Raw genomic sequence first — 54,644 nt, 5'->3', positions numbered from 1 at the left:
AGCCTTCTGGACATGGACCGTCGTCACCGGTCTGATTGTCAATGTCACAACCAGTGCACTGTTCCTGACGATGATCACGCTTGACCGGCCGCTTATCACGCTGATGTTCGGTTACGCGGTATCGGTACCCTACAATATCGTTGCTGTCGTCGGTGTCTGGCGCTCTGCTGCACATTACGAGGGCCCAGCTTCCCATGCCGACCTCGCTCGCGGGGCAAGCCTGATATTCATGGCCTTCCTGACAATACTCTGATTGTTCGTGAAGGCCAGATACGAGCTTTCGAAGAAATATGGCCGGTTGGCGGGCCATCCCGACCATTCACTCGGGTGACTGGAATTCGGTTGCGCTGATCGGGGCAGGTCGGGCGGTCGGCCGATGCGTGGAGCTCTCATCGTGCGCAGCGGGGCGATTGTGGGAGCGAGCGGCAGAGGCTTTCGCACATTTACTCAAGCCGATGGCGGTCATGCCCATACTTCGCCGTGCAAGAATGCCAAACCTTGGGGCCAACAACTGCGGGAGCCCGCGCCCGTGCGATGAAATCCTCCGGGCAGTCGAATATCCCGGTCCCGTGATCTGGCGGCGATGGCGCCAATATCACCGCCGAAGCCGCATAGATACGAAGGTGCGCTGTGTAAAATGTCTGGAGCAGAGCATGATGACACGGACCTTCGACCGGCAAGGCGCGGAGCCGCAAACCCACTGCGCCGTCGTGAACCGTTACACGGCTCTTGGCGGGTGGATTACAATGGCCGTAGGGCAGGCTTGTCCGGGGAAAGGGAAACTATACCCAAAGCACCATTTGCACAGCAAAGCCGCGTGGATTCTCAAAACCGCTGCGCTACCCCATCGACCTTGTCAATCGCCCTGACCACAGTCTCCACCAATGCCTGGGGCTTGTATCCGTGCTTGGCCGGGGTGAGCCCCATGCGCAGGATGACAAGTCGGCGCGAGGGAATAACGGTCATCGTCTGCCCGTCATGGCCCAGCAGCCAGTAGGCGTCCTCTGGTATCTCGTAATCCGCGTCAGGATCCGCGTCCTGTGACTGGCCGGTGCGAGGGCCGTGCAGCCAGAGATGCCGGCCATATTCGCCACCGGATGCCAATGTCGGTGTCCGCATCCAGTCGACCCAGCCTGCCGGCAGGATGCGCTCGCCCTTCCATATGCCGTCATCGAGAAGGAATTGCCCGAACCGGGCCCAATCCCGGGCCGAGGCATAGAGATAGGATGATCCCGCAAAGGTTCCCCTGGCATCGGTCTCCAGGACAGCGGTCGACATGCCGAGCGGGCCGAACAGCGCCTTGCCGGGCCAGCCAAGGGCGTCACCGGGATCATCGAAGGTGTTTTGCCAGATGCGCGACAGAAGAACGCTGGTGCCGCTTGAGTAGCTGAACATTTCCCCCGGCGCCGCGACCAGGGGTTTGCCCGCCGGAACGGAGGTCATATCAGGCTCCAGGTAGAGCATGCGCGTGACGTCGGTGACGGAGCCATAATCCTCGTTGAACGCCAGGCCGCTTTCCATCCCGAGCAGATCAGCGATTGTGATACTGGCGCGATCATCGTCCTGCCATTGCGGCAACAGGTTATCATCCTCGACAGAAAGCCTGCCCTCGCGAACCAATGTGCCGATAAGGGCCGCAGTCACCGTCTTGGTCATCGACCAGCCGAGCAGGGGTTGATCAACATGTCCTTCCGTTCCGTAACGTTCGCCAATGATGTGTCCGTTCCGGAGCACCACGACGGCACGCATGCCCGGACCAGTGAGCTTTGCATCGTCCAACGCGGCCGACAATGCCGGATTTTCCGGGTGGATTATCGGCAGGTCATCAGGAAATATTTCCGGGCTATCCGAAGCGTCATTTCCAGCCGCCAGCGCATGGGATGCGGCGGAGAGATTGCCGTCTGGTACCGCAGCACAGCCGGTTCCGTCACGCTCCAGCGCAAGCCCATCGCCAAACAAGCCGAGCAGTTCGGCATGCACTGTACCGTTCGATTCATCGACATCTACCCGTATCAGGCGCAAAAGGGGATGGCCCGGTGCCTGGACATCCCTGGCCAGCACCGCGTCGGGCGCGCGCGCCGCGATGAACATGTTTGAGCAGACGATCTTGGCGGCATAGTTCGATCCGACACGGATGAGATCGGGAGGTGCGACATGGAGCCACGCGAACAATCCGACCATGAACACTAAGCAAATGCCCAGAAACCATTTCACAATGCTCAAAATTTTCCGTGTCACGAATCTCTCCAGATATGCGGTCATCATTAGCTTCTCGCTGCCCGACAGGACAAGGCTGCTCCCGGATATCCATCATCATCATGATTTCTACATGACGGATGTGCATTTCAAAGAAATCGGATTCTGGGGCTGGCTTTCCCGGCACGGTGGCAGGTGACGTGACGCGGAACCTCGGGCAGGCCTTCAGTGTGACCGATCCGGTTTCGGAGCCTGCCCCGCGGTTTCCGCCGCCCAGCAGGATCGCGTCGGGGCCTACATGTCACACCTCGGCGTCTCCGCTCTGATGTGGAGCAGTGTCGCGGCAATGACCGCTCCTGTGGCGGCCACAGCGACTGCGGCGCCAATCCATATACCATACAGCGCATATCCGAGGATAAAGCCCGCAAGAACCGGGGAAACGATGTCAGCCACTGCGGTCAGGGATTGAGCGGCGCCAAGAACGATTCCCTGCCGTTGCGGCGGAACAAGTGTTGACAATGCCGCAAGATAGGTCGGTTTTGCGAGCGCATCCCCGGTGCTGACGCACAGAACCGCGAGAGCCAGCGCCGGGATTGTCGTGGCGAGACCGGCGGTCACGAAGCCGAGGCAGATGAACGTGAAGATCAGCAGGATCATGCTGCGTTCCGTCAGGTATCTCCCAAGCCAGCCCAGCATGAAAATCTGGACAAGGATGTTGATCGCGCCATCGGCCATGATGAGGTAGCTGAACTCCTTCGCTCCGAATGCATGGCCGTTCCAGACGAAGGTCTCGCCCAGGAAAACCGGCAATTGCGAGATATACATCCCGTAGGCGAAGACGTGGCAGAGCATTACGGCCACGAGGATTCCAATCGCCGGAGACGCCACAATCGCGCGAAACGAGGCGGTTTCGGCCTGAGAATGATGCCCGATGCCACCTGCGGCCCGTTCGTCGTCCAGCCGGAGTTCCGTGATAACCGCCGAAGCAATCACCAGGCCGAGTGCGGCAAGGACCGGCGCGTTCAAGGAGGTATGGGACAGCAACCCCGAAAGCCCCGCCCCCACGATTCCGCCCAGGCCTGCGCCAGCCATGAGGAACCCCATGGCCTGCCTTCGGTTTCCGGCATGCGTATGATCCGCAACATAGGCTGCGGTCACGGAAACATTACCCGCGGTCAGACCGAACATGATCCGGGCAAGCAGTATGAAGGCGACGCCGGGGGCGAATGCGAGTAACACAAGGCTCACTGCCGCAATGACCTGACTCATCATCAGAACGCGCCTGCGGCCGAAGCGGTCCGAAAGCAGGCCAAGAACGGGGGCGGAGGCGAACTGTCCGATGGCTTCCGCCGTGATGACGATGCCGATGACGAGCGGGGAGCCGCCCATGGACTGGATGAGAAAGGGCAGAACCGGCAGGATGGCTGCGGCGCCTGCAGAATAGGTGCAGACGATCAAGAAGACCGGCAGGATGCGCCGCCGGTCGAGAGCTATTCCCGCTGCATCCTCCGTTGAACGATCGACCTTCAATTTACGGCCTCCGGACAGGGAGGAGGCCCATGCGGTCCAGATAGGCGTCGATCTTTCCCGCCTTCACCGCATCGGGGGTCAGGATGGCGGCAATATATCCGTCCGGGCGAACAAGCACGCAATCGCCCGGCTTCAGCCCATAAGCGTCGCCGATATGATGCCAGGCATCGATGATCTCGCCATGTGGACCGATATGATGAATGCGCAACCCCGCACGGGGGATGAAGGGATTTAGGTCGACGTCATGGACAAGCAGCGTCCAATCCGGCCCCCGAAACAATTGGAACAGCCGTGACCTCTGGCCTGCAGCCCCCTTGAACGGAGCATCCGGAGCCCGGTCGCCAGCCCGCAGGCCTCCGTTGCGCTCGGACGGCAGCAGGCAGAGCGGCGAAGCCGGATACCCGATATCGAGCTGCTGCACCTCCCGCCCTCGGCGCATCTCGCCCCGTTTTCCGGCGTCGAGCAACCGGGTCGAGAGCCCGAGCATGACCTCGGCCACGGGGCGGCGCTCCAACTCGTAGCTGTCGAGAAGTTCCCCGCTCGCACCGCCGATCACGGCGGCAAGCTTCCAGCCCAGATTGTAGGCGTCTTGCACGCTGGTATTCAGGCCCTGCCCGCCTGTCGGCGGATGGATATGGGCTGCATCGCCGACAAGGAATACCCGGCCGGCCCGGTAGCGGTCGGCGAGCCGGGCGTTCATCGCATAGGCCGATGCCCAGGACACCGAATGCACCTGAATGTTTTTACGGCCCGTCCGCTCGCCGATCATCCTCCCGAGACCGTCTGCCGAAAGATCGAATTCGCCTTCAAGTGGAATGGGCGCCTGAATCTGAAAGAGATCGGTTCCGGCAAGCGGACAGATGGCGACCATTCGCTCCATGTCGCCGCCGTTGAATTGATGCCACCTATCGCGGTCCAGCCCGCTTAGCACGACATCCGCCACCATTGCGCGCATGCCCAAGGTCTTGCCCGGAAAACCGATGCCGAGCGCTCCCCGCACGAAGCTGCGTCCACCATCCGCTCCTATCAGATAGCGGGTGCGAATGGTCTGCTCGCCACCAGGTCCGGCCAAGCGTGCCGTAACGCCGCCCCCGCCTTGCTCGAAGTCGGTCAATTCGTATCCGAACTGGACCCGGTGGCCGAGTTCGAACAGCCGTTCCCGCATGATTCGCTCGGTAAGGAATTGCGGCAGCATCAACGGGATGTGGTACGGCTCCGCCGGTGTCGGGTCGAGCTGCTCGACAGCATGTCTTTCGGAAGAGCTGCCGTCATCGCGATACTCATGCAAAGGCGGATAGAGCCCGCCGGTGGCAACGACCCTGTCGAGAATACCGAGATCCTCGAAAATCTCCTGTGTCCTGGGCTGAATTCCCTTGCCCCGCGAGCCGGGGAAAGGCTGGTCCATCTTATCGAACAACCGGAAAGACACCCCGCGCCGCGCAAGCTCGATCGCCAATGTCAGGCCAGCCGCTCCTGCGCCGCAGATGAGCACATCTGCCGCAAAATCGTTTGTCATGTTCGTCTCCATGTGTGTAATATGCACATAAAAAGGGGTTGACATGTCGTCAAGAAAAAATGTGCAAATTGCACATATAGAGAGGCAGCAGATCCGCGAACTCCACGGATCGCTGATCGATATCGTAAGCCTGATGAACCGGCCTCAGCGCGACGAGCAAATGGTAAAGGAAGCCGGAATCGCACTCGACCGTGCCTTGTTCCCCTTGCTGGTCGGGATCGAGCGGCTTGGCCCGATTGGCATAGTGGAACTCGCCGACCGGGTCGGCCGCGATTACACCACGGTCAGCCGCCAGGTGGCCAAGCTGGAAAGTCTCGGCCTGGCGGAACGCAGGCAAAGTGCGGCCGACCGCCGCGTGAACGAGGCGGTGGTGACGTCGAAGGGCAAGGCAATGACCGACAAGATAGACGCGGCGCGAGAACGAGTTGCGATGGCAGCATTTGCAAGCTGGGACCCGCGCGAGATCGATGAACTTGTGCGGCTGATGCGCAAATTTGCAGACACGATGGGTGACGAGCCGGATGGGACGACAGAGTCCTGAAGGGCCGACGCTGCGCCGGCAGTTGTCAGGTCCGCGACCCGTTGGAGTGCAAGGCCCATGCTTTGTCGCTACAGCATAGGCGAGCGTTTCGCTCAGTGGGTGCCAAGCATTTCGACTGCCTTGTCGAAGTTCCCGTTTCGCTCTGCCCAGCGCAGGAAACAGACCCGCTGGACCAGGATTTCCCTGGGCGTCGATTGCTGCAGGAACAGCATCATCGTCTCGTCGATAAAGGCACCCAGGGGCATATAGCCTTCGCGCGTGGATTGACCGGGTATGAACTCGGTCTGCACCGCGGGTGGCGCAAGCTCGATGACCTCAACTTTTCCCTTGAGCTGTTCTCGCAGCGAGACCGTGTAGGAATGGATCGCGGCCTTGGTGGTATTGTAGGTCGGCGTGCTGCTCATCGGCACGAAGGCAAGGCCTGAGCTCACATTAACGATGGTTGCATCGGGCTGGCTGATGAGATGACTGATCAGTTCGTTCGTCAGCCGGATCGGTGCCAGAAGATTAATCGCGATAGTTTGCTCCGCCTCATCCAGGTCGCGCTTACTTGTCAGCTCCTCGCGACGCATGATGCCGGCATCGTTGATCAGCACGTTCAGTTCCGGGTGTTTGGCAATCATGCGGACGGTGAATGCCCCGATCTGGTTGCGATCGTTAACGTCGACCGTCACTGCGTGTATGTCGTGGCGGCCGGCGATAGTTTCCTCCAGCGCCTCCATGTGCCGGCCTGCGACGATTACGGTGTTTTCGAGTGCGTTGAAACACTACGCAAATTTTCGGCCGATCCCGGAGCCGCCGCCGGTTATGAGAATTGTGTTATCCGTCGTCTTCACTTTGAGCTTCGCCAGTTCCTGCTGCTGGAGGCTGCCTCCCCCGCGTGTCTGTCAGCTTGATGCGGGCATCCGAAAGCAAGAGGGCCCGCATCCACATTGTGAGGATTTTTCTACAGCGAGGGCGCACAAAAAGGCTTGCCACGATCTGCACAAAACTTGCCTGATCCTGCACAGACGGTGAAACTCCCCCGCTGGCGTGCTACATTCAGGCCGAAAGACGGGAGCAAGCGATATGAATGCGCTCAAGCAAGCTGTCCACAATTATGCGCAGCGCCACGCGAATCGCGATGGCCTTGCCCTCACTCCGGTGCCGGGACTGCGGATGATGTGCGTTGAAGAACCTGCCGGTGACTTGCACACCATCTACCGGCCGCTTGTCTGCTTTGTGCTTCAGGGCGCGAAGCGCATGATAGTTGGAAGTGAGGAACGCGTATTCCGCGGCGGACAATCTGTCATCGTGGCGGCTGACATGCCTGTCGTCGGACGGATCGTCGAGGCCAGTCAAGAGAAGCCATATCTTGCGGTCGCCGTGGAACTGGAGATGGCGCTGCTACGAGAGGTCGCGACACAAATCGGCGATACCTCCACATCACGTTCATCGCGAATGCCAACGCTGTTTGCCGATGATACCGAAGGAGCATTGCTCGATTGCGTGTCACGCCTGATGCAATTTCTGGACCGGCCGGACGCAGCGCCTATTCTGCGGCCCGGCATTATGCAGGAACTGCATTACTGGCTCCTGTTGGGTCCGCATGGGCGCGCGTTACGGAGGCTTGCAGATCCTGACAGCTACGCTGGCCGCCTGGCTTCGGCCATCGCGATTCTCAGGGCGGAGTATCGCTCACGCCTGCCTGTAGAACGGCTCGCAGCGGCAGCGGCAATGAGCCTGACCGCATTTCACAAGCACTTCAAGTTGATGACTTCGCTGACGCCGGGGCAATACCAGAAGCGATTGCGTCTTATCGAAGCACGGCGCCTCATGCTTGACGAAGGCTTCTCGGCAAGCAACGCAGCGTTCGAGGTGGGATATGAGAGCGTTTCCCAATTTACGCGCGAGTATGGTCGGCTTTTCAACGCACCGCCAAAGCGGGACACCCTGCGGATGCGTCGCATTCGGGTTATCGAACATAGACCGGAAATCCGGGCGGATGTGCTCGCATAGTCAGCAACGATTCCGAACGATCGCCATCCGAGTGATCTATAGGGAACATGGTTTGGTTTTCCATGGGCAGGTGCGCAACGGATAAAGGTGACGCCGAGTTGGGGATGCGAGACAGGCAGAAGCGATCGATGCATGCCATCGCGACGGAGGCCGTTATAGGCGTCGAAATTCTGTATGGGCATTTCCCACAGCGCTTCGACCTCATCAAGGCGATCATCCGGCACAAAGTTGGTGCTTGCGTGGATTGTGCTTCAACTGCGGTCAAAGCGCGCGAGCCGGGGCAAGGTGCTGGCGATGTGGGTTCAGAAACTTGTGGAACTTGCCAGGACCAGGCGCGGTTTGGCCCAACGCTCCACTCGGGAGATACGGCTTGCCAATCGCTTCTCGATTACGTTTTCATCTGCCTAGCGCCAGCTGCCAATTCCAGTCTGCCGAAGACTGCCTTGCAGTTTGTGTTTCCGTCTACGCGGCATCCGTTCTGAATATCCGAACATATTCCTAAGATGCGCCGCCTATCGAGTCCCAAGGCTATTTCCTTCGCAGTTCCTTGACAACATCAAGAAAGGCCCGAAGCGCCGGTGGAACGGTCCGGTGCCCGGGATAGTAGATCGCGACTTCTTCCGGGGCGTGCATCCACTCGGCCAGAACCTTGCGCAGCCGGCCATCGGACAAGGCCAATTCGGCGGCCCAATCGGCCACATAGGTGATACCCAGACCTTTTATTGCCGCGTCGACCATCAGTTCCTCGTCATCCAGGACGACAGGGCCGTTTGTGCCGATCACCAGTTCCTGACCGGCGCGTTCGAACTCCCATCGGTACAGTTTGCCACTGGGCATGCGATGACCGATGCAATGATGGCGTTGCAGTTCGTCGGGCGTTTCCGGCTCGCCGAAACGATCGAGATAGGTGGGCGATGCAACACAGACGAAGGCCAGCGGGCGTCCCAGCGGCACGGTGGTCATGTCCTTCGGGATCGACTCGAAGAGACGCAGGCCGGCATCGAATCCACAGGAAACGATATCTATGAGCTGCCCTTCGACGACGATATCCACGGTTACGTCCGGATGGCGTTCCGCCATCTGCGGAAGAATTTCGCGAACGAGAAACCCGGCTGCCAGTCGCGGTGCATTGATGCGGACCGTTCCTGCGACATTGCCCCGGAACCCTGCGACGCTGTCGAGCGCTTCGTCGAGCGATACGAGTGCCGGCTGAAGGCGGTCGAGCAGCCGGAAGCCGGCTTCTGTTGGCGAGACGCTTCTTGTGGTGCGGTTCAGAAGACGCACGCCCATACGTTCCTCGAGCGCGCGCATAGCGTGGCTCAATGTGGAAGGCGCCATGCCGATCTCATCCGCTGCTCGACGGAAGCTGCGATGCGTGGCAACAGCCACGAAGGCGGTCAGATCATTGAGTGATGGCCGAGGCATTGATGGGGATTTTGCATCACCTCATGCCGGTTTCAATGGCTAATATGCATATTCCCGATGCCCTATCTCCTGCCTCGTATCAGCCTATGCAAAGACAGAAGGAGTCCGAGATGCCTACACGTGACGCCATTTTCCCGGCCAACCGTCATGCCTTGTACGATGTTCACCGATATTCCGCAGCCATTCGCTCGGGCGATCTCCTCTTCGTGTCGGGTCAGGTTGGAAGCCGTGAGGACGGTTCGCCTGAGCCTGTATTCGAGGATCAGGTTCGGCGGGCCTTCGCGAATCTGCGTGACGTCCTGGCTGCTGCGGGATGCAGTTTCGACGATGTTGTCGACGTAACCACCTTCCACACCAGCCCGGACGAACAGTTTGAGACTGTGCAGGCTGTCCGGACGGAGGAAATTGGTGAACCTCCTTATCCGAACTGGACAGCTGTAGGCGTCAATTGGCTTGCCGGTTTCGATTTCGAGATCAAGGTTATTGCACGTATCCCTCAAGCGGACGGCAGGCAGGCAGTGGATGAGCTCTGATCCTCACCCTGCCGATTGCTGCGGCATCCAATATATAGCCAAGAACCTCGGGCTGCGTTGGATTACTGTGAATATTGTGGCACCCGGCACCATCCAGACCGACGCCAGCGGCGAAGTGGTGTGCGACATGACGGCGCTCGGCCGCGCGGGCCAGCCCGGTGATATTGGCCCAATGATCGCCCCCCCGCTTGCGGAAAAACCATCGTAAAGGCAATGCCCGGTGGATCGAGGTGACGAGGGATGTCGATCCAGGTTCGTCGACTATATCGATGAGGGACAGGCAATCCGGATTACACATGCGGTAGCTATATTCGCGCGGATCGCTGGCGTGAATCGCGACTCATCTGGCGCATTTTGCTATTCCTTCGTCTATGTTTCCGGCTAAGCTGGATGCGATTGCTTCCATGAAGAATGCGGCGACAGATCGAATTATATGTGGTTGTCGGCTTCATCCAATCCCGTTGAAGTGCGATGCGGGCGATAATCGGACTATCGAACTCGCCGAAAGGGAAAGCGCTGACCATGAACCGGGCTCCGGCAGATCGATGCAAGATGCCCCAGGCGTTCTGGAGGGCTTTCTCGGAGGCAGGGCTGAAGCCGTCCGTCATTCTGCGTCAAGCGCGTTTGCCGGCGATGCTCCATCTGAATCCTCATGCGGTTTTGTCCACGGCGCAAATCTTTGCGATCTACAAGGCAGTCGAGGTCCTTGCCGACGATCCCGGCTTTGCCATCAGGTTCGTCAAGGCATTTGACCGTTCCGGACATCAACCTGCATTTTTGGCGGCGTGTTACGCCGCCGACTACCGCGATGCACTGGGTCGCATAGAGCGCTTCAAACGGCTCAGCCCGTGCGAAAGGTTCCTCATTGCCGAACGGGACGGCGAGTTCGCTCTTTCAAAGGAGTGGCCATATTCACCGGAGCCGGAGCCCGCGATCTCCATCGACACCTCGTTCGCCTTCGTCATCGAACTCGGACGCAAAGGCACCGGTCAGCATATCACGCCCATCCGCATCGATTTCGCTCGGCCTGGTCCAGGCTGTGAGGATCATGACACGTATTTCGGATGTCCGATCCGGTATGGAGCGCCCAGGAACCTGCTCGTATTGAGATCCGCTGATCTTGACCGCCCCTTTCCGGGCCGGAACGAGGAGTTCCTCGACCTGCTGACACCGGCACTGGCTGCTGCGCGAAGGGATTTGGACGATGAGAGCACGATCTCCGAGCAGGTAAAGAACATCCTCAAGCTGAACCTCGCAAGCGGTCGGCCGGAGCTGGGCGACGTCGCCCGCGACCTCGGTACAAGCGAGCGAACATTGCAGCGCCGTATCGCCGAAGAGGGCACGACATTCAGAGCACTTCTTTCTGACGCGCGCTTGGAATTGGGAGAGCAGTTGCTATCCGATCCGTTGATTGCCATCGATGAGGTTGCCATCCTCCTGGGGTATCAGGACACAAGTTCATTTTACCGTGCCTTCAAGGACCGGCAGGGGGTGACACCGTACAATTGGCGGGAGCAGAACGGTTTCCGAGCGCGCAGACTGACTCGCCTCCGTATCGGCATCATCGAGCGTGAGGTCTGCCGCGAGTGAAGCCATGTCGAATGACCAGGCTTTTGCGCAGGTATGATGACTGGACCGCATTGACAGCCAATTGCAGTCAGGCATGTCAGGAGGTGGATTTTCGCGACTTCCGATGCCACGCATTGTGATTCAGACCTAAGTCGATAAACGCGCGCAGTGGGTTGGGGGCGAAGCGATTCGGGTAATAAAGCCTCGGACCACCTTGTTCGGGCCACCAGTCTGGAAGAACCGGGACGAGCGTTTCGCGATTGAAATCATCGTCGAGCCAGTTGTGAAATGCACCGATGATCCCGAGCCTGCAGCGGGCGAATAGAAGCCCCGTATTCAATGCATTCACCCCGATAAGCAAGCGGGTTTCCGGTTCCACAAAAACCGTTTCAGCATCCCTTTCCAGTGTCCAAGGCAGGAACTTGCCTCCGGACAAGCGATATCGGATCACATCGTGGAGCGTAAGCTCTGATGGGGCTACGACCAGCTTCGCCGCTCAGGATACTCGGGCGAAGCAGTAAGCGCGATCTGTTGGATGCATGGGCCGATGGGAATGGAGATCATGTCCTTTTCCCGGAACGCTCCATAGCGCTTAACCTTCTTCGGCAGAAACGTCAGACCGGTTGGCGTGGTCTGCAATCAGGTTGGCGCGATACGCGAATGCAGAGGTGACGCCCGGATCGTAAATTGATCAGGCGACGCACGAAACCTGCGCCTGGACGAGTGGAAAGGGCGTCCGTGTGTCGGGCTCCGACGGGCCTGGTTCAACGCGGTCGCAATGTGGCGCCCCGAACCGGCAAGCTGAGGGGCCGATCCCGATGATGCCAGGCGTTTGACAGGAGATGGAAATGCAAAGCGACCCCGGCGTCCAACATATTGCTGAGGCCGACAGGCCCATCCAACCGGTGCTAACTCGGCGAGCAACACTTGCTCTCGGCGTGTCTCTTGTGACCGCCGCATATGCAGACGCTCGCATGAATCCACTTTTTGCTACAAATCGAGAAGGCAAGGACCACCCTATGAACAATCCAATCAATACAGCCGAATATATTCCCACAATCGCGCCGACCCCATACATCTCCGTCAGCCCCATTGTCTTGTCGGTGCCTGGGCGCCAGGTGGATTTGCAGCTGAAAGTCTCCGCGCCGATCAGTGGAAGCGAGTTGCCGATCATCCTCCTCTCGCATGGCCACGGACAATCGACCTATCTTAACTCGCTGCGCGGCTATGGCCCGCTCGCCGAATTCTACGCTGCACGCGGTTTTGCCGTCATCCAGCCCACGCATCAGGACTCGAAGGCCCTCGGGCTCGACCCGAATGGCCCGGAGGGCGCTTTGTTCTGGCGATCCCGCGCGCAGGACATGCGTTTTATCCTCGACCATCTGGAGGAGATCGAGGCAGCCTTTCCCGGATTGGGGGAACGCCTGGATCGGAGCCGTGTCGCCGCTGCCGGACATTCGATGGGTGGCCATACGGTAGGCATGCTCGCCGGCATGCGCGTGACAGATCCCGTAGACGGCAAGGAATGGAACCTGACCGATCCCCGGGTCAAGGCAGGCGTCTTGCTTACGCCGCCCGGTAACGGCGCCGATCTCGCGTCCTTCGCGTCCGAGCACTATCCGGTGCTGCGGAATAACAGCTTTGCCGAGATGACGACGCCGGCACTCGTGGTCGTTGGCGATCAGGACCAGAGTCCTCAGTTTTCGGATCGTCCAGACTGGCGCGCCGATGCCTACAATCTCAGCCCGGGGCCGAAGAGCCTGTTGACAATGTTCGGCGCGAAACACGGACTTGGGGGCGTGTCCGGCTACGATGTGCGCGAGACTCAGGACGAGGATCCAGAGCGGCTTGGGGTGGTGCAGCGGATCACCTGGGCATACCTGCGCTCTGTGCTGTATCCTGGAGACCCTGCGTGGGACAAGGCGTCCGCGGCGCTGTCAAGCAGACCCGGCCCGCAGGGAAAAATTCAATCAAAGTAAGGTCAACCATGTGTGCCGCTTATGGTTTTTCGGGTCGTGACCTTGTCTCCTTCGGCGATCTGTTCGTGAATCGTGACCGACAGACCGGTCAAAGCCGGCCGCAAGACGTTCTCGAATGTGTTCCACATGCTTTCCGGCCCGTTCGGCGCGCTCCGCGGAGCGGACCGATTGACGAAATCCGGATCGATCAACGCGCCAAATGACCCTCGATTTGCTTTTTCGATGACTTCTTCATTGAACTGTCTCGCAACGGCCTTGATGGCGTCGGATGACATCATGCACTCCTGTTTCAGGCTCTGACGATCAATATATACAGTTATACTGTATATATTGACGATTTGGGCGCGCTGAATGACGCTTTCACATGGTCCGATGCGCTTACCTGCTCTCTTGAAACGGTGAGGTTCACAGGCTCACTCAGCCAGTTCGAGAACGCGGCAACTGGACAATCCGGATTCCCGAAGGCAGGCTGCCCGCATGACGAGTGAAGCGGCGGCACGTCACAGATGGAACTGACGTGCCTGTTACCCCCCTTGAACCGTTGGTGACGCAGAAACCTGCGTCCCGGCTTTGGCAGGCACCGCATCAGGAGTTAGGATAATGGTGGAATTTAACGTCAATGGGACGAAGCATAGCTTTGACGGCGATCCCGAAACACCGCTGCTGTGGTATTTACGCGATCTGGCAGGGATGCCCGGAACCAAATTCGGTTGTGGTTTGGGTCTTTGCGGTGCATGCACCGTGCATCTGGATGGTGTGGCGGCCCGCTCTTGTCAGACATGGGTCAGCGATCTTGACGGGGTGGAGGTCACGACGATCGAGGGCCTGTCGGAAGATGGAAACCATCCAGTTCAAGTCGCGTGGCGCGAATTGAACGTGGCGCAATGCGGCTATTGTCAGCCGGGGCAGATCATGCAGGCGGCCTCGCTCTTGTCCGAGACGCCCGATCCCAGTGATGACGACATAAATGCATCCATGAGCGGCAATATCTGCCGTTGCGGCACCTATCCACGGATCCGCGCGGCGATCAAACTTGCGGCGGAGAGGGCGGGACAATGAATACCTATGTCACTCAAAGCAAACCGGTGCGAGGGGCAGTAACAAATGTCAGTCGCCGCGGTGTATTGCTTGGCCTCGCCGCCGGAACATTTGCGCTTTCCGTTCAATTGCCGCTGCCCGCATCGGCGGAGGAAAAGCTCTATGGAGGGGCGGGAATGCCCGGGGGGATCAAGGATGATCCCCGGATCTTCCTGACCATCGAAGAGGACGGCACCGTCCGGCTGCTGTGCAACCGTGCCGAGATGGGACAGGGTGTTCGCACCGGTTGGGCCACGGTCATCGCCGACGAATTGGAAGCCGACTTGGCGCGGATCAGGGTCGAACAGGCGCCGGGAAATGAGGCGCTTTACGGCAATCAGAATACCGATGGCTCGCGCAGCATGCGTCATCATTTCCAGCCGTTGCGCCGGATTGGGGCGGCGGCCCGGGCCATGTTGGAGCAGGAAGCGGCCGCACGTTGGGACGTGCCGGTGGAAGAGGTGCGGGCCTCCGGGCATAAGGTGACGCATGCCAACAGCGACCGCAGTTTCGGTTTCGGCGAACTGGCGCTCGCGGCGGCGGAACGCGATGTTCCGGCGACCGCAGAACTTGTGTTCAAGGCGCCGGAGGATTTTCAGCATATCGGCAAGGAAAACATCAATAACGTCGATAATCTGGACATCACGACTGGCAAGCCGATCTACGGAATCGACAAGCAGCTTGACGGGCTGGTCTATGCAGTTATCGCCCGTCCGCCTGTCTATGGCGGCAAGGTCAAGAGCTTTGACGATGCCGAAGCACGCAAAGTGCCGGGTGTGATCGAGATTCTAGAGATCGATACGCCGGATATTCCCTCGGCCTTCCTGCCGCTTGGCGGCATTGCCGTGGTCGCGGAAAACACCTTTGCCGCGAACAAGGCGCGCCTGCTTCTGGAAATCGAATGGGATGCCGGCGGCAATCAGGGCTACGATTCCACCGAATACCGGAAAACGCTGGAGGCCGCCGCGGAGCAGCCGGGCGAGGTCATGCGGAATGACGGCGATGTGGATGCGGCTCTTGCCGAGGCGGCCAATCGCATTTCGGCGTCATATTATCTGCCCCATCTTGCCCATGCCTCGATGGAGCCGCCTTCCGCAACGGCCCGTTTCGCGGATGGAAAATGCGAGGTCTGGACCAGCGTTCAGGCCCCAGAGGCGCTGCGCGAAGATCTGATCAAGCGTTTCGAGCTTGCGCCGGAAAACGCTGTTATCCATTCGATGCTGCTGGGTGGCGGCTTTGGGCGCAAATCCAAACCGGATTATGCCAGTGAGGCGGCGATCATCTCGAAGGCGCTCGATGGCCGACCGGTCAAGCTGACCTTCACGCGTGAAGATGACATCCAGCATGATTTCTTCCATGCGGTTTCGGTGGAGCGCCTTGAAGGCGGGCTGGATGAAAACGGCAAGACGGTGGCCTGGCTGCATCGCACCGTGGCACCGAGTATCGGCTCGACATTCGCGCCGGATGTCGTCCATCAGTCACCGTTCGAGCTGGGGATGGGGGCGGTGGACAATCCCTTCGACATCCCGAATCTGCGTGTCGAGAACCCGGAGGCTGCAGCGCATACCCGCATCGGGTGGTTCAGGTCGGTCTATAACATCCCGCACGCATTTGCGGTGCAGAGTTTCGCGGCTGAACTCGCTGCGGCCGCAGGCAGGGATCACAGGGAATATCTTCTGGAGCTGCTGGGACCGGATCGCAAGATCAGCCGCGCAGCGATGAACGACACTGCGGTTTATGGTGAGGATCCGGAACTTTATCCGTATGATACGGCACGGCTTCGCAAGGTGATCGAAGCTGCGACCGAGGCAGCCGGATGGGGCCGTGATCTGCCCGAGGGCAAGGGGCTGGGACTGGCGGCGCATCATAGTTTCGTCAGCTATACCGCGGTTGTCGTTGAGGTTGATGTCAAGGACGGGGCACTGACCTTTCCGCGCGTCGATATCGCATTCGACTGCGGGGCGGTCATCTCACCGGATCGTGTGCGCGCGCAATTGGAGGGGGCTGTTGTCCAGGGCGTGAGCCTCGCTACGCTTGGCGAGATCTCGTTCAAGGACGGAGTTCCCGAGCAGTCGAATTTCGATGGTTTCGAACTTACCCGTATCGACGCGTCACCGGTTGAAATCCATACGCATCTGGTTCCATCGCTTGACTATGACTCGCCCCTGGGTGGTGTCGGAGAACCCGGCTTGCCTCCGGTCGCTCCGGCGATCACGAATGCGATCTTTGCTGCGACCGGCAAGCGAATCCGCGCGCTGCCTATCCGCGATCAGTTTGTCTGATCTGAAAGGCTGCGGGTAAGGGATAATGGTTGCGGAAAGGGGCAATTCCTTTTCCGCAACCGTCTTACCGTCCAACTGCGATACTCTGCGAGGCAAGAACCTCTCGCAGTCCGTGATAAGATGATTGACGGCTTGGGACGGTCCTGGAGGCTGTCAATGAATGCCCGGTGTAATCTTAGCCTACCAATCCTTCGCGCAAGGCTGCGAGTGCTGCCTCAACTGCATTCTCACCCACCTTCTCTGGCATGAGCAGGCCGTCGAGCTGTAGCATGGTCAGGCCGTGTAACTGTGCCCAGCAGGCGGTTGCCTGTCCCTGAACGGGACGCTTGCGAACAAGACCTGCCGCCTGCCCACGCTCAAGAAAGTCAATTACTACCCTGGAGGCTCCAAGAGCGCGCGGCTCCAGATGCAGCTTTGCTGTATCTGCGATGGCCCCGCCAAACATCAGCCGATATAGCGCGGGGTTATTCTGTCCGAAGGTCAGATAAGCGTGAGATATGGCGGTGAATTCCGCCAGCAAGTCATCGGGTGCCGCGACCTGGGCGGCGAGCAGGGCTTCTTGCAGCCGCTCAAAGCCAATCAGCGCGATCTCGGAGAGGAGCGCCGCCTTGTCCGGGAAATGCTTGTAAGGAGCGGCATGACTGACACCCGCACGACGAGCGACTTCGCGTAGTGTGAACTGCCACCCGCCATCCTCTTTCAACATCCGTAATGTGGTGTCGATGATGACACGTCTGAGATCGCCATGATGATAGGAGCGTTCGGTCATCTTGATCACACCCTGGATAGGCCCCCATCCTTTTCGTGAGGATTTATGTTGACATTGCCTACATCTGCCCCCATGTCAACGCCCTGAAGTTGACAATGTCTACATAAGTTTGGAGATAAAGATGAAAACCTTCCCCTCAATCACCCTCGCCGCCGCACTGCTGACATTCGCGCCTGCCGCTATTGCCGACACGCTGGTATTGGACAGGCCTCTTGCAGGAGGAACCTTGCAAGGCAATGATGTCGATATGTCTGTCTATTTTTCTCCTGCGGCTGACAACCATTCTGAAATCGTTGCTATATATGTCGATGACGCGGCTCCGGACCAGCAACGCCTGATAACCATGTCGATGTCGGATGGCGACGAGGTGCATTTTTCCCTGCCGGGTCATCCCGAGACTCTTTATGTTTTCTCCCGCGTGGGAGGGGTCATCACGATCGAGGATCAGCTTGCCGGTTCAATAAACCGGACCTCTCAACAAAGGGGCACAAGCATGGACCAGCACCAAATCTGAGATGTCATAGCGACAGAAAAAAGAAGGATCCAGCAACAGACTTCTGCCAAGGTAGTGCCAGGAATGGCGAAAACTGTTTCATGGTTTCCTGGGAAAGAGGCCCGGTAAATTCCGGAGGCCGGTTTGGTCGGTAGATTACGCGCCTCTTTCCTGTATCTGGATGGGATCCGCAAGATTGGCCGGTTTGTGGTGAAGGGCGAAGCGGTTCACGCATCGTCCCGGTCCGTCGGAAATGCAGCCCGCGGTTCCGACTGAGGCCGTGAAGAAGAAAAATCGAGCGTCATGGTCATGCGGCTTCTGCGAAGGTGAGGACTGGCCCGTCGAGAAGCCCGATCAGATCACCGAAATACCCGCCTGAACGAGCGGGGCGATTGGGGTCCGAAGTAATGGCAACGGCAAGGCCGCGATCACGATGGGCCGCAATGATCTGGCCGCCATATCCTCTTGCCAGAACATAGCCGGATCGGGTCAGGAACCAGCCATAGCCGTAACCCATGCCCGAATAGGGTGATCGGCCCCGGCTTGTGGTCGACAACCTGACCCATTCGGCCGGTATGATCCGGGTTCCTCGAAAGCTGCCATCGTCGCGCATCAGCAAAGCGAGCGAGAGCATTGCGCGCGGCGTGAGCGCCATTTCATTGCCTCCCAGGTAATATCCCTGGGGATCCCGCACCCAGGGCGGTATCTCGAAACCCATCGGGTCGCCCAGACGCTCCCTTGCCAGCGAAAGCAGGCTCTGCCCGGAGGCTTCCGCTATCGCGGCCCCGAGGATATGGGTGCTGCCGGTCGAATATATTATGCGGCTGCCCGGCTCGGCGATCATGGGCCGTCTCAGCGCGTCTGCGACCCAGTTGCCAGAGGCGATCCAACCCCCATATCGGCTTCCGGAAGTGCCCTCCAGCCCGGCCTGAAGCGTAACCAGATTTTCCATCGTGATATCGGCCGCGCCCCTGGTCGCGTCGTCGGGAAGAAGAGAGGGGGCGACGTCAGCAAGACGGGCAGAGAGCGATGGAATCTCGCCCCGTGCGATGCATGTGCCCAAGAGCAATGCGACGATACTCTTCGAGCAGGATTTGATATTGGCTGACTCTTCCAGCCCCGATCCCCGGACAGCACGCGAATAAACGAGATCGTTGCCGCGTTGGACCTGTATCGAGTGCAGTTGTTCTGACCACTCGAAGGCACTGTCCAGAGCCGATGCGCTCTGACCTCGAGCCGGGCGAACGAATGGTGCGGCGATGCCTGCGGCGGCAAGCGCGGTGAAGCTGCGGCGTGTGAACATGGATTCCGGACTTATGTATGGGCGATATCTCAAGGGAAGAAGATAGCCACGCTGCGGATGCAATCCAAGATGCTGACCCGGCTGCATGCACCTTTACCGGGCGGTTGCAGTCAGGATTGCCGCCTGGAACCGCAGGGCGACAATGCCGCCGGTTGCCGTCTCGATATGTCGGAGCACCGTAATCTTACCGCTTAAGCCCCTCAACGAAGATATCGAGCAGATGCAGGACCTGTGCACGCCAGTCGGGGCCGGGTTCACGAGCGTAGCACAGGGCGTATACGACTTGCAGCAATTCTTCGGCGGTCACGTCCTCGCGGGCATGGCCGGCATCGGCTGCTTTCTGCAGCAGGCGGTTTACCGCGGAGATGATGCGGGCGGAAAGCTCGGCATATGCCTGTTTCGATTCCTCTGCCATAACCATTGAAAGCGCGCCGAGCATACCGCGCTTGGTCTCGACCAGCACAACATACTCATGTAGCCAGCCGCGCAAGGCGGCCACCGGTTCGGGCCCGTCAGCCAGTCCCTCGGCAGTCTCGACAAGCAGCTCCAACTCCCTGCGGAAGACCGCATGAAACAGCGCCTCGCGGCTTGGGAAATGCCGGTAAAGCGTTCCGATCCCTACGCCGGCTTGCCGTGCCACTGCCTCCAGGCTGGCATCCGGACCGCCCTTGCCAAGCACATCCTTTGCCGCCTCGATCAGGCGATCGTGGTTTCTCAATGCGTCCGAGCGCGGTTTGCGTTTGCGGTCTTTCACCGAATTATTCACTCCTCCTTGAAAAACGGAGGTACCCTCCGTATAGTAAGGGTGTAGCATTGAACTGCACCTGCTGCCGACCATACCGACTTCTTCGACCGGGCGCGAGCGCCCGACATCCAGCACATCGCCAGATAACGGGAGGACGCATGTCAATCTCCATCACCCTTACACTCAATGGGGCTGCTCGCGATATCGCGCTTGACGATACGCGCGTGACCCTTCTCGATCTGCTCCGGGAGCGTCTCGCCTTGCCCGGAACCAAGAAAGGTTGCGACCGTGGGCAATGCGGGGCCTGCACGGTGCTTGTGAACGGGCGGCGGCTGAACTCTTGCCTGACGCTCGCCGTAACGCTGGACGGCGCCGAGATCACAACAATCGAGGGCCTCGCGGAAGGCGACGAGCTGCATCCAGTCCAGTCGGCCTTCATCGAGAATGACGGCTTCCAATGCGGCTACTGCACCCCGGGGCAAATCATGAGTGCCGTTGGCCTTATCGCCGAGGGTCACGCGGGAGAGGATCTCGAACGTATCCGGGAAGGGATGAGCGGCAATCTCTGCCGATGTGCCGCCTATCACGGCATCACGCTTGCGGTTCGCGAAGCAACGCGCCGGATGGCCGAGGACAAGAAGGGGCAAGCGGCATGAACCGTTTCGATTTCATTCAACCCATCACGATAGAAGACGCCATCGCAGCGTGGAGACCCGGAGCGGCATGGCTTGGCGGCGGCACGAATCTTGTGGATCTGATGAAAACCGGCGCGCTGCAACCCGAGTTGGTGATCGACATCACGCATCTGCCCGGGCTTGGGACTATCGAGACTCTGCCGGATGGCTCCACGCGGATAGGCGCATTGGCGAACAATAGCGATCTTGCGCATGATCCCGGGATATCGCGACGCTTCCCGATGTTGGCCGAGGCGATTCTGTCCGGCGCCTCCGGTCAGCTCCGCAATGCGGCAACGGTTGGGGGAAACCTGATGCAGCGGACCCGCTGTGCCTATTTCCAGGACCCGAACGCTGCTTGCAACCGGCGCGTGCCGGGTTTGGGTTGCGATGCGCGCGAGGGCGAGAATGCCAATCTGGCGATACTGGGGTGGAGCGCTTCCTGTATCGCAACGAATCCCTCGGATTTCTGTGTTTCCCTTGCCGCTCTTGATGCCGTGGTTGAAGTGCAGGGTCCGGCAGGCAGGCGCGAGATCGCCTTCACCGACTTTCATCATCTGCCCGGTGACACGCCGGAGCGCGAGAATGCGCTGAAACCCGGGGAGTTGATTCTGGCGCTGCGCCTCCCCGCGGAAGCGGCGCAATTCGCTACTAATTCGCGCTATCTCAAGCTGCGCGACCGGACATCCTTCGCCTTTGCCATCGCCTCTGCCGCGGCTGCGCTGCGGCTGGAAAGCGGGCGCATTGCAGAGGCGAGGCTGGCTCTTGGCGCTGTCGCCGCCAAACCCTGGCGCGTGACCGAGGCCGAAACACTGCTGACCGGGCATATTCCCGATCCCGCGCTTTTCGAACGCGCCGCCGATGCCGCCCTTGCCGGTGCTGCGCCGTCCGGTGGCAATGCCTGGAAGATAGACCTCGCCCGGCGCACCGCTGCCCGTGCGCTGGTCATGGCCGCGGCGGGCACACCGGCGCGGATGCCTGCGCTTCCCGCGTCTCCATTCGGCGAACTAACCGGAGAACCCACCCATGCCTGATATTCTCTCCCGACCCTTCCGCTTCGGTTCCAACTCGGGTCAGCCCATCACCCGTCGAGACGGCATCGCCAAGGTGACCGGCACCGCTATCTTTGCCGCGGATAATATGCCCGACAGGTTGCTGCATGCCGTCATCGTACCTGCAGGCATAGCTCGGGGGCGTGTCACCCATCTCGATGCTGAGGCGGCAGAAGCGCATCCCGGCGTCACGCATGTGATCACGCCACAGAACCGCCCGCCGTTACAGGGTGATCCATCCGCAAAAACCATGATGTTCTCGTTTCGCATCGAAGTGCTGCAAGACGATGCTGTCCGTTATGCTGGACAGCCCATCGCGATGGTGCTTGGCGAAACGCTGGAAGCGGCTACGGAAGGCGCCCACCTATTGAGCCCGCGTTATGACGTGGAACCGGCGCGCGTCCGGCTTGACGATAGTCCCTCCTTTGCCTTCGATCCGGCGGGCTTCGGTTTGCCTGCCGATGTCGAGCATGGCGATGTCGATGCAGGGCACAGAGCTGCCAGGTGGGTGGTTGACGCGACCTATGAAACTGCGGCGCAGTATCACAACGCGATGGAAACCCATGCCATCGTCGCCGAGTGGGACGGCGACCGGCTTACGCTCGACATGCCCAGTCAGGCACTCGCCATCTCTTGTGCTGCCTATGCGTTTTACTTCGGCATCCCTGCCGGGAACGTGACCTTGAGAAGCCCTTATCTAGGCGGGGGCTTTGGCTCGAAGGCCTTCGCGACGGGGCCACAGGTGCTGGCGATCCTCGCGGCGCGCATGACAGGGCGGCCGGTCAAGCTGATGCTGACGCGGCAGCAAATGTTCGGTCCTGTCGGCCATCGCGGCGCAACTCGCCAGCGCCTGCGTCTTGGCGCGGATGACCGCGCGGCCCTAACAGTCATCGATCACGAGGGGCTGGCGGAGACATCCAGTTTCGACGATTTCGTCGAGCCTGCGGCGGGGGCTTCGCAGGGCTTGTATGCTGCCCGGGCGCTGCGCTCCACCCATCGGGCGGTGCGTCTCGACATCGGAACGCCCGGTCCGATGCGTGCGCCGGGGGAGGCGTCTGGTTCGGCGGCGCTCGAATGCGCCATGGACGAGATGGCCGAGCAAATCGGGATCGACCCGCTCGAATTTCGCCTGCGCAATTACGCCGAAACCGAACCGGGAACCGGCCGGCCCTATTCCTCGAAGGCGCTGCGCGAGTGCTACATGCAGGCAGCCGAGCGCTTTGGCTGGGCCGGAAGGCCCCTGAAGCCGGGACAGATGCGTGACGATAACGGGTTGCTTGTCGGTTGGGGTATGGGCACGGCGCTTTTCCCTTGCCCGATGTTTGCCGCCGAGGCCCGCGCCACGCTGCGCCCCGACGGCACGGCCCTGGTCGAGACCTCGGCCGCCGACATGGGGCAGGGCGCCTGGACCGCGCTGGCCCAGATCGCGGCGGACAGCCTGGGTCTGCCGCTGGAAAAGCTGGAGTTTCGATCCGGTCATTCCGGGCTGCCCGATGCTGGTGTAGCGGGAGGTTCGGGTCACACCGCGACAGCGGGAGGTGCACTGCATGCGGCGGGCAGCGACGTGATTCGGCAATTGGGAGAAATCGCGGCGGCGGATCCCGCTTCGCCGCTATATGGCTCGGGCAATGCCGGTTTCGTGGCGCGGGATGGACGGCTTTACGTCGCGGATGACGATAGCCGGAGCGAGGCTTTCGCCGAAATCATCGGCCGCGCCGGCGGGGCCGCGATTACCGGGAACGGCACCGCCTCGCGTCCGCCCGAGGATGCCGAGCGGCACGCCATGAGTTCGCATGGGGCGGTCTTTGCCGAGGTGAAGGTGGACCCCGATCTGTACCAGATGCGGGTGACGCGGATGGTAGGCGCCTTTGCGGCGGGAAGGATCATCAACCCCCGGCTGGCGGAAAGCCAGCTCATGGGCGGGATGATCTGGGGCATCTCCTTCGCTTTGCATGAAGAAGCCAGGCACGATCCCCGGACCGGCCGGATCGTGAACGCGGATTTCGCCGGTTACCATGTGCCCGTGAATGCGGATGTGCGAGGACTCGAGGTCATCACCGTTCACGAGGACGACCCTTACGTGAATGCGCTTGGGATCAAGGGCGTGGGCGAGATCGGTATAACCGGTGCCGTGGGCGCGATCGCGAATGCCATCTGGCACGCCACCGGCAAGCGCATCCGGCGTTTTCCGATCCGTATCGAGGATCTGTCGACGGCATGAGAATGATTGCCCCTGTCCCGCGACAATGCGGGGCAGGGGCATGTATCGACTCGCATGCTCACGCCATTGGGGCAGGCAAGCCCAAATCCGGCATCACCACTTGGGAAGCGCGGCCCAGGATTAACGATGAAACCCCGCCTTTATCCTGACATAAAGCTCGCGACATCATCAGCAACCTCCCCAAAAGCTTACTGAAACATTGCGCTCGGCAGCCCTGGCTGCGCCAGATCTGTTTCAGAGCCAGTCTTGATGAGGGGAGTCCCCGTCACTTACCAGCCCGTCGCGCCGATGAACCGGGTTTATCAAGGGAACGTAGAGCAGATAACATTTGCCATTCTTAAAATATCTAATATTCTCGAAATATGGATACGAATCATATAACGCAACTCGCCTCGCTCGCCCATCCGCAACGGCTGGCATTGTTCCGCCTGCTGGTGCGGCGCTATCCCGACCAGGTTTCGGCGGGTGAACTGGCCGATGCTATCGACGCGCGCCAGAATACCCTGTCATCTTATCTGAACTCGCTTCGTTCCGCCGGATTGATTGCCCAGACCCGCGAAGGCCGCTCGCTGCTTTACCGCGCGGATATGGAGCAATCCGCGGCGCTGGTCGGCTATCTTGTTGCCGATTGCTGCCGTGGCCGTCCTGATCTTTGCCCGCCACTTGTCCAGCCTACCCCTTCCGGAGAAAAACCCATGTCCGATCGGAAATACAATGTCCTGTTCATTTGCACAGGAAACTCCGCCCGCTCGATCTTTGGAGAATCGATCCTGCGCTTCGAGGCCGGGGATCGTTTCAATGCCTATTCCGCCGGGACCTATCCCTATTCGGAACTGAACCCGTTCGCTGTCGAGATGTTGGCACACAAGGGGCATGACATCAGCGCTCTGCGGGCCAAGAATATCGCCGAGTTCCAGACCCCCGACGCACCCGAGATGGATTTCGTCTTCACCGTCTGCGATCGCGCCGCGAACGAGGAATGCCCGGCATGGGCCGGCCAGCCCATCAGCGCGCATTGGGGGATGCCCGATCCGGTGAAGGCCGAGGGCACCGAGGCCGAAAGGAAGCTGGCCTTCCAGCAGGCCTATGCCGGTTTGCGCAACCGTATCCTTGCCTTTACCGCGCTGCCGCTGGAAAGCCTTGATCGCATTTCCCTGCAGCATCATGTGGACGACATCGCCCGCGATATGGAGTCGCAATGACCATCACCTATGCGCTGAACGGGCTTGGCCGGATCGGCAAGCTGGCGCTGCGGCCGCTGCTGGAAAGCGGCGCCGAAATCGCCTGGATCAACGATGCGGCGGGCGATCCAGAGATGCACGCCCATCTGCTGGAATTCGACAGCGTGCATGGCCGTTGGCCTGCCGAGTTCACCCATGACGCGGACAGTATCGGCGTCAATGGCACCCGCCTGCCGGTGCATAACGCGAAGCGGATCGAGGATCTGCCATTGGACGGAGTCGATGTGGTGATTGACTGCACCGGGGTGTTCAAAAGCGAGGCGAAGCTCGCCCCCTATTTCGCCGCCGGGGTCAGGAAAGTGGTCGTCAGCGCGCCGGTGAAGGATGGTCCGGCCGCGAATATCGTTTATGGGGTCAATCACGAAGCCTACGACCCCGCCCGGCATGACATCGTAACAGCGGCAAGCTGCACGACGAACTGCCTTGCCCCGGTGGTCAAGGTCATCCATGAAGGGCTTGGCATCCGCCACGGTTCGATCACCACGATCCATGACGTGACCAATACCCAGACCATCGTGGACCGCCCCGCAAAGGATCTGCGCCGCGCCCGTTCTGCCCTCAACTCGCTGATCCCGACCACGACCGGCTCGGCTACGGCGATCACCCTGATCTATCCCGAGCTCAAGGGGCGGTTGAACGGTCATGCGGTACGCGTGCCGCTGCTCAATGCCTCGCTGACCGATTGCGTGTTCGAGGTGGCCCGCGAGACCAGCGTGGGCGAGGTCAACGCGATGCTGCGCGCCGCCGCCGAGGGACCGCTGCAAGGCATCCTTGGCTTCGAGGACCGCCCGCTGGTCTCGGCCGATTACGTGAATGACACAAGATCAAGCATTGTGGACGGTCCATCGACGATGGTTGTCGCGGGCACGCAGGTCAAGATTTACGCGTGGTATGACAACGAGATGGGCTATGCCCACCGGCTGATCGACGTCGCGCGCATGGTCGGGGCGTCGCTGTGACCGCCGCGGCCCGGCCCGAGGGGCTTGCCGCCTATATCACCGTGACCGCCGCCTACTGGGCCTTCATGCTGACCGATGGCGCCTTGCGGATGCTGGTGCTGCTGCATTTCCATACGCTCGGCTTCTCGCCGGTGCAGTTGGCCTATCTGTTCCTGCTTTACGAAGTAGCGGGTATCGTCACCAATCTTTCGGCGGGCTGGATCGCCGCGCGTTTCGGCCTGCCCTCGACGCTTTACGCGGGGCTGGGCATCCAGGTGCTGGCGCTTCTCGCGCTGGCGGCGCTTGATCCGGGCTGGAGCCTCTGGGCCTCGGTCGTCTATGTTATGGCGGTGCAAGGCGCTTCAGGCGTGGCCAAGGATCTTGCCAAGATGAGCGCGAAAAGCGCCGTCAAGCTGCTTGCCCCCTCGGGCGAGGGCGGGTTGTTCCGATGGGTGGCGCTGCTGACCGGCTCCAAGAACGCGGTGAAGGGGGCGGGCTTTCTGCTAGGGGCGGTGCTGCTGGCCGTTCTGGGCTTCGTACCCGCAATCCTGTCGATGGCGGCGGTTTTGGCGCTGATCCTGCTTGCGGTGCTGCTGAAGATGCCCGCAGGGCTGCCGCAGGGCAGGAAGGGTGCAAAGTTCCGCGAAGTGTTCTCGAAGGACCCGAACATCAACCGCCTGTCGGCGGCCCGTCTGTTCCTGTTCGGCGCCCGCGATGTCTGGTTCGTCGTTGGCATCCCGATCTATTTCTACGCGGTCCTGTCCGACGGGTCGGAGGAAGGCAACCGTGCCGCCTTCTTCATGATCGGCACGTTCATGGCGGTCTGGACGATCCTTTACGGGACGGTGCAGGCCGCAGCGCCGCGCCTGCTGGGCGCTTCGAAACGCCCGCAAGCCGAACTGATCCGGGAGGCTCGGCGATGGGCCGGATTCCTGCTTCTCATCCCGGCGTGTCTGGCCGTCCTGATATGGATCGCGGGCACGCCCGGCATGGGGCTCACGGCAGCGATCGTGATCGGCCTGCTGGTCTTTGGCGCGATCTTCGCGGTCAATTCATCGTTGCATTCCTACCTGATCCTCGCATTCTCCAAGTCTGAACGTGTCACGATGGATGTGGGCTTTTATTACATGGCCAATGCCGCGGGCCGCCTGCTTGGCACGCTGCTGTCGGGGATCAGCTACCAGCTTGGCGGGCTCCCGCTCTGTCTCGGCACCGCTGCCTTGCTGATCGCTCTCAGTTGGGTTGGCGCGGCGCGGCTGCAGCCGGAATGATCGCGCCCGACCGGCGTAAGAAGATCACCTGCCAGATGAAAGCCTTTGCTTTCCATAGGCTATTTGTCTGCCAGCCTGTATCCGATGCCGGGCTCGGTGAATATCCATCGCGGATTCGCCGCATCGTCGCCCAGCTTGCCGCGCAAATGCCGGATATAGACCCGCAGATACTGACTGTCCTCCGTGTGCGCCGGTCCCCAGATCGCCTTGAGGATCATGTCATGCGTCACCAGCCGCCCGGCATGCGAGGCAAGCAGCCATAGCAGGTCGAACTCTTTCCGGGTCAGATTCAGGTTTTGCCCTTCCAGGGTGGCGCGGTGCTCCGCAATATCGATCTGTAGCGGGCCGAGCGTCAGGGTTGCGGGCGCGGCCTCGCGCGTATAATCGCGTAGCAGGCCGCGCAGCCGGGCAAGCAGTTCTCCGGTCGAGAACGGCTTTGTCACATAATCCTGTGCGCCTGCATCCAGTGCCGCGATCTTGCCCGCGTCGTCGCTTCGTACCGACAGGACCAAAACGGGCAGATGCGACCATTCGCGCAGCTTCCCGATGACCGTGATTCCATCGGCATCCGGCAAGCCCAGATCGAGGATCATCGCCGCCGGTGCCTCCCTTGCTGCCACGGCAACCGCCTCATGCGCCGTTGCCGCCTCGGAAACGATGTAACCCTCTGTTTCCAGTGCAACCCGTAGAAAACGCCGGATCGGAGTCTCGTCGTCGACGATGAGGATGCGTGAGGTCACGAGCAGGTCTCCGGGTTCGACAGTGGCAGTTCCATCACGATGCGCGTTCCCCGGCCGTCATCACGGGTAGGTTCCGCATGGATCTCTCCCCCATGGGCTTCGACAATTCCACGGCAGATAGCAAGTCCAAGGCCGGTCCCGGCCTGCCCGCCATCACCCTGCTCTGCCCGCCAGAACATGTCGAAAACCCGACCCGCCGCGCCGGCAGGCAGGCCTGGACCGTCATCCTCGATTGACAGGATCGCATGGGCGCGCTGGATTTCTGCAGCTATCCGGATGGGTGTGGCTGGTGCGGAATATTTCGCCGCATTGTCGAAAATGTTGACCAGGACCTGTTCCATCAGCACCGGATCGACATGGACCGGAGCCATATCCTCGGGCATTTGCACGCTTATCGGGTGAGTGCGCAGTGGTCCGCGCAGCCGATGGCGTGCCATGCCGACAAGCTCGCGCAGATCGGAAGGGATGGCGTTCGGCCTTAGCGCGCCATGGCCCAACCGCGTCATGTCCAGCAGGTTCTGGATATAGCGGTCAAGCCGTTCGCCTTCTTCCCGCACGGTTTCGATCAGGCTACGCTGCCCCTCCTTTGTGAGACCGGGATGCTCCAACCCCTCCGCCGCACCGAGGATCGAGACCAGTGGCGTTCGCAGGTCGTGGCTGACCGAGGACAGGAGCGCCGAGCGCAGCCGCTCGGCTTCTGAGACCACGCGTGTCTGCGCCAGATCCTCGGTCAGCCGAATGCGTTCAAGCGCCAGCGCAACCTGATCGGCAAGCGCCTCCAGAAGCCGCCGATCGCTATGGGCGGTCTGCTGCCCGTCCGGAAAGGATATCCCGAGAACGCCGATACGCCTATCCGAGGCGCTGAGCGGCAGAAACAGCCATCGGGAAGCCGGCAATGTGCCCGATCCGTGGCCCGCCGCTTCGCCATAGGTGAAGCAGTAGCGTGCGGCGGACATCTCGCGATCCGCCAGCCTGTCTTCGGGTGGAAATGCGCCGACAATGGAAAGTCCGGAGGTTTCCTTGGGAACCAGCAGAACCGATTGGCAGTTCAGGACGGTTGCCACGTGGCTGACAGCGGCCCAGACCACATCGTCGAAAGATGCCGCCGCTGCCGCCCGGCGCGAGAATTCGTAAAGCTTGCCGGTTCGTTCGGCGATCGCACGTTGAGCTATCGCCCGATCGCGAAGGCGCGCTGCAAGATTGCCCGTCAGGATCGATGCGGCAAAAAAAAGAACCAGTGTCAGAAGCTGGCCCTGATCCCAGATCCGGAACGTATGCACCGGGGTCGTGAACAGGAAGTTGTAGGCCAGGAAACTCAATCCTGCCGTGACGATGGACGGTCCCCTTCCGAAACGAGCAGCCATGGCGACGACCGTCGTCATGTAAAGAAGCGACAGGCTGAGCACGGGAATGAAAAGCTCGGCTGCCTTGGCCAGAAATGTCGTTCCCGCCACGGCAAGCAGCACGATTCCCAGCATCCGCAGCATGTCCTGCATCGGAGGCGGCTTCGGGCGCAGCCGCTGCCTTGCGGGGCGTTCGTCATCGGTGACCAGGGTCAGTTCGAATTTGGTCGCCCATCTTACCAGGCCCGAGACCAGCAATTCATGCTGCGTTGGTGCAAAGTGGCACAGCAGCGGATTGCGTTTTGGTGGGCGCGGCACGACGATCCGGCGGATGTTCAACCGCTCGGCAAAGCCGACTACCTCCTCGGCCGGGTTCCGCTCCGCCTGCTGGATCGTTACTTCGGCCCCAAGCCTCTCGGCCAGCCGGAGCGCATCGGCCCGGCCTTCCATAACAGTGCCGGTCCGGATCTCGTCGCGGACGCTGGTCAGCGCCACCGCGAACCATTCGACCCGTGCGCGGTCTGCCGAGCGCTTGCCGATCCGCACCGCGTCGCGCCCCACTGTTCCTTCCGGCAACACGACAAGGATGCGCTCCTGCGTCGGCCAGGGTCCGGCTATGGCATTGGCTGCCATATGCTGTTTGAGCTCCGCGTCTACCCGGTCGGCGGCCGTGCGCATCGCCAGTTCGCGCAGGGCGGTCAGGTTGCCCTTGGCGAAGAAATTCGCCACCGCCCGCGCCGCCTGGTCCTGGACATAGACCTTGCCCGCGCGCAGCCGTTCCAGCAACTCGTCCGGCGGAAGATCGATCAGTTCGATCTCGTCGGCCATCTCGAGGACGCGGTCGGGAACCGTTTCGCGCACCCGTATCCCGGTGATGCGTGCAACGGTGTCGTTCAGTGTCTCGACATGCTGCACGTTCAAGGTGGTGTAAACGTCGATCCCGGCAGAGAGCACCTCTTCGACATCCTGCCAGCGTTTCTCGTGGCGATTGCCCGACAGGTTGGAATGAGCCAATTCATCGATCAGCGCCAGATCCGGCTTGGCCGCGATCAGCCCCTCCAGATCCATTTCATGGAGGATGCGCCCGTGGTGATAGAAGGGCTGGCGGGGCAACACCCTGAGTTCCCGCAACATGGACTCGGTTTCGGCCCGGCCATGGGTTTCAACCACGCCCGCCAACACATCCTCGCCATTGGCCGAGCGCCTTTGCGCGGCCTGTAGCATCGCATATGTCTTGCCGACACCCGGCGCTGCGCCCAGAAATATTTTCAGCTTTCCCCGTCCCTCGCGGCTGGCTTCCTTCAGCAATGCGTCGGGTTCGGGGCGGGGCGCGTCGGACATTCGTCACTCCATCGGCGCGGATTGCGCGGGAAGCTCTGCGTCGAGAGCAAGATTGGTCATCAGCACATTGACGCGCGGCTGGCCGTAGATCCCCAATAACGGATTTTGTATATGCGCGTCGATGACCGCAAGCACCTGTGCGGGATCGGCGCCGCGCGCCTCGGCGATGCGCCGGGCCTGCCCGCGCGCGTTCTGCGGCGAGATGTCGGGATCGAGACCTGAAGCGGATGCCGTGACCGCATCGATCGGAGCGATGCCGCCATTCCCGGTTTCCCAGGCATCGCGACGCGCCTTGACGCTTTCGCGAAGCTCGGAAGAGGTCGGCCCCAGATTGGAGGCGCCCGAGGCCGCCGTGTCGTAATCCACCACCGAAGGGCGCGGATGCAGGTAGGCAGGCTGCGTGAAGTCCTGCCCGATCAGGGCGGAACCTATCGGCACGCCATCGTCCCGCGCGATCAGGCTTCCGGTTGCGGATCGGGGCGCGATGACCGACGCGATCCCGGTCATGGCGAGGGGATAGGCCAGTCCGGTCAGCAGCAGCATAGCGGCGATCATCACGCATGCCGGGCGGATTTGGGTAAGCATGGTCATGGCTCCTTATACGAGGCCAAGGGCGGTCACGGCCATATCGATGGCCTTGATGCCCAGGAAAGGCACGATCAGCCCGCCAAGGCCGTAGATTGTCAGATTGCGGCGCAGCAAGGCAGCGGCGCTTGCCGGCGTGTATTTGACCCCGTGCAAGGCCAGCGGAATCAGCGCAAAGATGACCAGCGCGTTGAAGATCACCGCCGACAGCAGCGCGCTTTGCGGAGAGGACAGTCCCATGACGTTCAGGATGCCAAGCCCCGGAAAACCCGCGACGAAGATCGCGGGAAGGATGGCGAAATACTTCGCGACGTCATTGGCAATGGAAAAGGTTGTCAGCGCCCCGCGCGAGATCAGCAATTGCTTGCCCACCATGACCACCTCGATCAGCTTGGTTGGATCGCTGTCGAGATCGATCAGGTTCGCGGCCTCCTTGGCGGCGGGCGTGCCCAGGTTCATCGCCACCCCGACATCCGCCTGCGCCAGCGCCGGCGCGTCGTTCGAGCCGTCACCGCACATGGCGACAAGCCGTCCGCCTTCCTGTTCCTTGCGGATATAATCCAGTTTCATCTCGGGCGTGGCCTCGGCCAGGAAATCGTCCACCCCGGCCTCGGCGGCGATGGCCGCGGCCGTCAGGGGGTTGTCTCCGGTAATCATCACGGTGCGAATGCCCATCGCCCTGAGTTCGGCAAAACGTTCGCGCATACCGGGCTTGATCACGTCCTTCAGATGGATCGCCCCCAGGATGCGGTCGTTTTCCGCCACTAGGAGCGGCGTGCCACCAGAGCGGGCGATTTCATCGACCTTTGCACGCAGCGCCGGGTCTGCTGCGGCTCCGGCGAAAGCCTCGACCGCATCGGCTGCACCCTTGCGCAGGCGGGTGCCGGAAAAATCCACCCCGGAAAGCCGTGTCTGGGCAGAGAAGGCGACGGGTTCCGCACCGGGCTCGGGCTGCCGTTCCATCGGGCCGATCAGCTTTTCGGCCAGTTCGACGATGGATTTTCCCTCGGGCGTCTCGTCGGCAAGCGAGGCAAGGAATGCCGCCTGCGCAAGCTGCCTTTCGCTGATCCCCCGGGCGGGCAGGAAGGCATCGGCCATCCGGTTGCCGAAGGTGATGGTTCCGGTCTTGTCGAGCAGCAGCGTGTCGACATCGCCCGCCGCTTCGACCGCGCGGCCCGACTTGGCGATTACATTCGCGCGGACGAGGCGATCCATCCCGGCGATCCCGATGGCAGAGAGCAGGCCACCGATCGTCGTCGGGATCAGCGTAACGAAAAGCGCGGCCAGCGTGACCACGGGAATCACGATCCCGGAATAGCGGGCGAAGGGTTCGAGCGTGACCACGACCAGCAAAAAGATCAGGGTCAGGCCCGCCAGCAGGATGTTCAGGGCGATCTCGTTCGGTGTCTTCTGCCGCTCCGCGCCCTCGACCATCGAGATCATGCGGTCGAGGAAACTCTTGCCCGGCTCGGCCACGATCCTGATGATCAGGCTGTCGGATACGATCCGTGTGCCGCCGGTGACGCTCGATCTGTCGCCGCCGCTCTCGCGGATCACCGGGGCGCTTTCCCCGGTGATCGCGCTCTCATCGACAGAGGCGACGCCGCGAATGACCTCTGCATCCGTAGGGATAAGATCACCGGCCTCGACCAGGACGAGTTGCCCCTTGCGCAGCGACGAAGAGGCGATTTCCTTCGGCGAGGCGTCATCCTCGCTTGCAAGCAGCTTGACCATGGTCTCTGCCTTGGTGGCGCGCAGGCTGTCTGCCCGCGCCTTGCCCCGCCCCTCGGCCAATGCCTCGGCAAAATTCGCGAACAGCACGCAGACCCAGAGCCAGAAGGCGATTTGCAGGCTGACAGCGGCATCATCCGCACCAAGGGCGGCGTCGCGCAGGGCCAGAAGGGTGGTCATCGCGGCCACGATAGCGGTCACGAAGATCACGGCATTCCCCATCAACTGCCTGGGGTCGAGCTTGGTAAAGGCGGCTTTCAGTGCCGCCATGTAAAGCCCCTTGGGGGCAAGTTCGCTGCGGGACATCTGTCTTGTCCTTGAATTGGGAAATCGCACCGCGGCCACGGATGCAGGCCGCGGCATGGATCAATAGCCTTGCCCGGCGATCAGGGCCGTATGTTCGGCAATGGGGCCAAGGGCGAGGACCGGAAAGAATGTCAGCGCGCCGAAAATCGCCACCGTGACGATCAGAAGCGTCACGAAAAGCGGCCCATGCGTGGGGAAGGTCCCGGCGGTGGACGGGCTTTGCTGCTTGGCGATCAGCGATCCGGCGATGGCCAGCATCGGCACGATAATAGCATAGCGGCCCAGCAGCATCGCAAGGCCAAGCGCGGTGGTCTGCCAGGGTTCGGCCGCGCCCCAGCCCGCGAATGCAGAGCCGTTATTGCCGACTGCCGAGGAATAGGCATAGAGGATCTCGCTCAGCCCATGCGGTCCGGCATCCTGCACCGATTGCAGCGCCATCGGCACCGTGGCCGAAACCGCGCCGCCGACAAGGATACCCAACGGCATCGACAGAAAGGCCAGTATCGCAAGCGTGACCTCGCGCCCCTCGATCTTGCGGCCCAGATATTCGGGCGAGCGCCCGACCATCAGCCCGGCCAGGAACACGGCCAGCACGACATAAAGCAGCATCCCGTAGAACCCGGCCCCGACGCCGCCGAAGATTACCTCGCCGATCTGCATGTTGACCAGCGTGACAAGGCCGGATAGCGGCATGAAACTGTCATGCATCGCGTTGACCGAGCCGTTGGAGGCGGCGGTCGTGGCCTCGGCCCAGAGCGCCGACAGGGCGGCGCCGAAGCGGACCTCCTTGCCCTCCATGTTAGGACCGGCGCCCAGCAACGGATTGCCTCCGGTTTCGCCCAGATGGATGACCGTCAGCCCCAGCACGAACATTGCCGACATGGCGGCAAAGATCGCCCAGCCCTGCCGCCCGTCCTTCGCCATCCGGCCGAACAGGAAACAGAAGGAGACCGGGATCAGCAGGATCGCCAGCGTCTGGAACATGTTCGAGACTATGGTCGGGTTCTCGAACGGATGGGCCGAGTTCACGCCGAAGAAACCGCCGCCATTGGTGCCCAGTTGCTTGATGGCGATCTGGCTGGCCGCCGGACCGCGCGCGATCACCTGATCGGCGCCTTCAAGCGTCGTGACATGGGCGGCGCCCAGCAATGTCTGGGGCATACCCTGAAGGATCAGGATCAACCCCAGTATGACCGAAAGCGGTAGCAGGACATAAAGGACCGAGCGAGTCATGTCGCACCAGAAATTGCCCAGTCCACTGTCCTTCGTCCCGGTAAAGCCGCGGATCACGGCGACCGCCACCGCCATGCCTGTCGCCGCAGAGACGAAATTCTGCAGCGTCAGCCCGGCCATCTGGGAAAGATAGGAAAGCTGGACCTCGCCGGAATAGGCCTGCCAGTTGGTATTCGTGACAAAGCTGACCGCCGTATTGAAAGCCAGATCCGGAGACATCGCGCCGATCCCGTCCGGGTTCAGCGGCAGCAGACCCTGCAGCCTGAGAATGGCATAGAGCAGGCCGAATCCGGCAAGGTTGAAGCCCAGCACAGCCATCGCATAGCCCCGCCAGCCTTGCGAAGCGCCGGATCGAATTCCTGCGAGGCTGTAAAACCCCTTTTCAACCGGCGCAAGCAAGGGCGAGAGCAGGTTCCGCTCTTCCGCATAGACGCGGATCATATGGGCGGCGAGCAGATAGCCGCCCCCGGTCAGGACGGCGGCGTAAAGGATATATCCGATCAGATCGGTCATCGCCGCCTCCTCAGAAACGTCCCGGGCGCGTCAGCGCCAGGATCAGAAAGATGAAAACCCCCGCCGCGACGGCGAGGCCAAGAACGAGATCCAGCATCACGTCCTCACAATCGGTCGATCAGGCGGGTTGTCGCGGCAAAGGCGGCGAAGCAGCCGATGCCAAGCGCCAGGTAAATCAGATCAGCCATAATCCAGCTCCTGCATTTTCAATCGCAGCAGCCATCGCGCGAACCCGCGTTAAGGCGATATGTGAGTTTTCGGGGTGGCGTGTTAAAAACGCGTAAAAATGACCGTCGCGGTTCTCTACTGTTGAAGCGATGATTATCATTTCCGGGGATTATAGACGGCTCGACGCAGAGAACACCGGATTGCCACGCTGATATCGGAGCGAGAACCGGCTTTGGGCCGGCTTTTCGCGATGCCCGCTTGGGCAGGACCGAAAACCTTATCAAACAACGCGAAAGAAGCCTGCGAGCCCATCCGACATCGGCGCTTGCATCACCGCAAGCCAGCCGCATAACATCAGGCGAATGACGAGCCCCATTCTTTGTTAATTTGCGCCGCGAGATGGGATAATTGCTCTGACGACGGGCAGCACTCTCGCGGTCGTGCTGAATGACCAGTTCCGGAGGCTGATGCACGGCGTGCGCTGCACGCTCACTGCTCTTGAGAGGCCCGATGAACGTGAGGCAAGTCTATCTCCATCTTCGGCGATCAGGTTCGGAATATCCGGAGTCGAGCTATCCCGTCAGGGGCGCCAGGTGCACCCGGTATGCCGCAGGCGGGAACCTATGACCTTCGATCAGGCCGCTATCAGCGCGATCCTCGTTTGTACGCTGGTATTGTTCGTGTGGGGACGCTGGCGCTATGATGTCGTTGCCATGCTCTCGCTCATGGCGGGTGTCGGGTTCGGTCTCATCGATCCGGATGACGCCTTCAGCGGCTTTGGCAATGCGGCGGTTGTCACTGTGGCCGCTGTTCTGGCCATCAGCCATGCGCTTGGCCGGTCGGGCGTCATCGATCTGGTCGGTGATCGCGTCATGGCTCTTACAAGCAATCCTTCCGGACAGCGGGCCAGCCTGTGCCTCCTCGGTGCCGTTCTGTCCGGCTTCATGAATAATGTCGGTGCGCTGGCACTGTTGATGCCCGTGGCGATATCTGCCGCGAAGGCGTCCGGGTATTCGTCGTCCCGGCTGCTGATGCCACTGTCTTTTTCCACGTTGCTTGGCGGTATGCTGACATTGATCGGGACTCCGCCGAATCTGCTGATCTCCCAGTTTCGGGAGCAGACCCTTGGCGAGCGTTTCAGCATGTTCGATTTCACACCGGTCGGCCTGGCCGTGGCCCTGGTCGGCGTCGCTTTCGTCGTCATGATCGGCTGGCGCCTGATTCCCAAGGACCGGAAAGGCAGGGCAGCGGAACAGGAGAGTTTCGAGGTCACCGATTACATTACCGAACTGCGCGTTGGCGAAGAGAGCGCGATCATCGGCAAGACGGTCGTTGAACTCGAGCGGGAATCGGATGACGCTATCATCGTTGTCGGCATCCTGCGCAACGAGCGCCGGCTGATCGGTCGCCTGCTATACGAGTCAGTCAAAGCCGGTGACGTGCTCATGGTGCAGAGCGACTCCGACACTCTTCAGAAGCTCGTCAAAGCACAGGGGCTGGAACTTGCGGAACGCCCGCCCGAGAGCGAGGCCGAGGAGCACCCCGTCACCGGAGATCTGATTGTCGCCGAAGCCGTGATAACTCCGGTTTCATGGGTCCAGGGCCGGACCGCGGCGACCCTTGATCTGCGGCGCCATTGGCAGGTCAATCTGCTTGCCCTGTCCCGGCAGGGTCGCCCGGTCAATGGCCGGTTGCGCGATGTCCGTCTCGTGGCCGGTGATGTATTGCTGCTCGAGGGCGATGAGAATGACCTCAATGAGGTTATCGCAAATCTGGGTGCGCTGCCGCTCGCAAACAGGAAGCTTGCATTTGAACCTCGCCGGATTCTGGCTCCGGTATTGCTTTTCGCCGCCGCCATCGCCGCCACCTCGTTCGGCCTCGTCTCGTCTTCGATCGCCTTTACCGCTACGGTGGTGGCACTGGTGCTTGTTAACGCGCTACGTCCGGGCGAGGTGCACGAGGCGATCGACGGTTCCGTGATCGTCTTGCTTGCCGCGATGATCCCTTTCGGCCAGGCTCTTCAGGACACCGGCACGGCGCAACTCATCGCCGACGGGGTTGTCGTGCTCGCCGGCACGCTGCCGCCACTCGCGCTTCTCGGTATCGTCCTCGTTGTTACCATGGCAGCAACGCCGGTTCTCAATAATGCGGCAACGGTGGTAATCATGGCGCCGATCGCGCTTGCGATCGCCGACAGAACCGGCGTAAGTCCCGATCCCTTCCTGATCGCCGTCGCCGTAGGCGCCTCCTGTGATTTCCTGACCCCGTTCGGTCACCACAACAACACGATCATCATGGGACCGGGCGGTTACCGCTTCACCGACTTTGCCCGGATGGGCGCCCCGCTGGAGGCATTGGTGATCGTGGTTGCCCTCGTCGTTATTCCGATCGTATGGCCGTTCTGACGCTCATCCCAACGATCGGAGCGAGGGGTATCGTTCAATTGTGGCAAATGCCCAAGCCGAGCTTATTGCGAAGCTGTCCGGCGATCACGAGGCCTGCTGTATTTGCCGCAAAGATGAAATGCGCAGGCTTCTCGCCGCCGATCAGCTATCGTAAGAGGGAGCATGAGCAATTACGATGCATTGCACGCGCGGATTCGCGCGCTTACCGATGGCGAGACTGACGAGGTCGCGCTGATGGCCACATTGGCCTGCGAGATCCATCATTCGGACGAACGTTTCGACTGGACCGGTTTTTACCGGGTGGTCGCACCCGAACTGCTGAAGATCGGGCCCTACCAGGGCGGGCATGGCTGCCTGGTCATTCCGTTTTCGCGAGGGGTCTGCGGGGCGGCTGCGCGAACCGGCGAGGTGCAGATCGTCGCCGATGTCGATGCGTTCCCCGGCCATATCGCATGCGCCAGTTCAACCCGGTCCGAGATCGTGCTGCCGGTTTTCGGCAAGGAGAGGCGGCTGCTTGGGGTTCTGGACATCGACAGCGATCGTCCCGATGCTTTCGACGCCGAGGATGCCACGAGGCTGGCGGCGATACTGGAGGAGGTGTTTGATGGGATCTGAATTTACGGGGCATTGCCTTTGCGGCGCGGTCCGTTTTAGCGGGCAGTGGGAATTGGCCGAGTACAGCGCCTGTCATTGTGGTCAATGCCGTCGCTGGTCCGGGCATTTCTGGGCCGGGGCGGAGGCCAGTGACCTTTCGGTCGAGGGGCCGGTAAAATGGTATCGCTCTTCTGAAGAGGCTGAGCGCGGCTTTTGCCCGGAATGCGGCAGCAGCCTGTTCTGGCGGCGGATCGGGGCCGACAGGGTCGCGGTCGGGCCGGGGGCGGTGGATGAGCCCACGGGATTGCGGCTGGCCGGGCATATCTTCGTGGCCGACAAGGGGGATAGCTACGAGATCGCCGATGGCCTGCCGCAAGAGGCAAGAGAATGATCTGGGACACGCTGGCCAATATTCCGGCGGCCCAGCTCATGACCTTTGTCCTGGGCGGGTTGGTGCTGAATTTCGCGCCCGGTCAGGACGTGTTCTTTGCCAGCGCCTGCGGAATCCAGGGCGGGCCAAGGGCGGGAATGCTGGCCGGCCTGGGCGTGGGCCTTGGCGTGTCGATGCATCTGACCATGGCAACCGTGGGGCTGGGGGCCATCGTCGCGGCCCATCCCGAAGCCTTGCTGGCGATCAAATACGCGGGCGCGGCCTATCTGCTATGGCTGGCCTATAAAAGCTGGACCGCCGGACCCGTCGATCCGTCGGCTCGTGGCAGCGTGAGAGTGTGGAACATCATCCGGCGCGGCTTTCTGTCGAATGCGCTGAACCCCAAGCCGGTTCTGTTCCTGCTGGCTTTCCTGCCGCAATTCACGAACCCGGCATGGGGACCGATCTGGCAGCAGGTGCTGGGGCTGGGGCTGATCTTTACGGCAACCGGCACGATCGTCACGATGGGTTACGGTGTCGTCGGCGGGCTGGCCGGGCAGGTCATCGGGCGGCGTCTCGGGCTGGTCAACAGGATCGCCGCGGTGATGTATGCGGGGCTTGCAATGCGCCTTGTGGCAAAATGAATTTCACCTATGCGCCGCCGCCAGATCCGCCCGAGCTGATCCATGCCGATCACGAGATATTGGTGGTCAACAAGCCTGCGGGATTGCTGTCGGTGCCGGGGCGGGGGGCAGAAAAGGCCGATTGCCTGATCGGGCGGCTGCGCGCGGCATTTCCGACCGTGCTGCTGGTGCATCGGCTGGACCTGGATACCTCAGGCGTGATGATCTTTGGACTGACGCCGCATGCGCAGCGGAACCTGTCGAAGCAATTCGAAGAGCGGCAGGTGAAAAAAACCTATATCGCCCGCGTTATGGGACGGCTGGAGCCAAAGGCAGGACGGATCGATCTGCCGCTGATCGTGGACTGGCCGAACCGGCCCCGGCAGAAGGTCGATCATGCCGAGGGGCGCGCGGCGCAAACCGACTGGCGGGTGGTGCGTGCGAACGATGCGGAAACGCGGGTAAGGCTGTTCCCGCTGACCGGGCGGAGCCATCAGTTGCGGGTGCATATGGCCGAGATCGGCCATCCGATTCTTGGCGACCCGCTTTATGCGACCGGAGAGGCGGCGGACCATCCCCGGTTGATGCTGCATGCCGAAAGCCTGCGCATCAGGCATCCCGAGAGCGGAATTCAGCAGAGCTTCAATGCGCCCGCGCCGTTTTGATGTCGCTTTGAATAATGTGCATCAATTTGAATTCATATGATACTTGTATGGTGCTGCTCGACTTCCTGTAGGGTTTCGGTGAAAACCCGGAAGTTTCAGAACTGCCGATGAGACAGGGAGGCCTGTCGATAGAGAGAGTGATCCACCGCGTCTGTAGCTGTGTGCACTGGTCAAACTGGCTGCGCCGACTGGCCCGGCACTTTTGCAGGCGGGGGTAAACCGGCTTTCCATTTCCAGTACAGGAGCATCCGCGGAGCCCATTTTGCCGATTTTGTTGCCTCGCCCATACCTGCATCGCTCGGCGTTAAAGCATTTCCAGTGAAAGTGGATACCGTTTCGGCAGAAAAACAGTCCCCCGGACTGTTTTTCGATCCTGCCTCAATGCGTCCGGAAATGCGTAAAAACAAAAACTTACATCGTTTGTATGTTTCAGCGGAAAACCGAAACGATGTAGGCGCCGCGAACCTGCATGGTGAGACTTTTCTGTTGCAGTATTTTCGGGGCTTGGGTATGTCCCGCAGCGGGACACCCCTCCCCAACGAGGGGCTTTTAGCTGGAAGGCTGAGTTACATGACCGATCATCCGATCCCGGCCACGCGGCCGGTTAATCCGCGTTTTTCCTCTGGCCCCTGTGCCAAGTTCCCCGAATATGATCTGAACCTGCTGGCGGATGCCCCGCTTGGCCGTTCGCATCGTGCTGCTGTCGGCAAGGCGAAGCTGGCCGAGGCGATTGATCTGACCCGCGAGGTGCTGGGCGTGCCAGCCGATTACCGGATCGGCATCGTGCCGGCCTCGGATACCGGCGCGGTCGAGATGGCAATGTGGACCATGTTGGGCGAACGCCCGGTCGAGATGCTGGCATGGGAAAGCTTTGGCGAGGGCTGGGTGACCGATGCGGTCAAGCAGCTCAAGCTGGATGCGACCGTGCGCAAGGCCGATTACGGCCGGATCGTGGATTTCACGCAGGTCGATTTTTCGCGCGATGTTGTGTTCACCTGGAACGGCACGACCTCGGGCGTGCGGGTACCGAATGGCGATGCGATCCCGGCGGATCGCAGCGGGCTGACGATCTGCGATGCGACCAGTGCGGCCTTCGCCATGGAACTGCCCTGGGACAAGCTGGATGTGGTGACCTTCAGTTGGCAGAAGGTGCTGGGCGGCGAGGCTGCGCATGGCATGCTGATCCTGTCGCCCCGTGCCGTCGAGCGGCTGGAAAACTTCACGCCGGACCGCCCCTTACCGAAGATTTTCCGGCTGACCAAGGGAGGCAAGCTGAACGAAGGTATCTTCCGGGGCGAGACGATCAACACCCCCTCGATGCTGGCGGTCGAGGATTACCTTGCCGCGCTGAAATGGGCGCAGGGGATCGGCGGGCTGCAAGGGCTGATCGCCCGCGCCGATGCCAATGCCGCCGCCATTCGCGACTTCATCGCCGACAAGGACTGGATCGCCGATCTGGCCGAAGACCCGGCAACGGCATCGACGACCTCCGTATGCCTCAAGTTCACCGATCCCGCGATCAGGGATGGCGCCGGTTTCGCCAAGGCCGTGGCGAAACGGCTGGAGAAGGAAGGCGTGGCACTGGATGCGGGGGCATATCGCGATGCGCCTCCGGGCCTGCGGATCTGGTGTGGCTCGACGGTCGAGGCTGCCGATGTTGCGGCGCTGATGCCGTGGATCGAATGGGCTTATCGTGTGGAGCTGGCGACGCAGGGCTGATCAGCGTCCCGCGATTGCCGGAGAGGGCTGTCTGCCCTCCCCGGACCCCTCCCGAAGGTATTTGCACAAAGAAGAAGATGCGACCGGCCAAGGAAACACGCGGCGCATCAGCTCAAGAGGATGACAGACATGCCGAAGGTTCTTGTGTCCGACAAGCTGTCGGAAACCGCCGTCCAGATTTTCCGCGATCGCGGGGTCGAGGTGGACTACATGCCCGATCTGGGCAAGGACAAGGAGAAGCTGGCCGAGGTGATCGGGCAATATGACGGGCTCGCCATCCGCTCGGCCACCAAGGTCACGGAAAAGCTGCTGGAGCGTGCGGCCAATCTGAAGGTCGTAGGGCGCGCCGGGATCGGGGTCGACAATGTCGATATTCCCGCGGCGTCGAAAAAGGGCGTGATCGTGATGAATACGCCCTTCGGCAACAGCGTGACCACGGCGGAGCATGCGATTGCCATGATGTTCGCGGTGGCGCGGCAACTGCCCGAGGCGAGCGTTTCGACCCATGCCGGGAAATGGGAGAAGAGCCGTTTCATGGGCGTCGAGCTGTTCAACAAGACACTTGGCGTGATCGGCGCGGGCAATATCGGCTCGATCGTGATCGACCGGGCTCTGGGGCTGCATATGAAAGTGCTGGCCTATGATCCCTTCCTGTCCGAGGATCGTGCGAGGGAGATGGGCGTCACCAAGGTCGAACTGGACGATCTGCTGGCGCGGGCCGATTTCATCACCTTCCACGTGCCACTCACCGAAAAGACCCGCAATATCCTGTCGCGCGAGGCCATCGCCAGGCTGAAGCCGGGCGTGCGGGTCATCAACTGTGCGCGTGGCGGGCTGGTCGACGAGGAGGCATTGGCCGAGGCGCTGAAGGACGGCCGGGTCGCCGGGGCGGCCTTTGACGTCTTCGCGGTCGAACCGGCCACCGAGAGTCCGCTCTTCAACCTGCCGAATGTCGTGGTGACGCCGCATCTGGGCGCATCGACCACCGAGGCGCAGGAAAATGTCGCCCTGCAGGTCGCCGAGCAGATGTCCGATTACCTGCTGACCGGCGCCGTGCAGAACGCGCTGAACATGCCCTCGGTGACCGCCGAGGAGGCTGCCGTCATGGGGCCGTGGATCAAGCTGGCGGGCCATCTGGGCGCCTTTGTAGGGCAGATGACCGATGAACCGATCAAGGCGATCAATGTGCTTTACGATGGCTGCGTCTCGGAAATGAACCTGAATGCGCTGAACGCTTCGGTGATCGCCGGGGTGATGAAGGCGACGAACCCGGATGTGAACACGGTTTCCGCACCGGTTATCGCCAAGGAGCGCGGCGTCCAGGTCTCGACAACCCGGCAGGACAAGGGCGGCGTGTTCGAGGGCTATATCAAGCTGACGGTCGTGACCGACAAGCGCGAACGTTCCATCGCGGGCACCGTGTTCAGCGATGGCAAGCCGCGCTTCATCCAGATCCGCGGGATCAATGTCGATGCGGAGATCGGCGAGCATATGCTCTATACGCGCAACAGGGATGTGCCGGGTGTGATCGGCGCGCTTGGGGCGACGCTTGGCGATCTTGGTGTGAATATCGCCAATTTCACCCTTGGCCGTTCGGCGACAGGCGAGGACGCCATCGCGATCCTCTATCTGGACGAGGCGATCAGCGACGAGGCGTTGGCTGCACTGCAGAATACCGGTAAGTTCCTGCAGGCGCGCAGGCTGCAATTCGAGGTCTGAACGTTCCGGAACGCCGCCTCCAGGGGCGGCGTGACATTCTTTGACAGCCAAAACCGCCGGGAGGCCGCATGCGACTTTATGCGATCGGTGACATTCACGGTCAGCTGACGCTGCTGAAAGAGGCGCATGCGCGAATCATGCGCGATGGTGGGCAGGATGCGCTGATTGTCCATGTCGGCGACCTGATCGATCGTGGACCGGATTCCCGCGGTGTCGTGGAATACCTGTTGCGAGGGCAGCGGGATGGCCGGCCCTGGGTCGTGACGCGGGGCAATCACGATCGTTTCCTGCCCAACTTCCTGCGCGATCCCCATTGGATCGATCCCGGGCTAAGCGCGCCGGAGCATTGGGTGGATCATCCGGGGCTGGGGGCGGATGCGACGCTTGCCTCTTACGGCGTGAATTCCGCATTGCCGCGAGACCGGCTGCATGCCGAAGCCCTGCGCGCAGTGCCTTCCGCACATGCGGAGTTCCTGTCCTCGTTGCCGCTGTGGTTCCTGCATCCCCTCGCGTTGGTCGTTCATGCGGGAATAAGGCCGGGCATCGATCTGCAGGATCAGGCCGAACTCGACCTGGTCTGGATTCGCAGGGGCTTTCTGGAAAGCGAGGCGAATCACGGTCCGCTGATCGTTCATGGCCACACGGCGATCGGCAGCGCGACCCATTACGGGAATCGCCTGAATGTCGACGGCGGTGCGGCCTATGGTCGGCCGCTATGCGCTGTCGTTATCGAGCCGGGAAGCGTCAACCTGCTGACCGATGACGGGCGCGAGCCATTGCTTCCCCAGAAGCCATGATCACGCAGTGATTGGGGCAACGCGGTCAAGATGCCCGGTCCGTGAACTCCACACGGACCAGATGCCGGCCGCAGATGCATGAAAACCTGAATCGGGGGCGATTATTGACATTGTTCCTCTTTCCCCTCCCGCAGGAACCTGCTATTCGGCCCGCCATAACAGGCGCCGGTGTAGCTCAGCTGGTAGAGCACGTCATTCGTAATGATGGGGTCGGGGGTTCGAGTCCCTTCACCGGCACCAGTAAATTTCCCTAGATTTCACTACGTTGCAGGAAAACATGGGGAATTTCTGGTATCTGCCCGTCTGTGATTTCTGCTTTTCTTGCCATTTCCGCGCTGTTCGACCGTGACAGGGCGGCGCGGTCGCAAGCTGGCACATCGCTGCCTTTTAACGACTGCACCGCATCCCCCTATCTGGGCTTGAAGCGGGCTATCGGCCTAGCATTCGCCTGCTGCAACTTATCTTGTCACAGCCTGAAAGATTTTTTGGCGAGCTACACTGGAATCGGAACGGAAATGTAAATGAACTGTAAAACGCGGCTTCCGTAAGCCAGAAGTGAATTTTTCAGTGCTTTGCTTTATCTGGATAAAAATGGTCTGGGCGAGAGGATTCGAACCTCCTACCTGCGATACCAAAAATCGTGCATGCAGGGCAGGGGCATGAGGAGGTGTGGGTCGAAGAAGAATGGAAGCCCTTCTATCAGCCTGATTACCTGAAGACGGTCGAATAGGCGCCTCCTTCCATCATCGAATCTTTTCCTCAAGGTAACGAAAGGCGATGCGATCTGCGCACCGCCTATGGAGATCACCAGGAAAGAACGTTTAGCGATATATATATACGATCTGGCGGTCGTACGGGTTCACCAGCACCGTTTGCCCGTTGATGTCCGTGTAGCGGTAGGAGGGGTGCTCTGGGATATCGTAAAGCGGAACCGTCTCTGGCAGGACCGTGCCCGGTGCGACCTGAACGTTCGTCGGCACGGTTTCAACTCTGTGGGTGGTCACGTAGCTGTGGATTTCGGGGGCCGGCTCTTCCGTTGCTACGGCACCGGACGTGCCGCCAAGCGTCGCACCCGCAACGGCGCCAACCGGGCCGCCGATGATCGCGCCCATCGCGGCACCGGCGACGCTTCCGACCGCGGCGTTCTGGCCACCATTCGAACGGGGAGTGGATTTTTCGATCACCGTTACCTCGACTTGATCGGGCTCAGGAGTGATCGACTGAAAGCCGTTGCTCGAACTGGCGGTCAAGTACTTGCCGTAAGCCCAACCGGTTTGACCGTCCCGGGCAACTTCGCACCAGTTGACGCTGTCGATGCAGCCGCGGACTACAACCTCGGCCCCGCTTTTTATACTGCCCGTTACCGCATGCTGAACACCGGGGCCAGAACGGATGTTTACATCGGTATCGGCGGTGGCCAAGGTTTGGGCATGAAGCGCGCCGGCCATTGCCGTCGCGGCGAGAGAGGCGGTTATGAATACAAGGCGCATGCTTCGCTCCTTTGGTGATGAATTTTCCGGTTCGTCGTTCCGGATCGGTATTATGGAACGCGCGGCGCGGCTGAATGTTTCAGAATGCCCGGTCACATTCGCGTGCCAAGGGATTCGCCGAGACCGACCGCAAACACAAGTTCTGGTGGTTCTCGCATGAATCATGCATAGTTTTATCAACATATTGTTTTTATGGATACGACGTTTCCCTTCACCGGCACCAACGCCCCCCGGATCAGGACCGCAACGGGCGGTGAGCGAGGCGATCGTTCAAACATCAGAGCATACAATGCCGTCATTGGCGCCGATGATGCGGAGTCGACAGGCCGGGAAGGCCCGCGTCGCACGAATGCCAGCATGGCAAAGAGGACGATCATCGGGTTAACGGTGGTTTGAGCCGTCAGGGAATCCCAAAGGGAAGCCCAAGCATCCGACATCCCGCTCGGTGCGGATGGGTTTCATGCGCGGAAAGTGGCCGGATGGCCCGGAAATTCGATTGTCGGATAGGCATAAACAACTTCGCCATGGTCGCCATTGCCCCGGATGTCTTACATTCGTCACACAATTTTCCGACACTCTTGTCGGGGAAGGGGATTCGATGGCTCGAACGCGGAAACAGAATTCAATGAAAGATATTGTCGAAATTCAGCACGATCAGGAACAGACGCTGGTAGGTGAGCTTCAGATCCTCTCTGCTACCGGCGAGCTTTTCAACCATGTCGATGAAGGCTTGCCCATGTGGGCAAGCCACGGGGATCGCAGCGTTCGCGTGGATGTCGTTTTCCGGACACCGTTCAAGGAATCGCCGGTGGTTACCCTCGGCCTGACCGGGATCGACAGTGCGCATGATCAGAATTTGCGTTTCTGGCTGGCGGCGAGGAACGTGACACCGACCGGCTTCACGATCGAATGCAATACCTGGGACGATACCCATATTGCCAGAGCTGCCATCTCCTGGCATGCGATCGGCGCTGCGAACCCGGCGGCCTAGGCTGTCGAACAGCGGAAAGTCGTACCCGTTCAGCATCGTTGAGGGACTATACGGGCCATTCGGAAGGGTATGGGTCGTTTTGGATGGTGCTTCCCTGATACTGACCCGTTAACCTCGTGATCTCAACGCACCCCGCCATTGGGCGGGGACTTTTTCATTCCCGATAAGAGGCCGCATGGTGGACGCGGTTCAGCTCTTCTATTTCTTCCCGAACTGTTCAAAACTGTTTGGGAGGAGGAGTTTTTCAATGGCCAGACCGCAAAATCAAAAAAACACAAATGCACCTGTTGGGGCTCGACGCGTCCAGAAACGGACAGTAATCGGCGAAATGCAAATTCTCACGGCAACCGGCGAGATTTTCAATCACGTCGATCAGGGACTGCCGATGTGGTCAGGGCACGGAGATCGGAATGTCACTGTAGACATCGTCTTTTCTGCCCCGTTCGCCGCGCCACCCGCGGTTAGCCTCGGCTTGACGGGAATCGACAGCGCGCATGATCAGAACCTCCGTATCAGGCTCATCACCAGAAACGTGACAGCAACGGGCTTCTCCATCGAGTGCAGCACCTGGCACGATACCCACATCGCCAGCGCCGAGGTTTCATGGCAGGCGATTGGCGCAGCAGAAACAAGGACGGCGGCAGACATGATACCGAAACCCTAGCCGGAGCAAAGCCGATAGCCGCTTTGCCGGAAATGCCTCAGGGCAGCCGCGCGATCCTTTCGCTAAGCAATGCGAACAGTCCTTCGCGATTCAGGTGACGGATAAACAGCGCGTTCGCGGGGCGGCCGCTGACGCGCCACCAATCCGCGACGGTCATGCCGGTGGTGAATTCGCCCTGCGTCTCGATCTCGACATTGATCTCGCGTCCTTCGAAAAGATCGGGGCGGATCAGCCACGCGACGGCGCAGGGATCATGCAGCGGTGCGCCTTCGCTGCCGTATTTCTCCCGGTCGAAACGTTCAAAGAAGTCGGTCCAACTGGCGACCGCCGGACCGCATTTTCCGGGCAGGGCGCGCATCGCCTCGACCCAATCGCGCGAAGTCAGCGCCTCATGTGTGGCGTCCAGCGGCAGCATGACCAGAGGCACTCCCGAGGCGAAAACCGCCTTTGCGGCCTCGGGATCGACATAGATGTTGAACTCTGCTGCCGGAGTGATGTTGCCGACCTCGAAATAGGCGCCGCCCATCAGCACGATCCGCTGAACGCGTGGCACGATATCCGGCACCCGGCTGAACGCGGCCGCGATATTGGTCAGTGGCCCGACCGGCACTAGCGTGATGCTGCCCTCCGGGTGTTGCCGCAAGGTGTCGATGATGAAATCAACAGCATGTCTGGATTGCAGCGGAACCGAGGGCGCGGGCAATTCGATCCCGTCGAGACCGGTTTTGCCATGCACATGCTCTGCCGTCACCAGCTTGCGGCTCAGCGGTGAATCGCAACCGGCATATACCGGTATATCCTGCCGTCCTGCCAGTTCGACGATCTTGCGGGCATTCGTCTCGGTCAGCGATAGCGGCACGTTGCCCGCAACGGCGGTGATGCCCAGCACCTCCAGTTCGGGGCTGGCCAATGCAAGCAGGATCGCAACAGCGTCGTCCTGCCCGGGATCGGTGTCGATGATGATTTTCTGTGCCATGATTGTCCCTCGCTTTCAACAAGTTCTGCGGCGCGCCGCGCAGAGGTGCAACCGGAAAACCATATCCCGGTGGGGTATTGCCATCCACGGGGTTCCACCGCCGCGCGGGTCCGGGAGAGAATATTGAAAACGTGATCCCCGGGTGCATGATTTTCTGTTACACTATAAGTGCCTAGGTGTGAGATATGCCTGTGCCGCGCATTCCCGATGCCTAGACGCAGTGCATAAGGGAGACTTGAACATGGATCATACAATCGGAAACCCGGCCTCATGGGTGGCGCGCCATGTGATTGCCACGATTTCCCATTTCGGTGTGATGATACAAACTATCGGGGGCGATAAGGAGGAATCGAAGCCAATCATCCGGACATTGACCATGGATGACCTGCGCGACGCACTTGCGCGGGGTTATGACGATTTCAAGACTTTTCGTTCCGACGTGATCACCGTTTGCACGCTTTACCCGATCATCGGTGTTTGCCTTGCTTTCATGGCATTTCAGGGCAGTCTGTTTCACCTTGTCGTTCCGCTGATTTCCGGCTTTGCCTTGCTTGGACCGGTCGCCTCTGTCGGCATGTATGAAATGAGCAGGCGCCGCGAAGCGGGAGAAGAGCCCAACTGGCTTGCCATTTTCGAGGTGATCCGCTCGCCGGGGATCGGTGCGATCATAGTGCTTGCTGTGGCATGTTTCGCGATATTCGCGGCATGGCTGGGAACTGCCCATGTCATCTATCTGATGACCATCGGTACATGGCCACCCGAAAGCATCGGCACATTCCTTGCCGACGTGTTCGGCACCGGTGCGGGCTGGACGATGATGATCGTGGGAACGGCGGTGGGCTTTGTCTTTGCCCTTCTCGTGCTGATGACCGCAATCGTATCCTTCCCCCTGCTGCTGGAGCGTAATGTCGGCGTTGTCACTGCCGTCATGACATCGGTGAGGGTCGTGGCCGCCAACCCGGTCCCGGCCATGGCCTGGGGGCTGATCGTGGCGGTGTCGCTGGTGATCGGGTCGCTGCCCCTATTGCTGGGGCTGAGCGTCGTGCTGCCCATCCTGGGGCATGCCACGTGGTACCTGTATCGCAAGGCGGTGGTCTGAAAGACCGTATACCTGATCCTGCGCAATTGACCCGAGGGGCGGTGTTTACAATGGTGGAATGTCGCCCCCGGCCCGCATCGCGTGAAATCCGGCGGCAAAAGCGTCCAGCCGCCCTTCGGCAATGGCCGCGCGCAGCCCTGCCATGAGTTCCTGGTAGTAATGCAGGTTGTGCCAGGTCAAGAGCATGCCCGAAATCATCTCTCCCGCCCGGAACACGTGATGCAGATAGGCGCGGGAATAGCTGCGGCAGGCCGGGCATGAGCAATTCTCGTCCAGCGGGCGCGGATCGTCCTGGTGGCGGGCATTCTTGATGTTGATCTGCCCGCGCCGCGTCCATGCCTGTCCGGTTCGCCCCGAGCGAGAGGGCAGCACGCAATCCATCATGTCCACCCCGCGCTGAACCGCGCCGACGATGTCGTCGGGCTTGCCCACCCCCATCAGGTAGCGCGGCTTTTCTTCGGGCAGAAGGCCGGGAGCATAGTCCAGCACCCCGAACATCGCCTCCTGTCCCTCGCCAACCGCCAACCCGCCGATTGCATATCCGTTGAAACCGATCCCGGTCAGGGCCTGTGCCGATTCCTCGCGCAATTCGCGGGTCACGCCGCCCTGCATGATGCCGAAGAGCGCGTGACCGGGGCGGTCTCCGAAAGCATCGCGCGAACGTTGCGCCCAACGCATCGACAGGCGCATGGACCGGGCTACATCCTCTTCGGTGGCGGGCAGAGCGGGACATTCGTCGAAAGCCATCACGATATCCGAGCCCAGCAGCTTCTGGATCTCCATGCTGCGCTCGGGTGTCAATTCGTGGCGCGAGCCGTCGATATGGCTGGCGAAGGTGACGCCCTCCTCGGTCAGCTTGCGCAAGGGGCCGAGGCTCATGACCTGGAATCCGCCCGAGTCTGTCAGGATCGGCCGCTGCCAGTTCATGAAGTCATGCAGCCCGCCCAAGCGCGCGACCCGTTCGGCGCCGGGGCGCAGCATCAGATGATAGGTATTGCCCAGCAGGATGTCGGCGCCGGTTTCGCGCACCGATTCCGGCAGCATCGCCTTGACCGTCGCAGCGGTGCCTACCGGCATGAAGGCGGGGGTGCGGATTTCGCCCCTTGGCGTATGGATGATGCCGCTACGGGCACGGCCGTCGCGGGCGTTCAGGGTAAAGGAAAAACGGTCGGACATGATCGGATCTGCCATGGCTGGAACCGCACGCCCATACCGGGTTTGGTCCAAGATGGCAATCTGGCCCCGGGCTGGACCCATGCCCTCCCTTGCCCTATATAATCGAGTGAAATGGACAGGAACGCGCTATGACCGAACCGATGATGGAAGGGGCTCCGCTGATCGCGCCCTCCAGTACCGATCACCCGCTTTACGAGTCCGTGGTCGAGGCGTGCAAGACCGTCTATGACCCGGAAATCCCGGTGAATATCTATGACTTGGGGCTGATCTACACGATCGACATCAACGATGCGAACGAGGTGCGGGTGATCATGACCCTGACCGCGCCCGGCTGTCCGGTGGCGGGCGAGATGCCCGGATGGGTCGCCGACGCGGTCGAGCCCCTGCCGGGCGTTAAGCAGGTCGATGTCGAGATGACCTTCCAGCCGCAATGGGGCATGGACATGATGTCCGACGAGGCGCGGCTGGAGCTGGGCTTCATGTAGGGTGCTGCGTTGCCGCTCTGGAGGGCGGCGGTGGCGGGGGGCTGTCTGCCCCCCGGACGCTTGGTGGACGTCTCCGCCCGAGGATATTTTCCTGAAGAAGAAGCAGACCGGTTCGCGCGCATCTTGAGATGGGGCGGCCAAGGTCTTATCTTCTGGGGCAGTGAGATTAGGAAGGTTCGATCATGTTTGGGATTCCAGGCGCATCGCCAGTCACGATGACCCCCGCGGCCGAGCGGCAGATTGCCCGGCTGATGGCCGGCAGGCAGGCCTATGGGCTGCGCATCGGGCTGAAAAAGGGCGGCTGCGCGGGAATGGAATACACGATGGAACTTGCTGATACGCCCGACGCCAATGAAGAGGTTGTGGAGCAGGGCGAGGCGCGGGTGATGATTGCGCCGATGGCGCAGATGTTCCTGTTCGGGACCGAGATCGATTACGAGACCGGGCTGCTGGAGTCAGGCTTCCGGTTCCGTAACCCGAACGTCACCGATAGCTGCGGCTGCGGCGAGTCAGTGCGTTTCGAACCTTTGGAAGGCAGCCGTGCCCAACCTTGAGCCTGCCCGCTCAGAGGCCGGGTTGTGACGCTATCATGATTGCGCCCCGGTGACGTTGCCCTTAATCCGTGATCTGGAACGGATAGGAGGACGACGATGGCGCCGCGTAAACTGGCCGCAGGAAACTGGAAGATGAATGGCGATCTGGCCGCATTGGCCGAGATCGACCTGATATGCGAAGCCCATCCCGAGCCGGGCTGCGAAGTGCTGATCTGCCCTCCGGCGGTGCTGATCCATCCGATGAAGGGGCGGGTGGGAAGTCATGCGATCGTTCTGGGCGGGCAGGACTGCCATGCCAATGCATCGGGGGCGCATACAGGGGATATTTCGGCGGCCCAACTGAAGGACATCGGTGCCGATTATGTGATCCTCGGCCATTCCGAGCGCCGGGCCGACCACGGAGAAACGGATGCCGACGTGGCGGCCAAGGCAGTGGCGGCGCATGGCGCAGGGCTGACCGCAATCATCTGTGTGGGTGAGACCGAGGCGCAGCGCGATGCGGGTGAGACGCTTGCGGTGATCGGTGCGCAGCTTGCGGGCTCGCTGCCGGATAGGGTCAACGCGGCCAATACCGTCATCGCCTATGAACCGGTCTGGGCCATCGGCACGGGACGCACCCCCACCGATCAGCAGATTGCCGAGGTCCATGCATTCATGCGCGAGGAACTGGGAGCGCGTTTTAGCGACGCAGGCGAGATGCGGTTGCTTTATGGCGGCAGCGTGAAACCCGGCAATGCCGCCGAGATTTTCACCATCGCGCATGTGGACGGGGCGCTGGTTGGTGGCGCGAGCCTGAAGGCTGCGGATTTCGGCGGTATCATTGCCGCGCTTGAAGCGGCCCGTTAATTCCGTTTCACCGGACACTGGAAAGGGCGGATGGAAAGGCAAACCCTTTCCATCCGCCTTGCTTGGGCGTATGCCTGCGCAGCCGGCGGACGAACCGCCCAAGCCAGAAAGAGCCAAATGAGCCAGCAAATTACCGCGATCAGCCGCACCGAGGACCTCGCCCGCTTTGTCGAAGCCGCCAAGTCCGCTCCCTATGTCACCGTCGATACGGAATTCCTGCGCGAGCGGACCTATTGGTCGAAGCTTTGCCTGATTCAATTGGCCATCCCGCCCGCTTCGAGCGCGCAGGAGGCAGGAGGCGAAGCTGTCCTGGTCGATCCCCTGGCCAGCGACCTGTCACTGGAGCCGCTTTACGACCTGTTTCGTCACGAAGCCACGGTAAAGGTGTTTCATGCCGCGCGGCAGGATCTGGAAATCTTCTTCCACGACGCAGGACTGTTTCCGGAACCGCTTTTCGATACGCAGGTCGCCGCCATGGTCTGTGGCTTTGGTGAGCAGGTCGGATACGAGACGCTTGTGCGCAAGATCGCCCATGCGAGCCTGGACAAATCCTCGCGCTTTACTGACTGGTCGCGCAGGCCCCTGTCGGATGCCCAAAAATCCTATGCGCTGGCCGATGTGACCCATCTGCGCGTCATCTATGAATTTCTGGCCGGAGAGCTTGCCCGCAGTGGAAGGGAAAGCTGGCTGGCCGAGGAGATGGCGATTCTAAACGATCCCGAGACCTATACCACCCGCCCCGAAGACGCGTGGCTGAAGGTTCGGACCCGGACCAATTCGCCCCGCTTCCTGGCAATCCTGCGCGAGCTTGCCCGATTCCGTGAAACCTATGCGCAAGAGCGTGATATTCCCCGGTCGCGGGTTTTCAAGGATGATGCGATGATCGAACTCGCCTCGACCAAGCCATCCAGCGAGAACGACCTAGGGCGTTCCCGGCTTCTGCTGCGCGAGGCGCGAAAGGGTGACATCGCGGCAGGGATCCTCGCTGCGGTGAAGGCGGGGCTGGAGACGCGCGAATTGCCGCAGCCCAAGAAGGAAGAGCCGGGAAAACCCGGGAATGCGGCGCTGTCGGAGCTGCTGCGAGTGCTCTTGAAGGCCAAGGCGGACGAGGCGGGGGTAGCGCCCAAGCTGATCGCGTCCTCATCCGATCTGGATGCGATTGCGACGGGAGAGCGTGACCTGCCCGCGTTGAAGGGTTGGCGCGCCGATGTGTTCGGGCAGGATGCGTTGCGGCTGGCCGCTGGTGATATCGCCCTGTCCGCGGGTGATGGCGTGGTACGCGTCGTTACCGCGCGCTGAGGCCATGCAGAAGCGTATTACCCTTGGTCGGGTCCATCCCGAAGATTGCGATGCGATCGTCGAGGCGATGAGAAATCCCGAGATGAGCCGCTGGCTGACCTCGATCCCGCAGCCCTATGGTCTGAATGACGCGGCGCGGTTCGTTGCCGAGGCGGGTCCGGGAGAATATGCCATTCGTGTCGATGGCGAGATGGCGGGGATGCTGCGGATTGCCGAAAGTTTCGGCATCTGGCTCGCGTCGCGTTTTCAGCGCCAGGGTATCGCCCTGCGTGCGGCGGTGCTGGGACTGAGCCGATATTTCATGGCCGGAGCCGAGGGAATCGATGCGGTCTATCTGAACGGCAATCATCGTTCGGAGATGTTGCTGTCCCGTCTTGGATTTCGTGCCGGGGCGCAGGTCACGGCATGGTCGCGTGCCAAGGCAAGGGAATTCCCTGCTACCAGTCTGCATCTGACACGCGCGGATTTTGCGGCGCGGCATGGTATCGCGCTGCACACGCCGCGCCTTCGGATAAACGGCTTTCAGCCCGGCGACCTGATCGATCTGCACCGTATCGTTACACGTCCCGAGGTGGCCCGGATGCTGTTGCGCTATGCCACGGACATGACGCTGGATGATGTTGCGCCGATCTTTACCAGGGAGGCGCTGACGCCACCCATGCGGTTGGTGATCCGCCATAAGGGGCAAGTAGCCGGAGCAGTCGGAGTGTTGCCGGGGGAGCCGCCGTCGATCAATTATTTCCTCGATCCGTCGCTTGCAGGGCAGGGTCTGGGGCAGGAGGCAGCCGGCGCATTCTTCGGGGAATACCTCGCGCGCTTCGATCCGCCTGCACTGCAGGCAGAGGTGTTTGACGATAAC

General features: G+C 61.0%; 51 protein-coding genes, 1 tRNA gene and 1 pseudogene (1 of these 53 running past the window's edge). 34 read left to right on the top strand and 19 right to left on the bottom strand.

The genetic code is table 11. From position 1 onward, the window contains the following. Positions 1 to 253, top strand: a 253-nt coding sequence (locus C9E81_RS13345) for a hypothetical protein (protein WP_122112832.1), incomplete at its 5' end; no start/stop codon positions are given. A 204-nt stretch (positions 254 to 457) separates the two neighbouring features. Beyond that, positions 458 to 758: pseudogene (locus tag C9E81_RS23320) on the top strand (IS5/IS1182 family transposase); the annotation flags it as partial. A 67-nt stretch (positions 759 to 825) separates the two neighbouring features. Here the strand turns inward: C9E81_RS23320 and C9E81_RS13340 are convergent. From C9E81_RS13340 to C9E81_RS13330, 3 genes are all read right to left on the bottom strand, one after another. Then, on the bottom strand, positions 826 to 2,238 hold the full coding sequence (locus tag C9E81_RS13340; protein WP_243698644.1) for a serine hydrolase domain-containing protein: 1,413 nt from the start codon (positions 2,236 to 2,238) through the stop codon (positions 826 to 828). A gap of 252 nt (positions 2,239 to 2,490) precedes the next feature. Beyond that, positions 2,491 to 3,726 carry an MFS transporter gene (locus C9E81_RS13335; RefSeq protein ID WP_122112831.1) on the bottom strand — a complete coding sequence of 412 codons (1,236 nt, stop codon included), beginning with the start codon at positions 3,724 to 3,726 and terminating at the stop codon, positions 2,491 to 2,493. A 1-nt stretch (position 3,727) separates the two neighbouring features. After that, complete coding sequence (locus C9E81_RS13330; protein WP_122112830.1) at positions 3,728 to 5,242, bottom strand: FAD-dependent oxidoreductase; 1,515 nt, start codon at positions 5,240 to 5,242, stop codon at positions 3,728 to 3,730. A gap of 61 nt (positions 5,243 to 5,303) precedes the next feature. Between C9E81_RS13330 and C9E81_RS13325 the strand changes: the two genes are divergently transcribed. Then, positions 5,304 to 5,783 (top strand): MarR family winged helix-turn-helix transcriptional regulator, encoded by a 480-nt coding sequence (locus tag C9E81_RS13325; protein WP_243698643.1) that lies wholly within the window; start codon positions 5,304 to 5,306, stop codon positions 5,781 to 5,783. 92 nt (positions 5,784 to 5,875) lie between these two features. Here the strand turns inward: C9E81_RS13325 and C9E81_RS13320 are convergent, their stop codons facing one another. After that, positions 5,876 to 6,523: an SDR family oxidoreductase gene (locus tag C9E81_RS13320; RefSeq protein WP_279432715.1), complete on the bottom strand. Its 648-nt coding sequence runs from the start codon at positions 6,521 to 6,523 to the stop codon at positions 5,876 to 5,878. A gap of 328 nt (positions 6,524 to 6,851) precedes the next feature. Between C9E81_RS13320 and C9E81_RS13315 the strand changes: the two genes are divergently transcribed. Next, positions 6,852 to 7,781 (top strand): AraC family transcriptional regulator, encoded by a 930-nt coding sequence (locus C9E81_RS13315; protein ID WP_122112828.1) that lies wholly within the window; start codon positions 6,852 to 6,854, stop codon positions 7,779 to 7,781. Between the two features lie 528 nt (positions 7,782 to 8,309). On the opposite strand, the gene C9E81_RS13305 is transcribed toward C9E81_RS13315, so the two are convergent. Continuing rightward, the gene (locus tag C9E81_RS13305; RefSeq protein WP_122112826.1) at positions 8,310 to 9,206 is read right to left on the bottom strand and encodes a LysR family transcriptional regulator; all 897 of its coding nucleotides are present in this window, start codon (positions 9,204 to 9,206) and stop codon (positions 8,310 to 8,312) included. Here C9E81_RS13305 and C9E81_RS13300 point away from each other — a divergent pair. The 3 genes from C9E81_RS13300 to C9E81_RS13290 all read left to right on the top strand — a co-directional run bounded on the left by C9E81_RS13300 (position 9,194) and on the right by C9E81_RS13290 (position 11,329). After that, the gene (locus C9E81_RS13300; RefSeq protein ID WP_243698642.1) at positions 9,194 to 9,739 is read left to right on the top strand and encodes a RidA family protein; all 546 of its coding nucleotides are present in this window, start codon (positions 9,194 to 9,196) and stop codon (positions 9,737 to 9,739) included. The genes C9E81_RS13305 and C9E81_RS13300 overlap by 13 nt on opposite strands. Next, positions 9,729 to 9,947, top strand: coding sequence for a hypothetical protein (locus C9E81_RS13295; protein ID WP_122112825.1), 219 nt, complete (start codon positions 9,729 to 9,731; stop codon positions 9,945 to 9,947). Before C9E81_RS13300 ends, C9E81_RS13295 begins: the two co-directional genes overlap by 11 nt. Positions 9,948 to 10,291: 344 nt before the next feature. Continuing rightward, positions 10,292 to 11,329, top strand: a complete 1,038-nt coding sequence (locus C9E81_RS13290) for an AraC family transcriptional regulator (RefSeq protein ID WP_208021170.1) — start codon at positions 10,292 to 10,294, stop codon at positions 11,327 to 11,329. Positions 11,330 to 11,405: 76 nt separating this feature from the next. On the opposite strand, the gene C9E81_RS22695 is transcribed toward C9E81_RS13290, so the two are convergent. Next, entirely contained in the window at positions 11,406 to 11,744 is a 339-nt protein-coding gene (locus tag C9E81_RS22695) for a type 2 periplasmic-binding domain-containing protein (protein WP_147457596.1), read from the bottom strand. Positions 11,745 to 12,327: 583 nt separating this feature from the next. On the opposite strand from C9E81_RS22695, the gene C9E81_RS13285 reads away from it, so the two are divergent. Then, positions 12,328 to 13,287: an alpha/beta hydrolase family protein gene (locus tag C9E81_RS13285; protein WP_122112823.1), complete on the top strand. Its 960-nt coding sequence runs from the start codon at positions 12,328 to 12,330 to the stop codon at positions 13,285 to 13,287. 2 nt (positions 13,288 to 13,289) lie between these two features. Here the strand turns inward: C9E81_RS13285 and C9E81_RS13280 are convergent, their stop codons facing one another. Next, positions 13,290 to 13,562 carry an ester cyclase gene (locus C9E81_RS13280; RefSeq protein ID WP_122112822.1) on the bottom strand — a complete coding sequence of 91 codons (273 nt, stop codon included), beginning with the start codon at positions 13,560 to 13,562 and terminating at the stop codon, positions 13,290 to 13,292. Positions 13,563 to 13,887: 325 nt separating this feature from the next. On the opposite strand from C9E81_RS13280, the gene C9E81_RS13275 reads away from it, so the two are divergent. Both C9E81_RS13275 and C9E81_RS13270 read left to right on the top strand, forming a co-directional pair. Next, complete coding sequence (locus C9E81_RS13275; RefSeq protein WP_122112821.1) at positions 13,888 to 14,346, top strand: (2Fe-2S)-binding protein; 459 nt, start codon at positions 13,888 to 13,890, stop codon at positions 14,344 to 14,346. Beyond that, a complete protein-coding gene (locus C9E81_RS13270) occupies positions 14,343 to 16,646 on the top strand; it encodes a xanthine dehydrogenase family protein molybdopterin-binding subunit (RefSeq protein ID WP_122112820.1) in 2,304 nt (767 codons plus the stop codon). The genes C9E81_RS13275 and C9E81_RS13270 overlap by 4 nt, the downstream gene beginning before the upstream one ends. Before the next feature lie 175 nt (positions 16,647 to 16,821). Here the strand turns inward: C9E81_RS13270 and C9E81_RS13265 are convergent, their stop codons facing one another. After that, on the bottom strand, positions 16,822 to 17,415 hold the full coding sequence (locus C9E81_RS13265; protein ID WP_122112819.1) for a TetR/AcrR family transcriptional regulator: 594 nt from the start codon (positions 17,413 to 17,415) through the stop codon (positions 16,822 to 16,824). A gap of 121 nt (positions 17,416 to 17,536) precedes the next feature. Here C9E81_RS13265 and C9E81_RS13260 point away from each other — a divergent pair, with 121 nt between their 5' ends. After that, the gene (locus tag C9E81_RS13260; protein ID WP_208021169.1) at positions 17,537 to 17,929 is read left to right on the top strand and encodes a hypothetical protein; all 393 of its coding nucleotides are present in this window, start codon (positions 17,537 to 17,539) and stop codon (positions 17,927 to 17,929) included. Between the two features lie 286 nt (positions 17,930 to 18,215). Here C9E81_RS13260 and C9E81_RS13255 read toward each other — a convergent pair whose 3' ends face one another. Both C9E81_RS13255 and C9E81_RS13250 read right to left on the bottom strand, forming a co-directional pair. Then, the gene (locus C9E81_RS13255) at positions 18,216 to 19,211 is read right to left on the bottom strand and encodes a serine hydrolase domain-containing protein (RefSeq protein ID WP_122112818.1); all 996 of its coding nucleotides are present in this window, start codon (positions 19,209 to 19,211) and stop codon (positions 18,216 to 18,218) included. Between the two features lie 184 nt (positions 19,212 to 19,395). Next, entirely contained in the window at positions 19,396 to 19,965 is a 570-nt protein-coding gene (locus C9E81_RS13250; protein WP_243698641.1) for a TetR/AcrR family transcriptional regulator, read from the bottom strand. A gap of 149 nt (positions 19,966 to 20,114) precedes the next feature. On the opposite strand from C9E81_RS13250, the gene C9E81_RS13245 reads away from it, so the two are divergent. The 6 genes from C9E81_RS13245 (at position 20,115) to arsJ (ending at position 27,353) form a co-directional block, all read left to right on the top strand. After that, positions 20,115 to 20,612, top strand: a complete 498-nt coding sequence (locus C9E81_RS13245) for a (2Fe-2S)-binding protein (RefSeq protein WP_122112817.1) — start codon at positions 20,115 to 20,117, stop codon at positions 20,610 to 20,612. Further along, entirely contained in the window at positions 20,609 to 21,664 is a 1,056-nt protein-coding gene (locus C9E81_RS13240) for an FAD binding domain-containing protein (protein WP_122112816.1), read from the top strand. The genes C9E81_RS13245 and C9E81_RS13240 overlap by 4 nt, the downstream gene beginning before the upstream one ends. Further along, positions 21,657 to 23,903, top strand: coding sequence for a xanthine dehydrogenase family protein molybdopterin-binding subunit (locus tag C9E81_RS13235; RefSeq protein WP_122112815.1), 2,247 nt, complete (start codon positions 21,657 to 21,659; stop codon positions 23,901 to 23,903). Before C9E81_RS13240 ends, C9E81_RS13235 begins: the two co-directional genes overlap by 8 nt. A gap of 362 nt (positions 23,904 to 24,265) precedes the next feature. Continuing rightward, a complete protein-coding gene (locus tag C9E81_RS13230; RefSeq protein WP_122112814.1) occupies positions 24,266 to 25,105 on the top strand; it encodes an arsenate reductase/protein-tyrosine-phosphatase family protein in 840 nt (279 codons plus the stop codon). Further along, a complete protein-coding gene (locus C9E81_RS13225) occupies positions 25,102 to 26,103 on the top strand; it encodes an ArsJ-associated glyceraldehyde-3-phosphate dehydrogenase (protein WP_122112813.1) in 1,002 nt (333 codons plus the stop codon). The genes C9E81_RS13230 and C9E81_RS13225 overlap by 4 nt, the downstream gene beginning before the upstream one ends. Positions 26,104 to 26,168: 65 nt before the next feature. Beyond that, the gene (gene arsJ / locus C9E81_RS13220; protein ID WP_243698652.1) at positions 26,169 to 27,353 is read left to right on the top strand and encodes an organoarsenical effux MFS transporter ArsJ; all 1,185 of its coding nucleotides are present in this window, start codon (positions 26,169 to 26,171) and stop codon (positions 27,351 to 27,353) included. 59 nt (positions 27,354 to 27,412) lie between these two features. On the opposite strand, the gene C9E81_RS13215 is transcribed toward arsJ, so the two are convergent. The 6 genes from C9E81_RS13215 to C9E81_RS13190 are packed head-to-tail and all read right to left on the bottom strand — an operon-like array spanning position 27,413 to position 35,245. Continuing rightward, a complete protein-coding gene (locus tag C9E81_RS13215; RefSeq protein ID WP_122112811.1) occupies positions 27,413 to 28,099 on the bottom strand; it encodes a response regulator in 687 nt (228 codons plus the stop codon). Beyond that, positions 28,090 to 30,777 carry a sensor histidine kinase gene (locus C9E81_RS13210; protein ID WP_122112810.1) on the bottom strand — a complete coding sequence of 896 codons (2,688 nt, stop codon included), beginning with the start codon at positions 30,775 to 30,777 and terminating at the stop codon, positions 28,090 to 28,092. The genes C9E81_RS13215 and C9E81_RS13210 overlap by 10 nt, the downstream gene beginning before the upstream one ends. A 3-nt stretch (positions 30,778 to 30,780) precedes the next feature. Next, positions 30,781 to 31,362 (bottom strand): potassium-transporting ATPase subunit KdpC, encoded by a 582-nt coding sequence (gene kdpC, locus C9E81_RS13205; RefSeq protein WP_122112867.1) that lies wholly within the window; start codon positions 31,360 to 31,362, stop codon positions 30,781 to 30,783. A 12-nt stretch (positions 31,363 to 31,374) separates the two neighbouring features. Then, on the bottom strand, positions 31,375 to 33,399 hold the full coding sequence (gene kdpB, locus C9E81_RS13200) for a potassium-transporting ATPase subunit KdpB (RefSeq protein ID WP_122112809.1): 2,025 nt from the start codon (positions 33,397 to 33,399) through the stop codon (positions 31,375 to 31,377). A gap of 60 nt (positions 33,400 to 33,459) precedes the next feature. Continuing rightward, complete coding sequence (gene kdpA, locus C9E81_RS13195) at positions 33,460 to 35,145, bottom strand: potassium-transporting ATPase subunit KdpA (RefSeq protein WP_122112808.1); 1,686 nt, start codon at positions 35,143 to 35,145, stop codon at positions 33,460 to 33,462. 10 nt (positions 35,146 to 35,155) lie between these two features. Continuing rightward, a complete protein-coding gene (locus C9E81_RS13190) occupies positions 35,156 to 35,245 on the bottom strand; it encodes a K(+)-transporting ATPase subunit F (protein WP_208021168.1) in 90 nt (29 codons plus the stop codon). Positions 35,246 to 35,780: 535 nt separating this feature from the next. On the opposite strand from C9E81_RS13190, the gene C9E81_RS13185 reads away from it, so the two are divergent. The 9 genes from C9E81_RS13185 (at position 35,781) to C9E81_RS13145 (ending at position 44,445) form a co-directional block, all read left to right on the top strand. Beyond that, positions 35,781 to 37,718 carry an SLC13 family permease gene (locus C9E81_RS13185; RefSeq protein ID WP_122112806.1) on the top strand — a complete coding sequence of 646 codons (1,938 nt, stop codon included), beginning with the start codon at positions 35,781 to 35,783 and terminating at the stop codon, positions 37,716 to 37,718. A gap of 162 nt (positions 37,719 to 37,880) precedes the next feature. Next, a complete protein-coding gene (locus C9E81_RS13180) occupies positions 37,881 to 38,333 on the top strand; it encodes a GAF domain-containing protein (protein ID WP_122112805.1) in 453 nt (150 codons plus the stop codon). Then, positions 38,323 to 38,703, top strand: a complete 381-nt coding sequence (locus C9E81_RS13175; RefSeq protein ID WP_122112804.1) for a GFA family protein — start codon at positions 38,323 to 38,325, stop codon at positions 38,701 to 38,703. Before C9E81_RS13180 ends, C9E81_RS13175 begins: the two co-directional genes overlap by 11 nt. Further along, the gene (locus C9E81_RS13170) at positions 38,700 to 39,326 is read left to right on the top strand and encodes a LysE family translocator (RefSeq protein WP_122112803.1); all 627 of its coding nucleotides are present in this window, start codon (positions 38,700 to 38,702) and stop codon (positions 39,324 to 39,326) included. Before C9E81_RS13175 ends, C9E81_RS13170 begins: the two co-directional genes overlap by 4 nt. Beyond that, positions 39,323 to 39,970: a pseudouridine synthase gene (locus C9E81_RS13165; protein ID WP_122112802.1), complete on the top strand. Its 648-nt coding sequence runs from the start codon at positions 39,323 to 39,325 to the stop codon at positions 39,968 to 39,970. The genes C9E81_RS13170 and C9E81_RS13165 overlap by 4 nt, the downstream gene beginning before the upstream one ends. A gap of 570 nt (positions 39,971 to 40,540) precedes the next feature. Further along, on the top strand, positions 40,541 to 41,689 hold the full coding sequence (locus tag C9E81_RS13160; RefSeq protein ID WP_122112801.1) for a phosphoserine transaminase: 1,149 nt from the start codon (positions 40,541 to 40,543) through the stop codon (positions 41,687 to 41,689). Positions 41,690 to 41,818: 129 nt separating this feature from the next. Continuing rightward, positions 41,819 to 43,408: a phosphoglycerate dehydrogenase gene (gene serA / locus C9E81_RS13155; protein WP_166461906.1), complete on the top strand. Its 1,590-nt coding sequence runs from the start codon at positions 41,819 to 41,821 to the stop codon at positions 43,406 to 43,408. A gap of 68 nt (positions 43,409 to 43,476) precedes the next feature. Continuing rightward, positions 43,477 to 44,205, top strand: coding sequence for a metallophosphoesterase (locus tag C9E81_RS13150; protein WP_122112799.1), 729 nt, complete (start codon positions 43,477 to 43,479; stop codon positions 44,203 to 44,205). Between the two features lie 164 nt (positions 44,206 to 44,369). Next, a tRNA-Thr gene (locus C9E81_RS13145) sits at positions 44,370 to 44,445 on the top strand. 581 nt (positions 44,446 to 45,026) lie between these two features. Here the strand turns inward: C9E81_RS13145 and C9E81_RS13140 are convergent. Beyond that, a complete protein-coding gene (locus C9E81_RS13140; RefSeq protein WP_166461905.1) occupies positions 45,027 to 45,695 on the bottom strand; it encodes a DUF1236 domain-containing protein in 669 nt (222 codons plus the stop codon). A gap of 460 nt (positions 45,696 to 46,155) precedes the next feature. Between C9E81_RS13140 and C9E81_RS13130 the strand changes: the two genes are divergently transcribed. Together C9E81_RS13130 and C9E81_RS13125 are read left to right on the top strand one after the other, a co-directional pair. Continuing rightward, positions 46,156 to 46,686, top strand: coding sequence for an H-type lectin domain-containing protein (locus tag C9E81_RS13130; protein WP_243698640.1), 531 nt, complete (start codon positions 46,156 to 46,158; stop codon positions 46,684 to 46,686). Positions 46,687 to 46,861: 175 nt separating this feature from the next. Further along, on the top strand, positions 46,862 to 47,350 hold the full coding sequence (locus C9E81_RS13125; RefSeq protein WP_243698639.1) for an H-type lectin domain-containing protein: 489 nt from the start codon (positions 46,862 to 46,864) through the stop codon (positions 47,348 to 47,350). A gap of 37 nt (positions 47,351 to 47,387) precedes the next feature. On the opposite strand, the gene C9E81_RS13120 is transcribed toward C9E81_RS13125, so the two are convergent. Beyond that, a complete protein-coding gene (locus C9E81_RS13120; protein ID WP_122112794.1) occupies positions 47,388 to 48,326 on the bottom strand; it encodes a nucleoside hydrolase in 939 nt (312 codons plus the stop codon). A gap of 241 nt (positions 48,327 to 48,567) precedes the next feature. Between C9E81_RS13120 and C9E81_RS13115 the strand changes: the two genes are divergently transcribed. After that, the gene (locus tag C9E81_RS13115; RefSeq protein WP_122112793.1) at positions 48,568 to 49,425 is read left to right on the top strand and encodes a DUF2189 domain-containing protein; all 858 of its coding nucleotides are present in this window, start codon (positions 48,568 to 48,570) and stop codon (positions 49,423 to 49,425) included. A gap of 45 nt (positions 49,426 to 49,470) precedes the next feature. Here the strand turns inward: C9E81_RS13115 and tgt are convergent, their stop codons facing one another. Continuing rightward, positions 49,471 to 50,601, bottom strand: coding sequence for a tRNA guanosine(34) transglycosylase Tgt (gene tgt / locus C9E81_RS13110; protein WP_122112866.1), 1,131 nt, complete (start codon positions 50,599 to 50,601; stop codon positions 49,471 to 49,473). 128 nt (positions 50,602 to 50,729) lie between these two features. Here tgt and C9E81_RS13105 point away from each other — a divergent pair, with 128 nt between their 5' ends. From C9E81_RS13105 to C9E81_RS13085, 5 genes are all read left to right on the top strand, one after another. Continuing rightward, complete coding sequence (locus C9E81_RS13105; RefSeq protein WP_122112792.1) at positions 50,730 to 51,086, top strand: SUF system Fe-S cluster assembly protein; 357 nt, start codon at positions 50,730 to 50,732, stop codon at positions 51,084 to 51,086. Positions 51,087 to 51,268: 182 nt separating this feature from the next. Beyond that, positions 51,269 to 51,640: a HesB/IscA family protein gene (locus tag C9E81_RS13100; protein WP_122112791.1), complete on the top strand. Its 372-nt coding sequence runs from the start codon at positions 51,269 to 51,271 to the stop codon at positions 51,638 to 51,640. Positions 51,641 to 51,736: 96 nt separating this feature from the next. Continuing rightward, complete coding sequence (gene tpiA / locus C9E81_RS13095; protein ID WP_122112790.1) at positions 51,737 to 52,486, top strand: triose-phosphate isomerase; 750 nt, start codon at positions 51,737 to 51,739, stop codon at positions 52,484 to 52,486. 129 nt (positions 52,487 to 52,615) lie between these two features. Next, on the top strand, positions 52,616 to 53,785 hold the full coding sequence (gene rnd / locus C9E81_RS13090) for a ribonuclease D (RefSeq protein WP_122112865.1): 1,170 nt from the start codon (positions 52,616 to 52,618) through the stop codon (positions 53,783 to 53,785). A gap of 4 nt (positions 53,786 to 53,789) precedes the next feature. Continuing rightward, on the top strand, positions 53,790 to 54,644 hold the 5' portion of the coding sequence (locus C9E81_RS13085) for a GNAT family N-acetyltransferase (protein ID WP_166461904.1). The gene runs 123 nt beyond the window's last position; only the first 855 of its 978 coding nucleotides appear in the window; the start codon lies at positions 53,790 to 53,792; its stop codon lies off the right edge, out of view.

It is taken from the genome of Paracoccus alkanivorans, from assembly GCF_003697785.1.
In the GTDB taxonomy this organism is placed as follows: Bacteria; Pseudomonadota; Alphaproteobacteria; order Rhodobacterales; family Rhodobacteraceae; genus Paracoccus; species Paracoccus alkanivorans.
The sequence above is the reverse complement of the archived record's forward strand: the minus strand, read 5'-3'. Positions and strand labels throughout refer to the sequence as shown.

Coding starts and splice junctions, on each gene's coding strand:
- C9E81_RS13330 (WP_122112830.1), bottom strand. CDS start 5,242: ATGACAAACGATTTTGCGGCAGATGTGCTCATCTGCGGCGCAGGAGCG.
- C9E81_RS13315 (WP_122112828.1), top strand. CDS start 6,852: ATGAATGCGCTCAAGCAAGCTGTCCACAATTATGCGCAGCGCCACGCG.
- C9E81_RS13300 (WP_243698642.1), top strand. CDS start 9,194: ATGGCCGAGGCATTGATGGGGATTTTGCATCACCTCATGCCGGTTTCA.
- C9E81_RS13305 (WP_122112826.1), bottom strand. CDS start 9,206: ATGCCTCGGCCATCACTCAATGATCTGACCGCCTTCGTGGCTGTTGCC.
- C9E81_RS13295 (WP_122112825.1), top strand. CDS start 9,729: ATGAGCTCTGATCCTCACCCTGCCGATTGCTGCGGCATCCAATATATA.
- C9E81_RS13290 (WP_208021170.1), top strand. CDS start 10,292: ATGCCCCAGGCGTTCTGGAGGGCTTTCTCGGAGGCAGGGCTGAAGCCG.
- C9E81_RS13285 (WP_122112823.1), top strand. CDS start 12,328: ATGAACAATCCAATCAATACAGCCGAATATATTCCCACAATCGCGCCG.
- C9E81_RS13280 (WP_122112822.1), bottom strand. CDS start 13,562: ATGTCATCCGACGCCATCAAGGCCGTTGCGAGACAGTTCAATGAAGAA.
- C9E81_RS13275 (WP_122112821.1), top strand. CDS start 13,888: ATGGTGGAATTTAACGTCAATGGGACGAAGCATAGCTTTGACGGCGAT.
- C9E81_RS13270 (WP_122112820.1), top strand. CDS start 14,343: ATGAATACCTATGTCACTCAAAGCAAACCGGTGCGAGGGGCAGTAACA.
- C9E81_RS13265 (WP_122112819.1), bottom strand. CDS start 17,415: ATGACCGAACGCTCCTATCATCATGGCGATCTCAGACGTGTCATCATC.
- C9E81_RS13260 (WP_208021169.1), top strand. CDS start 17,537: ATGAAAACCTTCCCCTCAATCACCCTCGCCGCCGCACTGCTGACATTC.
- C9E81_RS13255 (WP_122112818.1), bottom strand. CDS start 19,211: ATGTTCACACGCCGCAGCTTCACCGCGCTTGCCGCCGCAGGCATCGCC.
- C9E81_RS13245 (WP_122112817.1), top strand. CDS start 20,115: ATGTCAATCTCCATCACCCTTACACTCAATGGGGCTGCTCGCGATATC.
- C9E81_RS13240 (WP_122112816.1), top strand. CDS start 20,609: ATGAACCGTTTCGATTTCATTCAACCCATCACGATAGAAGACGCCATC.
- C9E81_RS13235 (WP_122112815.1), top strand. CDS start 21,657: ATGCCTGATATTCTCTCCCGACCCTTCCGCTTCGGTTCCAACTCGGGT.
- C9E81_RS13230 (WP_122112814.1), top strand. CDS start 24,266: ATGGATACGAATCATATAACGCAACTCGCCTCGCTCGCCCATCCGCAA.
- C9E81_RS13225 (WP_122112813.1), top strand. CDS start 25,102: ATGACCATCACCTATGCGCTGAACGGGCTTGGCCGGATCGGCAAGCTG.
- arsJ (WP_243698652.1), top strand. CDS start 26,169: ATGCTGACCGATGGCGCCTTGCGGATGCTGGTGCTGCTGCATTTCCAT.
- C9E81_RS13210 (WP_122112810.1), bottom strand. CDS start 30,777: ATGTCCGACGCGCCCCGCCCCGAACCCGACGCATTGCTGAAGGAAGCC.
- kdpC (WP_122112867.1), bottom strand. CDS start 31,362: ATGCTTACCCAAATCCGCCCGGCATGCGTGATGATCGCCGCTATGCTG.
- kdpB (WP_122112809.1), bottom strand. CDS start 33,399: ATGTCCCGCAGCGAACTTGCCCCCAAGGGGCTTTACATGGCGGCACTG.
- kdpA (WP_122112808.1), bottom strand. CDS start 35,145: ATGACCGATCTGATCGGATATATCCTTTACGCCGCCGTCCTGACCGGG.
- C9E81_RS13185 (WP_122112806.1), top strand. CDS start 35,781: ATGCACGGCGTGCGCTGCACGCTCACTGCTCTTGAGAGGCCCGATGAA.
- C9E81_RS13180 (WP_122112805.1), top strand. CDS start 37,881: ATGAGCAATTACGATGCATTGCACGCGCGGATTCGCGCGCTTACCGAT.
- C9E81_RS13175 (WP_122112804.1), top strand. CDS start 38,323: ATGGGATCTGAATTTACGGGGCATTGCCTTTGCGGCGCGGTCCGTTTT.
- C9E81_RS13170 (WP_122112803.1), top strand. CDS start 38,700: ATGATCTGGGACACGCTGGCCAATATTCCGGCGGCCCAGCTCATGACC.
- C9E81_RS13165 (WP_122112802.1), top strand. CDS start 39,323: ATGAATTTCACCTATGCGCCGCCGCCAGATCCGCCCGAGCTGATCCAT.
- C9E81_RS13160 (WP_122112801.1), top strand. CDS start 40,541: ATGACCGATCATCCGATCCCGGCCACGCGGCCGGTTAATCCGCGTTTT.
- serA (WP_166461906.1), top strand. CDS start 41,819: ATGCCGAAGGTTCTTGTGTCCGACAAGCTGTCGGAAACCGCCGTCCAG.
- C9E81_RS13150 (WP_122112799.1), top strand. CDS start 43,477: ATGCGACTTTATGCGATCGGTGACATTCACGGTCAGCTGACGCTGCTG.
- C9E81_RS13140 (WP_166461905.1), bottom strand. CDS start 45,695: ATGCGCCTTGTATTCATAACCGCCTCTCTCGCCGCGACGGCAATGGCC.
- C9E81_RS13130 (WP_243698640.1), top strand. CDS start 46,156: ATGCGCGGAAAGTGGCCGGATGGCCCGGAAATTCGATTGTCGGATAGG.
- C9E81_RS13125 (WP_243698639.1), top strand. CDS start 46,862: ATGGTGGACGCGGTTCAGCTCTTCTATTTCTTCCCGAACTGTTCAAAA.
- C9E81_RS13120 (WP_122112794.1), bottom strand. CDS start 48,326: ATGGCACAGAAAATCATCATCGACACCGATCCCGGGCAGGACGACGCT.
- C9E81_RS13115 (WP_122112793.1), top strand. CDS start 48,568: ATGGATCATACAATCGGAAACCCGGCCTCATGGGTGGCGCGCCATGTG.
- tgt (WP_122112866.1), bottom strand. CDS start 50,601: ATGTCCGACCGTTTTTCCTTTACCCTGAACGCCCGCGACGGCCGTGCC.
- C9E81_RS13105 (WP_122112792.1), top strand. CDS start 50,730: ATGACCGAACCGATGATGGAAGGGGCTCCGCTGATCGCGCCCTCCAGT.
- C9E81_RS13100 (WP_122112791.1), top strand. CDS start 51,269: ATGTTTGGGATTCCAGGCGCATCGCCAGTCACGATGACCCCCGCGGCC.
- tpiA (WP_122112790.1), top strand. CDS start 51,737: ATGGCGCCGCGTAAACTGGCCGCAGGAAACTGGAAGATGAATGGCGAT.